Annotated in this window: 56 protein-coding genes (2 of these 56 cut by a window edge); 17 read left to right on the top strand and 39 right to left on the bottom strand. The window is 71.5% G+C overall.

Features of this window, described 5'->3' with window-relative positions:
* Window positions 1-278, bottom strand: partial view of a hypothetical protein gene (locus ACZ592_RS07715; protein ID WP_471580579.1) — the beginning only. The gene continues 493 nt to the left of window position 1, outside the view; 278 of the gene's 771 nt are visible here — the first part of the coding sequence; it begins with the start codon at window positions 276-278; its stop codon lies beyond the left edge, outside the window.
* A gap of 192 nt (window positions 279-470) precedes the next feature.
* Here ACZ592_RS07715 and ACZ592_RS07710 point away from each other — a divergent pair, with 192 nt between their 5' ends.
* From ACZ592_RS07710 to ACZ592_RS07700, 3 genes are read left to right on the top strand one after another with little or no spacing between them, the layout of a single operon-like run.
* Window positions 471-1748 (top strand): magnesium transporter MgtE N-terminal domain-containing protein, encoded by a 1278-nt coding sequence (locus ACZ592_RS07710; protein ID WP_471580578.1) that lies wholly within the window; start codon window positions 471-473, stop codon window positions 1746-1748.
* The gene (locus tag ACZ592_RS07705) at window positions 1738-2295 is read left to right on the top strand and encodes a DUF1003 domain-containing protein (RefSeq protein WP_471580577.1); all 558 of its coding nucleotides are present in this window, start codon (window positions 1738-1740) and stop codon (window positions 2293-2295) included. The genes ACZ592_RS07710 and ACZ592_RS07705 overlap by 11 nt, the downstream gene beginning before the upstream one ends.
* 44 nt (window positions 2296-2339) lie before the next feature.
* The gene (locus tag ACZ592_RS07700) at window positions 2340-3473 is read left to right on the top strand and encodes an Mrp/NBP35 family ATP-binding protein (protein WP_471580576.1); all 1134 of its coding nucleotides are present in this window, start codon (window positions 2340-2342) and stop codon (window positions 3471-3473) included.
* Window positions 3474-3555: 82 nt separating this feature from the next.
* On the opposite strand, the gene ACZ592_RS07695 is transcribed toward ACZ592_RS07700, so the two are convergent.
* From ACZ592_RS07695 to sigE, 5 genes are all read right to left on the bottom strand, one after another.
* Window positions 3556-4224 carry a hypothetical protein gene (locus ACZ592_RS07695; RefSeq protein ID WP_471580744.1) on the bottom strand — a complete coding sequence of 223 codons (669 nt, stop codon included), beginning with the start codon at window positions 4222-4224 and terminating at the stop codon, window positions 3556-3558.
* 121 nt (window positions 4225-4345) lie between these two features.
* A complete protein-coding gene (locus ACZ592_RS07690; RefSeq protein WP_471580575.1) occupies window positions 4346-4807 on the bottom strand; it encodes a sec-independent translocase in 462 nt (153 codons plus the stop codon).
* A gap of 150 nt (window positions 4808-4957) precedes the next feature.
* Window positions 4958-7027 carry a S1C family serine protease gene (locus ACZ592_RS07685; RefSeq protein WP_471580574.1) on the bottom strand — a complete coding sequence of 690 codons (2070 nt, stop codon included), beginning with the start codon at window positions 7025-7027 and terminating at the stop codon, window positions 4958-4960.
* Window positions 7028-7157: 130 nt separating this feature from the next.
* The gene (locus ACZ592_RS07680; protein ID WP_471580743.1) at window positions 7158-8075 is read right to left on the bottom strand and encodes a zf-HC2 domain-containing protein; all 918 of its coding nucleotides are present in this window, start codon (window positions 8073-8075) and stop codon (window positions 7158-7160) included.
* 89 nt (window positions 8076-8164) lie between these two features.
* A complete protein-coding gene (gene sigE / locus ACZ592_RS07675) occupies window positions 8165-8938 on the bottom strand; it encodes an RNA polymerase sigma factor SigE (protein ID WP_471580573.1) in 774 nt (257 codons plus the stop codon).
* Window positions 8939-9091: 153 nt separating this feature from the next.
* Here sigE and ACZ592_RS07670 point away from each other — a divergent pair, with 153 nt between their 5' ends.
* On the top strand, window positions 9092-9790 hold the full coding sequence (locus ACZ592_RS07670) for an O-methyltransferase (RefSeq protein WP_471580742.1): 699 nt from the start codon (window positions 9092-9094) through the stop codon (window positions 9788-9790).
* Window positions 9791-9964: 174 nt separating this feature from the next.
* Here ACZ592_RS07670 and ACZ592_RS07665 read toward each other — a convergent pair whose 3' ends face one another.
* Together ACZ592_RS07665 and ACZ592_RS07660 are read right to left on the bottom strand one after the other, a co-directional pair.
* Window positions 9965-10132: a DUF3117 domain-containing protein gene (locus tag ACZ592_RS07665; protein WP_003966491.1), complete on the bottom strand. Its 168-nt coding sequence runs from the start codon at window positions 10130-10132 to the stop codon at window positions 9965-9967.
* Complete coding sequence (locus ACZ592_RS07660) at window positions 10120-10401, bottom strand: hypothetical protein (RefSeq protein WP_471580572.1); 282 nt, start codon at window positions 10399-10401, stop codon at window positions 10120-10122. The genes ACZ592_RS07665 and ACZ592_RS07660 overlap by 13 nt, the downstream gene beginning before the upstream one ends.
* A gap of 39 nt (window positions 10402-10440) precedes the next feature.
* Between ACZ592_RS07660 and chcB the strand changes: the two genes are divergently transcribed.
* Complete coding sequence (gene chcB, locus ACZ592_RS07655; RefSeq protein WP_471580571.1) at window positions 10441-11241, top strand: 2-cyclohexenylcarbonyl CoA isomerase; 801 nt, start codon at window positions 10441-10443, stop codon at window positions 11239-11241.
* Window positions 11242-11304: 63 nt separating this feature from the next.
* On the opposite strand, the gene ACZ592_RS07650 is transcribed toward chcB, so the two are convergent.
* Both ACZ592_RS07650 and ACZ592_RS07645 read right to left on the bottom strand, forming a co-directional pair.
* Window positions 11305-11895 carry a DNA-3-methyladenine glycosylase I gene (locus ACZ592_RS07650; protein WP_471580570.1) on the bottom strand — a complete coding sequence of 197 codons (591 nt, stop codon included), beginning with the start codon at window positions 11893-11895 and terminating at the stop codon, window positions 11305-11307.
* Window positions 11892-12272 carry a DivIVA domain-containing protein gene (locus ACZ592_RS07645; RefSeq protein WP_471580569.1) on the bottom strand — a complete coding sequence of 127 codons (381 nt, stop codon included), beginning with the start codon at window positions 12270-12272 and terminating at the stop codon, window positions 11892-11894. Before ACZ592_RS07645 ends, ACZ592_RS07650 begins: the two co-directional genes overlap by 4 nt.
* A gap of 125 nt (window positions 12273-12397) precedes the next feature.
* On the opposite strand from ACZ592_RS07645, the gene folP reads away from it, so the two are divergent.
* On the top strand, window positions 12398-13258 hold the full coding sequence (gene folP / locus ACZ592_RS07640; protein ID WP_471580568.1) for a dihydropteroate synthase: 861 nt from the start codon (window positions 12398-12400) through the stop codon (window positions 13256-13258).
* Window positions 13259-13292: 34 nt separating this feature from the next.
* On the opposite strand, the gene ACZ592_RS07635 is transcribed toward folP, so the two are convergent.
* Together ACZ592_RS07635 and dapE are read right to left on the bottom strand one after the other, a co-directional pair.
* Entirely contained in the window at window positions 13293-14069 is a 777-nt protein-coding gene (locus ACZ592_RS07635; protein ID WP_471580567.1) for an LOG family protein, read from the bottom strand.
* Window positions 14070-14173: 104 nt separating this feature from the next.
* The gene (dapE, locus tag ACZ592_RS07630) at window positions 14174-15253 is read right to left on the bottom strand and encodes a succinyl-diaminopimelate desuccinylase (protein WP_471580566.1); all 1080 of its coding nucleotides are present in this window, start codon (window positions 15251-15253) and stop codon (window positions 14174-14176) included.
* A gap of 62 nt (window positions 15254-15315) precedes the next feature.
* Between dapE and ACZ592_RS07625 the strand changes: the two genes are divergently transcribed.
* The gene (locus tag ACZ592_RS07625; protein ID WP_471580565.1) at window positions 15316-16218 is read left to right on the top strand and encodes a heavy metal transporter; all 903 of its coding nucleotides are present in this window, start codon (window positions 15316-15318) and stop codon (window positions 16216-16218) included.
* A 325-nt stretch (window positions 16219-16543) separates the two neighbouring features.
* The gene (locus ACZ592_RS07620; protein WP_471580564.1) at window positions 16544-17014 is read left to right on the top strand and encodes an ATP-binding protein; all 471 of its coding nucleotides are present in this window, start codon (window positions 16544-16546) and stop codon (window positions 17012-17014) included.
* Window positions 17015-17080: 66 nt separating this feature from the next.
* Here the strand turns inward: ACZ592_RS07620 and ACZ592_RS07615 are convergent, their stop codons facing one another.
* Together ACZ592_RS07615 and fdxA are read right to left on the bottom strand one after the other, a co-directional pair.
* Window positions 17081-18175, bottom strand: coding sequence for a bifunctional succinyldiaminopimelate transaminase/glutamate-prephenate aminotransferase (locus tag ACZ592_RS07615; protein WP_471580563.1), 1095 nt, complete (start codon window positions 18173-18175; stop codon window positions 17081-17083).
* A 94-nt stretch (window positions 18176-18269) separates the two neighbouring features.
* Window positions 18270-18590 carry a ferredoxin gene (fdxA, locus tag ACZ592_RS07610; RefSeq protein ID WP_030573070.1) on the bottom strand — a complete coding sequence of 107 codons (321 nt, stop codon included), beginning with the start codon at window positions 18588-18590 and terminating at the stop codon, window positions 18270-18272.
* Window positions 18591-18733: 143 nt separating this feature from the next.
* Here fdxA and ACZ592_RS07605 point away from each other — a divergent pair, with 143 nt between their 5' ends.
* From ACZ592_RS07605 to ACZ592_RS07595, 3 genes are all read left to right on the top strand, one after another.
* The gene (locus ACZ592_RS07605) at window positions 18734-19735 is read left to right on the top strand and encodes a GNAT family N-acetyltransferase (protein WP_471580562.1); all 1002 of its coding nucleotides are present in this window, start codon (window positions 18734-18736) and stop codon (window positions 19733-19735) included.
* A gap of 130 nt (window positions 19736-19865) precedes the next feature.
* On the top strand, window positions 19866-20696 hold the full coding sequence (locus tag ACZ592_RS07600) for a transglutaminase family protein (RefSeq protein ID WP_471580561.1): 831 nt from the start codon (window positions 19866-19868) through the stop codon (window positions 20694-20696).
* Window positions 20697-20764: 68 nt separating this feature from the next.
* Window positions 20765-21619 (top strand): transglutaminase-like domain-containing protein, encoded by an 855-nt coding sequence (locus tag ACZ592_RS07595; RefSeq protein ID WP_471580560.1) that lies wholly within the window; start codon window positions 20765-20767, stop codon window positions 21617-21619.
* Window positions 21620-21639: 20 nt separating this feature from the next.
* Here ACZ592_RS07595 and ACZ592_RS07590 read toward each other — a convergent pair whose 3' ends face one another.
* The 8 genes from ACZ592_RS07590 to ACZ592_RS07555 form a co-directional block, all read right to left on the bottom strand.
* Window positions 21640-22281, bottom strand: a complete 642-nt coding sequence (locus ACZ592_RS07590) for a response regulator (RefSeq protein ID WP_471580559.1) — start codon at window positions 22279-22281, stop codon at window positions 21640-21642.
* Complete coding sequence (locus ACZ592_RS07585) at window positions 22274-23434, bottom strand: sensor histidine kinase (RefSeq protein WP_471580741.1); 1161 nt, start codon at window positions 23432-23434, stop codon at window positions 22274-22276. The genes ACZ592_RS07590 and ACZ592_RS07585 overlap by 8 nt, the downstream gene beginning before the upstream one ends.
* 62 nt (window positions 23435-23496) lie before the next feature.
* A complete protein-coding gene (locus tag ACZ592_RS07580; protein ID WP_471580558.1) occupies window positions 23497-24237 on the bottom strand; it encodes an ABC transporter permease in 741 nt (246 codons plus the stop codon).
* Window positions 24238-24251: 14 nt separating this feature from the next.
* The gene (locus ACZ592_RS07575; protein ID WP_471580740.1) at window positions 24252-25238 is read right to left on the bottom strand and encodes an ABC transporter ATP-binding protein; all 987 of its coding nucleotides are present in this window, start codon (window positions 25236-25238) and stop codon (window positions 24252-24254) included.
* 177 nt (window positions 25239-25415) lie between these two features.
* A complete protein-coding gene (locus tag ACZ592_RS07570; protein ID WP_471580557.1) occupies window positions 25416-27545 on the bottom strand; it encodes a hypothetical protein in 2130 nt (709 codons plus the stop codon).
* A gap of 164 nt (window positions 27546-27709) precedes the next feature.
* A complete protein-coding gene (locus tag ACZ592_RS07565) occupies window positions 27710-28078 on the bottom strand; it encodes a DUF6113 family protein (RefSeq protein ID WP_471580739.1) in 369 nt (122 codons plus the stop codon).
* A 116-nt stretch (window positions 28079-28194) separates the two neighbouring features.
* Window positions 28195-29118 carry an N-acetyl-1-D-myo-inositol-2-amino-2-deoxy-alpha-D-glucopyranoside deacetylase gene (mshB, locus tag ACZ592_RS07560; protein ID WP_471580556.1) on the bottom strand — a complete coding sequence of 308 codons (924 nt, stop codon included), beginning with the start codon at window positions 29116-29118 and terminating at the stop codon, window positions 28195-28197.
* A gap of 68 nt (window positions 29119-29186) precedes the next feature.
* Window positions 29187-29381, bottom strand: coding sequence for a hypothetical protein (locus ACZ592_RS07555; RefSeq protein ID WP_055569071.1), 195 nt, complete (start codon window positions 29379-29381; stop codon window positions 29187-29189).
* 147 nt (window positions 29382-29528) lie between these two features.
* On the opposite strand from ACZ592_RS07555, the gene ACZ592_RS07550 reads away from it, so the two are divergent.
* Window positions 29529-31742 (top strand): S9 family peptidase, encoded by a 2214-nt coding sequence (locus ACZ592_RS07550; RefSeq protein WP_471580555.1) that lies wholly within the window; start codon window positions 29529-29531, stop codon window positions 31740-31742.
* Between the two features lie 161 nt (window positions 31743-31903).
* Here the strand turns inward: ACZ592_RS07550 and ACZ592_RS07545 are convergent, their stop codons facing one another.
* From ACZ592_RS07545 to ACZ592_RS07525, 5 genes are all read right to left on the bottom strand, one after another.
* The gene (locus tag ACZ592_RS07545) at window positions 31904-32956 is read right to left on the bottom strand and encodes an ABC transporter ATP-binding protein (protein ID WP_471580738.1); all 1053 of its coding nucleotides are present in this window, start codon (window positions 32954-32956) and stop codon (window positions 31904-31906) included.
* Window positions 32957-33038: 82 nt separating this feature from the next.
* Window positions 33039-34085, bottom strand: a complete 1047-nt coding sequence (locus ACZ592_RS07540) for an ABC transporter ATP-binding protein (RefSeq protein WP_471580554.1) — start codon at window positions 34083-34085, stop codon at window positions 33039-33041.
* A 6-nt stretch (window positions 34086-34091) separates the two neighbouring features.
* Window positions 34092-35063: an ABC transporter permease gene (locus tag ACZ592_RS07535; protein WP_471580553.1), complete on the bottom strand. Its 972-nt coding sequence runs from the start codon at window positions 35061-35063 to the stop codon at window positions 34092-34094.
* Window positions 35056-35979, bottom strand: a complete 924-nt coding sequence (locus ACZ592_RS07530; RefSeq protein ID WP_471580552.1) for an ABC transporter permease — start codon at window positions 35977-35979, stop codon at window positions 35056-35058. The genes ACZ592_RS07535 and ACZ592_RS07530 overlap by 8 nt, the downstream gene beginning before the upstream one ends.
* Window positions 35980-36049: 70 nt before the next feature.
* On the bottom strand, window positions 36050-37684 hold the full coding sequence (locus ACZ592_RS07525) for a peptide ABC transporter substrate-binding protein (protein ID WP_471580551.1): 1635 nt from the start codon (window positions 37682-37684) through the stop codon (window positions 36050-36052).
* Between the two features lie 408 nt (window positions 37685-38092).
* Here ACZ592_RS07525 and ACZ592_RS07520 point away from each other — a divergent pair, with 408 nt between their 5' ends.
* From ACZ592_RS07520 to ACZ592_RS07500, 5 genes are all read left to right on the top strand, one after another.
* Complete coding sequence (locus tag ACZ592_RS07520; RefSeq protein ID WP_471580550.1) at window positions 38093-39118, top strand: ABC transporter permease; 1026 nt, start codon at window positions 38093-38095, stop codon at window positions 39116-39118.
* A gap of 83 nt (window positions 39119-39201) precedes the next feature.
* On the top strand, window positions 39202-40980 hold the full coding sequence (locus tag ACZ592_RS07515) for an ABC transporter substrate-binding protein (protein ID WP_471580549.1): 1779 nt from the start codon (window positions 39202-39204) through the stop codon (window positions 40978-40980).
* An 82-nt stretch (window positions 40981-41062) separates the two neighbouring features.
* On the top strand, window positions 41063-42043 hold the full coding sequence (locus ACZ592_RS07510) for an ABC transporter permease (RefSeq protein WP_471580548.1): 981 nt from the start codon (window positions 41063-41065) through the stop codon (window positions 42041-42043).
* Window positions 42044-42055: 12 nt separating this feature from the next.
* The gene (locus tag ACZ592_RS07505) at window positions 42056-43081 is read left to right on the top strand and encodes an ABC transporter ATP-binding protein (protein WP_471580547.1); all 1026 of its coding nucleotides are present in this window, start codon (window positions 42056-42058) and stop codon (window positions 43079-43081) included.
* Between the two features lie 26 nt (window positions 43082-43107).
* Complete coding sequence (locus ACZ592_RS07500) at window positions 43108-44148, top strand: ABC transporter ATP-binding protein (protein ID WP_471580546.1); 1041 nt, start codon at window positions 43108-43110, stop codon at window positions 44146-44148.
* 136 nt (window positions 44149-44284) lie between these two features.
* Here the strand turns inward: ACZ592_RS07500 and ACZ592_RS07495 are convergent, their stop codons facing one another.
* The 12 genes from ACZ592_RS07495 to ACZ592_RS07440 all read right to left on the bottom strand — a co-directional run.
* Window positions 44285-45508, bottom strand: coding sequence for an MFS transporter (locus ACZ592_RS07495; RefSeq protein ID WP_471580545.1), 1224 nt, complete (start codon window positions 45506-45508; stop codon window positions 44285-44287).
* On the bottom strand, window positions 45505-46740 hold the full coding sequence (locus tag ACZ592_RS07490; protein WP_471580544.1) for an ATP-grasp domain-containing protein: 1236 nt from the start codon (window positions 46738-46740) through the stop codon (window positions 45505-45507). Before ACZ592_RS07490 ends, ACZ592_RS07495 begins: the two co-directional genes overlap by 4 nt.
* Window positions 46741-46782: 42 nt before the next feature.
* Window positions 46783-47355, bottom strand: coding sequence for an NADPH-dependent FMN reductase (locus ACZ592_RS07485; RefSeq protein WP_471580543.1), 573 nt, complete (start codon window positions 47353-47355; stop codon window positions 46783-46785).
* A gap of 67 nt (window positions 47356-47422) precedes the next feature.
* A complete protein-coding gene (locus tag ACZ592_RS07480) occupies window positions 47423-47866 on the bottom strand; it encodes a PPOX class F420-dependent oxidoreductase (protein WP_471580542.1) in 444 nt (147 codons plus the stop codon).
* Window positions 47867-47921: 55 nt separating this feature from the next.
* Window positions 47922-48611 carry a methyltransferase gene (locus ACZ592_RS07475; protein ID WP_471580541.1) on the bottom strand — a complete coding sequence of 230 codons (690 nt, stop codon included), beginning with the start codon at window positions 48609-48611 and terminating at the stop codon, window positions 47922-47924.
* A 2-nt stretch (window positions 48612-48613) separates the two neighbouring features.
* On the bottom strand, window positions 48614-49393 hold the full coding sequence (locus tag ACZ592_RS07470; RefSeq protein ID WP_471580540.1) for a cyclase family protein: 780 nt from the start codon (window positions 49391-49393) through the stop codon (window positions 48614-48616).
* Window positions 49390-50334, bottom strand: coding sequence for a branched-chain-amino-acid transaminase (gene ilvE / locus ACZ592_RS07465; RefSeq protein ID WP_471580539.1), 945 nt, complete (start codon window positions 50332-50334; stop codon window positions 49390-49392). Before ilvE ends, ACZ592_RS07470 begins: the two co-directional genes overlap by 4 nt.
* On the bottom strand, window positions 50331-52001 hold the full coding sequence (locus ACZ592_RS07460) for an FAD-dependent monooxygenase (protein ID WP_471580538.1): 1671 nt from the start codon (window positions 51999-52001) through the stop codon (window positions 50331-50333). The genes ilvE and ACZ592_RS07460 overlap by 4 nt, the downstream gene beginning before the upstream one ends.
* Window positions 51998-53242 carry a tryptophan 2,3-dioxygenase gene (locus ACZ592_RS07455; RefSeq protein WP_471580537.1) on the bottom strand — a complete coding sequence of 415 codons (1245 nt, stop codon included), beginning with the start codon at window positions 53240-53242 and terminating at the stop codon, window positions 51998-52000. Before ACZ592_RS07455 ends, ACZ592_RS07460 begins: the two co-directional genes overlap by 4 nt.
* A gap of 41 nt (window positions 53243-53283) precedes the next feature.
* On the bottom strand, window positions 53284-54453 hold the full coding sequence (locus ACZ592_RS07450) for an aminotransferase class V-fold PLP-dependent enzyme (RefSeq protein ID WP_471580536.1): 1170 nt from the start codon (window positions 54451-54453) through the stop codon (window positions 53284-53286).
* The gene (locus tag ACZ592_RS07445) at window positions 54450-55169 is read right to left on the bottom strand and encodes a tryptophan 2,3-dioxygenase family protein (RefSeq protein WP_471580535.1); all 720 of its coding nucleotides are present in this window, start codon (window positions 55167-55169) and stop codon (window positions 54450-54452) included. Before ACZ592_RS07445 ends, ACZ592_RS07450 begins: the two co-directional genes overlap by 4 nt.
* Window positions 55166-55327, bottom strand: the 3' end of a protein-coding gene (locus ACZ592_RS07440; protein ID WP_471580534.1) for an ATP-grasp domain-containing protein. 1218 nt of this gene lie beyond the right edge of the window; the window shows 162 of its 1380 coding nt (coding positions 1219-1380); its start codon lies beyond the right edge, outside the window; it ends in the stop codon at window positions 55166-55168. Before ACZ592_RS07440 ends, ACZ592_RS07445 begins: the two co-directional genes overlap by 4 nt.

Genomic DNA, 55327 nt, shown 5'->3' with positions numbered 1-55327 from the left:
CCGGTGCCGCCCTCGCCCTTGAGGCGCATGTCGAGGGTGTACGTGTGGTTCTTGCTGACCACCGTGCCGGAGAGCCGGACGGCCGACGCCGTCTGGGCCGCCGCGCCCGCCTTGCCCTGGATCTTCGACGCGGAGAGCTTCCCGACGCCGTTCGTGCCCGCGTCGGGATCATCCGCGCTGCAGGCGGTCAGTGTCGTGGCCGCCGCGACCAGGCCCGCGCACGTCGCGCTCACGATCGCGGCCCTGCGGGCACGGCTGGCCGGGGGATGTGCGGTCACAGGTGGCGCTGCCTCTCGTGCGGACGACCTCTACGGCTTCGGCAGTACGGCAGCGTACCTGTGCCGGGCGACCCGGACGGCCCCCGTCCGTCCGGACCCTCCGCCGGGGCGCATCCGACCGGGACGGGCTAGCCTGAAGCCCGTATTGACGGATCAAACGGCATGAACCCCGGGCCGGAAGGGAGCGCACGCATGGCGGCAGGCGCCCCCAGGGTCTTCGTGTCCCACCTCTCCGGTACCGCCGTCTTCGATCCGAACGGCGACCAGGTGGGCCGGGTGCGCGACCTGGTGGCCATGCTCAGGGTCGGCAAGCGGCCGCCCCGGCTGCTCGGTCTCGTCGTCGAGCTCTCCACCCGGCGGCGCATCTTCCTGCCCATGACCCGCGTCACAGGCATCGAGTCGGGCCAGGTCATCACGACCGGCGTGCTGAACGTGCGGCGCTTCGAGCAGCGGCCCACCGAGCGGCTCGTCCTCGGCGAGATGCTCGACCGGCGGGTGCGGCTCGTCGATTCGGACGAGGAGGTCACCGTCCTCGACGTGTCCGTCCAGCAGCTCCCGGCCCGCCGTGACTGGGAGATCGACCGGGTCTTCGTACGCAAGGGGAAGGGCGGGACGTTCCGGCGCAAGGGCGAGACCCTCACCGTCGACTGGTCCGCCGTCGACGGCTTCTCCCTGGAGGAGCACGGGCAGGGCGCCGAGAACCTCCTCGCCACCTTCGAACAGCTGCGCCCCGCCGACCTCGCCAACGTCCTGCACCACCTCTCCCCCAAACGGCGGGCCGAGGTGGCCGCGGCCCTCGACGACGACCGGCTCGCCGACGTCCTGGAGGAGCTCCCCGAGGACGACCAGATCGAGATCCTCGGCAAGCTCGCCGAGGAGCGCGCGGCCGACGTCCTGGAGGCCATGGACCCCGACGACGCCGCCGACCTCCTGGCCGAGCTGCCCGAGGAGGACAAGGAGCGGCTGCTCACCCTGATGCAGCCGGACGACGCGGCCGACGTGCGGCGCCTGATGGCGTACGAGGAGCGCACGGCCGGCGGCATGATGACGACCGAGCCGATCGTGCTGCGGCCCGACGCGACGGTCGCGGACGCCCTGGCCCGGGTGCGCCAGCAGGACCTCTCCCCCGCGCTCGCCGCCCAGGTGTACGTGTGCCGGCCGCCGGACGAGACGCCGACGGGCAAGTACCTGGGCACCGTGCACTTCCAGCGCCTGCTGCGCGACCCGCCCTACACGCTGGTCGGGTCGATCCTCGACGACGACCTGCAGCCGCTCGCGCCGGACGCCGGGCTGTTCGCCGTCGCCGGGTTCTTCGCGACGTACGACATGGTGGCGGCGCCCGTCGTGGACGAGGGCGGCTCACTGCTGGGGGCCGTGACCGTCGACGACGTGCTCGACCACATGCTGCCCGGCGACTGGCGCGAGACGGAGTTCCACTTGGAGGAGGAAGGTGTGGTCCATGGCGGCTGACCGTGAGCGCGAGAACCGCACCGAGGCGCGGACCTCTCGATTCCGGCTCGACCAGCCGAGGACGCCGCGCCCCCGGCTCCTGCCCGAGTACGACCCGGAGGCCTTCGGCCGGCTCTCGGAGCGCATCGCGCGGTTCCTGGGCACCGGCAGGTTCATCGTCTGGATGACGGTGTTCATCATCCTGTGGGTGGTGTGGAACATCGCCGCCCCCGAGCACCTGCACTTCGACCAGTACCCGTTCATCTTCCTGACGTTGATGCTGTCGCTGCAGGCGTCGTACGCGGCCCCGCTCATCCTCCTCGCGCAGAACCGCCAGGACGACCGCGACCGCGTCAATCTGGAACAGGACCGCAAGCAGAACGAGCGGTCCATCGCGGACACCGAGTACCTCACCCGCGAGATCGCCTCCCTGCGCATGGGCCTGGGCGAGGTGGCCACCCGCGACTGGATCCGCTCCGAGCTCCAGGACCTGGTCAAGGAGTTGGAGGAGCAGCGCGCGGTATTCCCGCAGGAGGGCCGCCGCGGGAGTGATGTAGGCGACCGCTGACATACCTTTCCGGGGCGGGGTTACCGCGCCGTACTATCGGTTGTATGGCTACGGAAGACGCGGTGCGTGAAGCACTGGCGACGGTGAACGACCCCGAGATCCATCGACCCATCACCGAACTGGGGATGGTCAAATCGGTAGACATCTCCCCTGATGGGGTGGTAGCGGTCACCGTGTACCTCACGGTCTCCGGATGCCCGATGCGCGAGACCATCACGAAGAACGTGACCGACGCGGTCGCCGCCGTCGAGGGCGTCACGCGCGTGGACGTCACCCTCGACGTGATGAGCGACGAACAGCGCAAGGAACTGGCGAACGCCCTGCGCGGCGGCACCGCCGAGCGTGAGGTCCCCTTCGCCAAGCCCGGCTCGCTGACCCGGGTCTACGCGGTCGCCTCCGGCAAGGGCGGCGTCGGCAAGTCCTCGGTGACGGTGAACCTCGCGGCCGCGATGGCCGCGGACGGCCTGAAGGTCGGCGTCGTGGACGCGGACATCTACGGCCACTCCGTGCCCCGGATGCTGGGCGCCGACGGCCGGCCCACCCAGGTCGAGGACATGATCATGCCGCCGTCGGCGAACGGCGTGAAGGTCATCTCGATCGGCATGTTCACCCCGGGCAACGCGCCGGTCGTGTGGCGCGGCCCGATGCTGCACCGCGCGCTGCAGCAGTTCCTCGCGGACGTCTTCTGGGGCGACCTGGACGTGCTGCTCCTGGACCTGCCGCCGGGCACCGGCGACATCGCGATCTCCGTGGCGCAGCTCGTGCCGAACGCCGAGATCCTGGTCGTCACCACCCCGCAGCAGGCGGCCGCCGAAGTCGCCGAGCGCGCGGGTTCCATCGCCGTGCAGACCCACCAGAAGATCGTCGGCGTCGTCGAGAACATGGCGGGCCTGCCCTGCCCGCACTGCGACGAGATGGTCGACGTGTTCGGCACGGGCGGCGGCCAGCGGGTCGCCGAGGGCCTCACGAAGACGACGGGCGCCCAGGTCCCGGTCCTCGGCTCCATCCCCATCGACGTCCGCCTGCGCGAAGGCGGCGACGAGGGCAAGCCGGTCGTCCTCACCGACCCGGACTCCCCCGCGGGCTCGGCGCTGCGCGCGATCGCGGGCAAGCTGGGCGGCCGCCAGCGCGGCCTGTCGGGCATGACGCTCGGGCTCACGCCCCGCAACAAGTTCTGACGCGCCTACGGGGAAGGGGGCGCCGTCGGTGACGGCGCCCCCTTCTTCGTATCCGTACATCCGTGCCCGCAGGCAGAGGTTGTCAGGCGTATGCCCCGACGTCCTTGACAACCGAGAAGCCCAGGCCGTACGCGCTCATGCCGCGTCCGTACGCGCCCAGGTGCACGCCCTCCTTGGTGGAGCCCGCGAGGACCCAGCCGTACTCGGACTCGCGGTAGTGGAAGGGCGTCGGCACGCCGTCCACCGGCAGCGACAGGGAGGACCAGTCGGAGCCCTCCAGGTCGTCGGCGAGGACCCAGGCGGTCTCCGTCTGCTGGTCCAGCCAGTCGTCGCGCAGGGTGTGGTCCATCTGGATCGGCCAGGTGAACGACAGCAGCCCCACTCCGGCGAGCCAGGCGGCCGAGGAGACCGAGGTGGCCTCCAGGACGCCCGTGCCGTCCGCGCTGCGCCGGACGGGGTTGGCCGCGACGGTCACCACGACCGCGAAGCGCTCCTTGTCACTGTTGCCGAGGGTGCCCTCGGCGCGGACCGACGGCTCCTCGCCGTGTCCGATCGAACCGTGCTCCACGGCACCGTCCGCCGTCGCGCCGACCTGCATCAGCCAGCGCGGCCCCGTGAAGGCCTCGTCGAGGCCGTACCAGGGGAAGGGCGCCAGCAGGTAGCCGTCGACCGTGCGCCGGGCGGAGGACACCTCTTGTGCGGTGCCGTCCGCGGTCGGCGCCTGCGCGCCTACCCGACTTGTCGTCTCCATGTACCCGGCCGCCTCCTCGATCTCGTCGGTCCGGCGCGGCCCGCCCCCCTCGGGCGTCCTCACGTCCGGACAACAAGGCAGGATAGCCACACCGATTGGCGGCGGCGGTTCAGGCGATGCCTCAGGTGGCGTCCGCGTCGAACGGCGGACGGTCCTCCGCGTCGAGCTTCGTGGGCTCCGCGGGCTTCTTCCGCATGTCGACGCGGGCCCCGCCGGACGGGGCCGCGGCGGCCTCGGAACCGGCCTCCGAAGAGTCGCTCTCGCGGCCGTGCACGGCGTCCGCGACCTCGTTCATCTCCTTCTTGAGGTCGAAGCCGTTGCGGATTTCCTTGAGGCCGAGCTCGTCGTTGTCGAGGTGCTTGCGGATGAACTTCTTGGGGTTCAGGTCGTCGAACTCGAAGTCCTTGAACTCCGGCCCCAGCTCTTCCCTTATGTCCGCCTTCGCGCTGTCCGAGAACTCGCGGATCTTGCGGATCGTGCGGGAGATGTCCTGAATGACCTTCGGCAGCTTGTCCGGTCCGAAAATGAGCACGGCGAGGACGACCAGCGCCACTATCTCGAGTGCGCCAATGTCATTGAACACCTTGAGCTCCTTGCGATGTCCTCAGTCCGCGGCAGGTCGTCGGCAACAGGTCGTCGTCCGAGGTCTGGACCGTGACCACGGTACCCGGCGCCCATGGCCGTCCGGTAGCCGCTGCACGACAACCCGGAGCAGACGTGGCCAGTCCTTTACTCAGCTCCCGCCGGCCGAGCCGAGCACCAGCGTCACCTCGCGGTCCTTCCCGGCCCGCTCGACCGTCAGCCGCAGGCGGTCCTCGGGGCGGTGCGCGCGCACCTTGACGATGAGTTCGTCGCTGGAGTGCACGGCACGGCCGTCGACCTCGGTGATGACGTCGCCCGGCTCAAGGCCCGCCTTGTCGCCCGGACCGTTCTCGTTGACCGCCGCACCGCCGTTGCTGCTCTTGTCCGCGATGCGGGCGCCGTCGCCGTTGAAATCGGTGTCGAGGGTGACGCCGATCACGGGATGGGTGGCCTTGCCGTGGTTGATGAGCTCCTCGGCGACACGCTTGCCCTGGTTGACGGGGATGGCGAAACCGAGGCCGATGGATCCCGCCTGGCCGCCGCTCTGGTCCGCGCCGTCGTCCGCGGAACGTATGGCGCTGTTGATGCCGATCACGCGCGCCCGGGAGTCGACGAGGGGCCCGCCGGAGTTGCCGGGGTTGATCGGCGCGTCGGTCTGCAGGGCGTCCACGTACGAGATGTCGCTGCCGTCGCCCTTCTCGCCCCCCGCGGTGATGGGCCGCTCCTTGGCGCTGATGATCCCGGAGGTCACGGTGTTCTCCAGGTCGAAGGGCGCGCCGATGGCGACGACGGGGTCGCCGACCTGGACGTTCTCGGAGTTGCCGAGGGTCAGGGGCTTCAGGCCGCGGACGCCGGACACCTTGACGACCGCGAGGTCGTACCCGGAGTCGCGGCCGACGACCTCGGCCTTGGCGCTCTCGCCGCCGCTGAAGGTCACCGACACCTCGCCGCCGGTGCCCGCGGGCTCGACGACGTGGTTGTTGGTGAGGATGTGCCCCTTGCCGTCCAGTACGAAGCCGGTGCCGGTGCCCTGGGCGGAGTCACCGCTGACGTGCAGCGTCACGACGCCGGGCAGGGCGGCGGAGGCGATGCCCGCGACGCTGCCCTCGGGCCGGTTCCTGGACTCGGTGCCGGGCTGCCGCAGCTCGATGTCCCCCGTGCCGTTGCGCTCCAGGTACGCGCCGGTCGCGCCGCCGACGAGCCCCGACACGAGAGCGATGAGCGCCACCCCGACGAAGAGCGCCCTGCGCCCACGCTTTTGCCGCTTCTCCTCGCTCTCCGGAGGCACCGAGCCGGTCTGCTGAAGGGGCGCGTTCCAGGGGTCGTAGGGCTGCCGTGGCGGCGCCTGGCCCGCCGGCCCCGCCTGCGGTGGCTGAGCCATGACGTGCGGCGGCTGCGGCTGCGGGTGGGGGGTGCTGTCGTACGGGGGCGGGGCGGGAGTGCCTTGCGGCGGCGTACCGCCCTGCGGGGCGGTCGGGAACGGGGTGCCGTGCCCGGAGGTGCCGTGCGGCGGCGCACCGCCGTGCAGGGGCGCGGGGCCCGGGGTGCCGTGGGCCGGCGTACCGCTGTGCGGAGGTGTGGGGAGCGTGGTGCCGTGGGCGGGGGTCGCCGCGGGGTGCTGCACCGGGGGCGCGGGTGCCCAGGGGCCGGGCTCGCCGTAGGGCGGGGTGCTGTACGGGTCGGGGTCGTGCAGGGGGCGGGGGCGGTCGGCGGGCGCGGCCCCCGGCGCGCCCGTCACGGTCCCCCGGTCCGGCGACGCTTGGGCCGGGACGGATGCACTCCCCCCGCCTGCCGAGGCTCCGCGCGGAGGGCTGTCGGCCGGTATGGGGGTGCTGGGCACGGAGTCACCGGGCACAGAGTCGTGGGGCACAGGAGCGGCGGGCACCGCACCGTAGGGAGCCGGGGCGGCCGGAGCCGGACCCTGCGCGCCCGGAGCCGCTGCCGAGTCACCGGGCACAGAGTCGTGGGGCGCCGCGGCACCCGGCGCCGAGCCCTGCGCGTCCGGAGCCACTCCGTACGGAGCCTGCGCCTCGGGCGCGGAGTCACGCTGTACCGGCGCCCCGGACTCCGCTTCCGCGGGTTCCGCGGGACGGGCCTGCGTGGGCGACCGCTCCGTGGACGGGGTGGCCGTCGTGGACTCGTCCACGACACCCGGCGCACCCGATCCTTCCGGCCGAGGTCGGCTCCACCAGTTCGCCTTCGTGGGCTTCCCCTCGTCCATGTTCTCCCCACAACTGGCCCGCGGCGGACGCCGTTTGCATGCTCTACCCCGTACACGCCGAATCCTCGGCGGGTACGGCCCACCGAGGATTCAACCAGGTTCCCGCGCGAAAGCGCAGGGCAGCGTCGCGTCAGCGAACCTGCGACGTGCCCTTCAACGGCCCCGTCGCCGACGGCGCGGCCGTGGCGCGCAACGGCTGCGTCTCCCTCGGCACCACCGCGTCCGCGGCGTGCGGCAGCCCGGTGCCGGGCGCCTCGGCGGCGCGATAGGTCGGCTCAGCCGGACGTATCAGCGGGGAGATCACCGCGGCGCCCGCCAGCATCGGCGCCGCCAGCTCGTCCACCGAGTCGCGGGAGCGCAGCGGCTGGGCGGGAGCCCCGGGCAGCAGCGGTCCTGTGACCTCGGTCGGCGCGACCGGTGCCGACAGGGCGCCGGGCCGCTGGCCCTGCGCGGAGAGCGGATTGCCGCCGCCGCGACGGCGCACGGAGTCCGGGGTCGCGGCGGTGCCCGATCCCTGGGTGCGCTGCGGGGTCACGTTGCTGTTGGTGCCGGAGCCGCCCGCGCGGGTGTCGCCCGTGTCGCCGGGGACACCCACCGTGACGCCGCCGAGCGCGATGGCGGCCATCGACACCGCGCCGGCCGCGGCGAACGCGAAGCGGCGCCCGCGCCAGAGCGAGCGGTCGCTCTCGTGCCGGGTGACGTCGTGGATGCGGAAGCCCCGCTGCTCGCTGGGGAGTACCGCGGCGTGCGCGCCCGCGGGGGCGTACTCGACGAAGGGCTCAGTGCTCGCGCCGAAGAGGCCCGTGCCGGGCAGTCCCGCGGAGTCGGTGGCCCCGGTGGCGAACCCCTCGGGACCGCCCGGTCCTCCCGACGGCCCTGAACCGCCTCCCGGAAGACCTTGGAGACGGGCGAGGAAACTCTCGGAGGGCGGCGGCGGGGCCGCCTGCGCGAAGACGTTCTTCAGGCGACGCTGGGCGTCGGCCTCGGTCTTGCACATCGGACAGGTCGCCAGATGTGCGAGGACGCGCTCGCGCGCGTCATGGCCCAACTCGCCGTCCACAAGGGCGGCGAGCCGGTCCCCCAGATGCTGCTCGGCCTCGGCTAGTTGCCGTTCGGCAGGATTCGACCGTGATCCACTCACGCGGTCGCGCCCCCTCCTCCCAGCGCCACGGCTCCGGTGACCGCGAGCGAACGGCGCTCGGCGCGGGCTTCGGGAGACCGGTGCTGGAGGGCCTTGCGCAGCTGCGAGCGGCCCCGGTGGATACGGCTGCGGACCGTACCCAGCTTGACGCCGAGCGTCGCGGCGATCTCCTCGTACGAGAGGCCCTCGATGTCGCAGAGGACCACGGCGGCACGGAACTCGGGCGCGAGGGTGTCCAGCGCCTGCTGGACGTCCGCGTCGAAGTGCGTGTCGTTGAACACCTGCTGCGGCGACGGCTCGCGGCTCGGCAGCCGCTCCGCGGCGTCGTCCCCGAGCGCGTCGAAGCGGATGCGCTGCTTGCGGCGCACCATGTCCAGGAAGAGGTTCGTGGTGATGCGGTGCAGCCAGCCCTCGAACGTGCCGGGGGTGTAGGTCGAGAGGGACCGGAAGACACGGACGAAGACCTCTTGCGTGAGGTCCTCGGCGTCGTGCTGGTTGCCGGTCAGGCGGTACGCCAGGCGGTACACGCGGCCGCTGTGCGTGCTGACGATCTCCTCCCAGGTGGGCGGAGTCCACGCCTGCGATTCCGCGTCAGCGGCAAAGGTCGCGGTCTGAGCGGAGTCGTTGGCGCGGATGCGGTCAGCGGTGTCGGTCACGGATTTCGGCTCACCCGCCAATCCGAGAAAACGCCGGAGCGCTCCTCCCCGATCCGCGGACGTAGCCGCACCTCCCCTGTCGGCTCTGGTGGTGTCCAGTGGAGCCCCTACCATAACCACCTCGCCCGTTAGCTCCGGATAAGCGTTTTTACGTGAATTTGGTACGGGCTTCTCTGCAGGTGTCCTGCTGCGTCGAGCCGCCCGCTTCCAGTCTTGATCCATCCGTTACCCCCACTGCGTTCCCACCCCCTATAAACGCGCGGCCTCATCTGCGGGTTCCCGCCCCCAACGGATACAGTCACGGCCAGGCAACCATGGGGACAGGAGAGGGCCATTACCGGCAACCGGCAGACGGGCTGGGCGTTCGCCGACGCCTTTGTCGCCGAGGACGAGGCGTTGCGCTGGGCCCGGGACCGGGCCCGGGAGGCAGGTCTGCCCTCGGTGTCGCCCGGCACCGGCGCCGCGCTGCGGATGCTCGCCGCCACGGCTGACGCGAAAGCGGTGGCCGAAATCGGCACGGGGACCGGGGTGTCGGGGATCCATCTCCTGCACGGCATGCGGCCGGACGGCGTCCTGACCACCGTCGATCCCGAGCCGGACCGCCAGCAGTTCGCCCGGCAGGCCTTCCGCGCGGCCGGCTTCGCGGGCAACCGCGCGCGGTTCATCCCGGGCCGCGCCCTGGATGTCCTGCCGCGTCTCGCCGACGGCGGCTACGACCTCGTCTTCTGCGACGGCGACCGTCTCGAGTCCCTGGAATATCTCGCTGAATCGTTGCGCCTGCTGCGGCCCGGCGGGCTCGTCTGCTTCGAGGGCGTCCTCGCCGACGGCAGGACCGTGGACTCGGGGCCGCAGCCGGTCGAGGTGCTGCACCTGCGGGAGCTGCTGCGCGCGGTGCGCGAGAGTCCGGACCTGGTGCCCTCGCTCCTCCCGGTGGGCGACGGGCTCCTCTGCGCCGTCAAGCGCTAGCCGTCCGCTCCCCGGGCGTCGGGCCCCGTGTCCCGCAGCACCTCTTCAGTGTCCTCAGCGCCCTCAGCGCCTCTCAAAGGCAATGTGGGCCGCGCCCCGACCCGGAAGACACCACTGCCCCGGCATCTTTGTACGATGCCGGGGCAGTGGAAAAGTATGGAGCGCGCTTCCGCGTCAGCCGACGACCTTCTTCAGGGCGTCGCCGAGCGCGTCGGCCTCGTCCGGAGTCAGTTCGACGACAAGTCGTCCGCCGCCTTCGAGCGGAACGCGCATGACGATGCCCCGCCCCTCCTTGGTCACCTCGAGCGGGCCGTCGCCCGTTCGCGGCTTCATGGCCGCCATGCTCGTTCCCCTTCCTGAAACCAGCTCATCGCAGCCGACAACCCAGGTGTCACCGGCATCGAACACATTGCTTCCAGGCCATTATCCCGCATGGCAGGACCCGATGACCAACATCGGTCGGCATCGCTTGCGCAACGCGCGGCCGCAAAACCACTCAATTCGGCGATGTGACTGCGATACTTCGCCGCCCCATACGCCTCACGGCCCCGGATTTCTTTGACGCAGGTCACATATCCGGGCTCATGCCGGACCTCGATGATCTCCGTCATGCTGAGTCCCTACGTACTGGACCAGCGGAGGGGGCCACCATGGCCGACAGTGTGCTCTACGAGGTGAGCGACGGACTCGCGACGATCACGATCAACCGTCCCGAGGCGATGAACGCCATGAACACCGAGGCGAAGGTCGCGCTGCGGGAGGCCGTGCGGGCGGCTTCCGCGGACGACGCGGTGCGCGCGGTGCTGCTCACCGCGTCCGGCCGCGCCTTCTGCGTGGGCCAGGACCTCAAGGAGCACATCGGCTCCCTGACCGCCGACCGCGAGGCCGGCACCGGGCAGACCATGAGCACCGTCAAGGAGCACTACAACCCCATCGTGCGGGCGCTGACGGGCATGCGGAAGCCGGTCGTGGCGGGCGTCAACGGCGTGGCGGCGGGGGCGGGCCTCGGCTTCGCGCTCGCGGCCGACTACCGCGTGGTCGCGGACACCGCGAAGTTCAACACGTCCTTCGCCGGGGTCGCGCTGACCGCCGACTCGGGCGTCTCCTGGACGCTGCCGCGGGTCATAGGCCCGGGCCGCGCCGCCGACCTGCTGCTCTTCCCTCGCAACATCAGCGCGCAGGAGGCGTACGACCTGGGCATCGCCAACCGGATCGTGCCCGCGGCCGACCTCGCCGCCGAGGCCGCACAGGTGGCCCGCGCCCTCGCCGACGGGCCCACCCTCGCCTACGCGGCACTCAAGGAGTCCCTCGCCTACGCGGCGAGCCACTCCCTGGACGAGGCGCTGGACAAGGAGGACGAACTGCAGGCGAAGGCGGGGGCGTCAGAGGACCACGCGATCGCCGTGCAGGCCTTCATCGCCAAGGAGAAGCCGAAGTACCTGGGGCGCTGACCCGCCTGCCCGGTACGCGGTCGCCGGGCAGGGCGGTACGCGGTCGCCGGAGGCCGTCGCGCGTCACGACGCCCCGCGGGCCACGCAGTCCGCGAGGTGGTCGTCGACGAGGCCGCAGGCCTGCATCAGGGCGGACGCCGTGGTGGGGCCGACGAAGCGGATGCCGCGCTTCTTGAGGGCCTTGGACAGGGCCGTGGACTCGTCGGTGATCGCGGGCACGTCGGCGAGCGTCCTCGGCGCCGCGCGGGTCACGGGGTCCGGCGCGAAGGACCAGATCAGGGAGTCCAGTTCGCCCTCGGGCCAGTCGGCGAGCACGCGCGCGTTGGCGAGGGTCGCGTCGACCTTGGCGCGGTTGCGGATGATCCCGGGGTCGGCGAGCAGCCGCTCGCGGTCCTCGTCGGTGAACTCGGCGACCGCGGAGATCTTGAAGTCGGCGAAGGCGGCACGGAACCCCTCGCGGCGGCGCAGGATCGTGATCCAGGACAGGCCGGACTGGAAGGCCTCCAGGCACAGACGCTCGTACAGCGCGTCGTCGCCGTGGACCGGGCGGCCCCACTCGTCGTCGTGGTAGGCCACGTAGTCCTCGGTGGACAGGCCCCAGGGGCAGCGCAGCCCGCCGTCCGGTCCCGGTACCGCGCCGCTCTCGGTGCTCACTGGTCGTCGCCCTTCTTGTCCTCGGCCGTGCGTGGTTCGTACCCCTCGAAGAGGGCGGGGCCCGCGACGGCGGTGGCCTGCGCGCCGGCCAGGGCCGCCTCCAGCTCGGCGATGCGGGCGTCCCGCTCGGCGAGCTCGGCGCCGAGGCGGCCGAGCACGTCGTCCACCTCGCCCATGTGGTAGCCGCGCAGCGTCATCGGGAAGCGGACCGCGTCGACGTCGGCGCGGCGCAGCGGCCGGTCCGGGGGCAGCGGGTCGGTGAGCCGCTCGGGCTCGACGTCGGGCAGGGCACCGCTCTCGCCGCCGCCGACGACGGCGAGGGTCACCGCGCCGACCACCACGAGGAGGGCGACGACCAGGAACAAGAACAAGACCATCTCTTCAGGCCCTCACGCTCGACTGCCCGTGCTCAAACTGTCAGGGTCCGATCGTGCCATGCGGCTCTGACAGTTAAGGTCACAGGCGGCCGGACGGCGACAACGACCCAGGAGGACCACAGGGGATGCTCAGGCTTGGCAGGCGCGAGTTCGACGCGCACGAGCCGGTGATCATGGCGATCGTCAACCGGACCCCGGACTCCTTCTACGACCAGGGCGCCACGTTCCGCGACGAGCCCGCGCTCGCGCGCGTGGAGCAGGCCGTGGCCGAGGGCGCGGCCGTCATCGACATCGGCGGGGTCAAGGCGGGCCCGGGCGAGGAGGTGACCGCCGAGGAGGAGGCGCGCCGCACGGTCGGCTTCGTCGCCGAGGTGCGCAGGCGCTTCCCCGACGTGGTGATCAGCGTCGACACCTGGCGGCACGACGTCGGCGAGGCGGTCTGCGAGGCCGGCGCCGACGTGCTCAACGACGCCTGGGGCGGTGTGGACCCGAAGCTCGCGGAGGTCGCCGCGCGGTACAAGGTGGGCCTGGTCTGCACGCACGCGGGCGGCGCCGAGCCCCGTACCCGGCCGCACCGCGTCACGTACGAGGACGTGATGGCCGACATCCTGCGCGTGACGGTCGGCCTGGCCGAGCGGGCGGTGGGACTCGGCGTCCCGCGCGAGTCGGTGATGATCGACCCGGGGCACGACTTCGGGAAGAACACCCGGCACAGTCTGGAGGCCACCCGCAGGCTCGGCGAGATGGTGGACACGGGCTGGTCGGTCCTGGTCTCCCTGTCCAACAAGGACTTCGTGGGCGAGACCCTCGACAAGCCGGTCAAGGAGCGCGTCCTCGGCACGCTCGCCACCACGGCGGTGTCGGCGTGGCTGGGCGCGCAGGTGTACCGCGTGCACGAGGTCGCGGAGACCAGGCAGGTCCTGGACATGGTGGCGACGATCGCGGGGCACCGGCCCCCGGCGGTCGCCCGCCGGGGACTGGCCTGAGCGGGCCGCACGGTCGGCCTGCCGCGCCGGGCTGCTACTTGCCGACTTCCTTCGTCACCAGGGTGATGGCCTCCTCCACGTCGTCCGTGACGTAGAAGAGGAGCAGGTCGGCCTCGGAGGCCTTGCCCTGGGCGATGACCGTGTTCTTCAGCCAGTCGACCAGGCCGCCCCAGTACTGCGACCCGAAGAGGACGATCGGGAAGCGCGTGACCTTGCGGGTCTGGACGAGCGTGAGCGCCTCGAAGAGCTCGTCGAGGGTGCCGAGGCCGCCGGGCAGGACCACGAAGCCCTGCGCGTACTTCACGAACATCGTCTTGCGGACGAAGAAGTAGCGGAAGTTCACGCCGATGTCGACGTAGGGGTTGAGGCCCTGCTCGAACGGCAGCTCGATGCCGAGGCCGACCGAGGTGCCCTTCGCCTCGACGGCACCCTGGTTGGCGGCCTGCATCGCGCCGGGTCCGCCGCCCGTGATCACGGCGAAGCCGGCCTCCACGAGCGCCTTGCCGATCTCGACGCCCGCCAGGTACTCCGGCGAGCCCTCGCCGGTGCGGGCCGAGCCGAAGACGCTGATCGCGGGCGGGAGTTCGGCCAGGGTGCCGAAGCCCTCGATGAACTCGGACTGGATGCGCAGGACTCTCCAGGGGTCCGTGTGCACCCACTCGGAAGGCCCGTCGGAGTCGAGGAGACGCTGATCGGTGGTTCCGGGCTGCACCTTGTCCCGCCGGCGCAGCACCGGGCCGAGCCGCTGCTCCTCGGGACGCTTCCTGGCAGCGCGGTCATCACCGTCGGTGCTGTGGTCGGGGTGGCTCATCGTCTGCTCCCTCCATGCGTACGTGGCTCACAGCGTAGGTCTACGCGGGTTACCGGCGAGGGACGTCGGGATGTCCGGCGCCGGGAGCCTCCTCCACGCGCGTCCTACGACGTCAGCCAGGCGCGCAGCTTCTCCTCGGCCACGGGGATCAGCGACGCCTTCACCCGCTCGTCGATCTTGTGGGCGAGCAGCGGGTCGCCCGGGCTGTAGTTGACCGCGGGCACGCCGAGCGCGTTGAAGCGGGAGACGTCCGTCCAGCCGAACTTGGGGCGCGCCTCGCCGCCGACGGCCGCCATGAACGCGGCGGCGGCCGGGTGCGTGAGGCCGGGGCGGGCCGCTCCCGTGTGATCGTCGACGATGAACTCGTCGACTCCGCAGTCCGCGAAGTAGTCGCGCACGAAGGCGAGGGCCTCCTCCTCGGTGCGGTCCGGGGCGTAGCGGAAGTTGACGGTGACGGTGCACGCGTCGGGGATGACGTTGGTGGCGACGCCGCCCTCGATGCGGACGGCGTTGAGGCCCTCGTGGAACTCCAGGCCCTCCACGACGGGCTTGCGGGGCTCGTACGCGGCGAGCCTCCGCAGGATCGGGGTGGCCGCGTGGATGGCGTTGGAGCCCATCCACGCGCGCGCGGAGTGCGCCCGCACGCCCTTGGTCCGCAGGAGCACCCGCAGGGTGCCCTGGCAGCCGCCCTCGACCTGGCCGTCGGTCGGTTCGAGGAGGACGGCGAAGTCGCCCGCGAGCCAGTCGGGGTGGGCCTCGGCGACGTGCCCGAGGCCGTTGAGGTGGGCGGCCACCTCCTCGTTGTCGTAGAAGACGAACGTGAGGTCGCGGTTGGGCTCGGGCACCGTCTGCGCGATGCGCAGCTGGACGGCGACGCCCGACTTCATGTCACAGGTGCCGCAGCCCCACAGGACACCGTCCTCGTCGAGCCGGGAGGGCACGTTGTCCGCGATCGGCACCGTGTCGATGTGCCCCGCGAGGATGACCCGCTCCGCGCGGCCGAGGTTCGTGCGGGCCACCACGTTGTTGCCGTGCCGGTCGACCGTGAGGTGCGGCAGGCCGCGCAGGGCCGTCTCGATGGCGTCGGCGAGCGCCTTCTCCTCGCCGCTCGGGGACGGGAAATCGACCAGCCGCGCGGTCAGCTCCGCGGCGTCGAGCGTGAGGTCAAGCGGTGTCTGAGGCATACGGACGACCCTAACGTCAGCGGCCGCACGGCCCGGTCGGCGGACTCCAGTACCTTGGACGCGTGCCAGAGCCCCCCACCCTCCCGCGGCGCGGCCGTCTCCTCCGTCTCGGGGCGGCGGCCGCGGTGCTGCTCGCGGTCGCGGGCTACGTGGCCGTGCAGTTCGTCTACGGGGGCAAGCCCGAGCCGCGGTGCACGGTCGTGTCGGGGAAGGCCGACGGCGCCTCGTACACCTTCACGGCCGAACAGGCGGCGAACGCCGCGACGGTCGCCGCCGCGGGCACCGCGCGGGGCATGCCGGAGCGCGCGGTGACCATCGCCCTGGCGACCGCGCTGCAGGAGTCCGGGCTGCGCAACATCACGCACGGCGACCGGGATTCGCTCGGCCTCTTCCAGCAGCGCCCCTCGCAGGGCTGGGGCGACGAGCGGCAGATCATGGACCCGGCGTACTCGGCGGCCCGCTTCTACGAACACCTGGCCGAGGTCCCGGGCTACTCGCGGCTGCCCCTGACCGTCGCCGCGCAGCGCGTGCAGCGCAGCGGTTATCCGCAGGCCTACGCCAAGCACGAGCCGGACGCCGTGCTGCTGGCCGCCGCACTCACCGGCCGCGCGCCCGCCACCTTCAGCTGTGAGGGCCGCCCCGGCACGGATCCCGGCGGCCCCGCGCGGGTGCGGGCCGCCCTCGCCCGGGACTTCGGCCGCGACCTGCGCCCCGAGGCCGCCCGGGGGCACACGGTGACGGTCCGCGTGCCCGCCCCGCTCGCCGACGAACGGCTGCCGCAGCGCGGCTGGGAGCTGGCGCACTGGGCCGTGGCGCACTCCTCCGCGCTGCACATCGAGCGGGTGTCCTACGGCGGCCGGGAGTGGCGCGCCGAACGTTCGGGTACGTGGCGCAAGGTGCCCTCGCACGGGGCCGCGGGTCCTGGCGGGACCGCGGACCGGGTCCGAATTGTCGCTGGGCAGTAGTACGGCGCGTCACCCGTCCGTGCTACGCCGGGCGCGGCGGCGCGGCACACCGTCCGGCTTTCCCGCGCCGCCGCCCCGAAATCCTCAAATCCCTTGAGAACAAAGGGGATTAAGGATTCAGCAGCGAATCGACGGGCGAGCCGTTTGCCCGTTTTTATCCGCAGCTGATAATGCGACGCATTGCCAACTCTTTACGTTGGCTCACCGCAACCTTCGCGGGCTTCGAGCGGTAGTCACTGCGTCCGATCACCGGAAGCCGTCCGGTGCGGAGCCGGAGCGGATCCGGCCGGACACCCCAACGTTCTTCCCCGTCTGAAGGAGCATCATGTCCCTCCCCCTGACCCGCCGGATCGCCCGTGCCGCGCTGCTCAGCGCAGCGGGTGCAGCTTCCGTGGTCGGTGCGGCCGGCTCCGCGAGCGCCGCTGACCTGCCGGCCGCCCCCGACCTGGGCGGCGTCAGCGCCCTGGACGGCGCGGGCCTCGGCAACACCGTCGACGACGCGGCTCAGAACGTCACCAACCTCGCAGGCAACACCGGCAGCAAGGCCGTGAAGAAGGCCGTCCCGACCGCGGGCAAGGCCGTCGGCCGCGCCGGCAAGACCGCCACCCCCGCCGCGCAGCGCGCCGCCGGTGACGTCGCGGGCAGCGCGGGCCAGGTGCTCGGCGAGACCGCGAGCTCGGCCACCGAGAAGGGCCTGCCCACCGACGCGGTGGGCGACGGCCTGCCCACCGACGCGCTGACCAAGGGCGGCCTGCCCACCGACCAGCTGTCGGGCACGGGCCTGCCGCTCGGCTGAGCAACCCCGTACGCACCACGAAGGGCCCGGAGCCGCTGGCTCCGGGCCCTTCGTGGTGCGCGTGCCTCAGGCCAGCCGCTCGACCGCCGCCGCGACGCGCTCGTCCGTCGCGGTCAGCGCCACGCGTACGAAGTTCTCGCCCGCCGGGCCGTAGAAGTCGCCGGGTGCCACCAGGATGCCGAGGTCCGCGAGGTGGCCGACGGTGCCCCAGCAGGACTCGTCGCGGGTCGCCCACAGGTACAGGCTCGCCTCGCTGTGCTCGATCCGGAAGCCGTGCTTCACCAGGGCGTCGCGCAGGGCGGCGCGCCGGGCCAGGTACCGCTCACGCTGCTCGGCCACGTGCTGGTCGTCGCCGAGCGCCGCCACGACGGCCGCCTGGGTGGGCGCGGAGGTCATCATGCCGCCGTGCTTGCGGATCTGCAGCAGGTCGCCGAGGACGGCCGCGTCACCGGCGAGGAACGCCGCGCGGTAGCCCGCCAGGTTGGACCGCTTGGAGAGCGAGTGGACGGCGACGATCCCCTCGTACGAGCCGCCGCACACGTCCGGGTGCAGCACGGAGACCGGCTCGGCCTCCCAGCCGAGCTCCAGGTAGCACTCGTCGCTGACCAGGAGCACGCCGTGCTCGCGCGCCCAGGCGACGGTGCGGGTGAGCTCCTCGCGGGTGAGGACCCGGCCGGTCGGGTTCGAGGGCGAGTTGAGCCAGAGGAGCTTGAGACCGGTGGGGTCGAGGTCCGTGGGCTCGTCGTAGGCGACGTACTCGGCGCGGGCCAGGCGTGCGCCCACCTCGTACGTCGGGTAGGCCAGGCGCGGGTAGGCGACCACGTCGCCCGGGCCGAGGCCCAGCTGCGTCGGGAGCCAGGCCACCAGCTCCTTGGAGCCGACGATCGGCAGGACGTTGCGGTGCGCGATGTCCCGGGCGCCCAGGCGCCGTTCGCACCAGCCGGTGATCGCGTCGCGCAGCTCGGGCGTGCCCCACACCGTCGGATAGCCCGGCGAGTCCGCGGCGCCGGTCAGGGCTTTCTGGATCAGCTCGGGCACCGGGTCCACGGGGGTGCCCACCGACAGGTCGACGATGCCGCCGGGGTGGGCGGCCGCCGTGGCCTTGTACGGCTCGAGCTTGTCCCAGGGAAAGGTGGGAAGCCGGTCGGAGACTGCGGACACGTGTTGACTCCCGTGCTGGTGCTGGTCGTGACAAATGCCGCGGTCCCGTGCGGCAGGAACGCCGTACGGGACCGGGGCAACGCTCGGGCTGCCGCTACTGGTTCTGCGGCGGCAGGGCGGCGATGAAGGCGTGGTCACGCTCGATCAGACCGAGCTTGCTCGCGCCACCGGGCGAACCGAGCTCGTCGAAGAACTCGACGTTCGCCTTGTAGTAGTCCTTCCACTCCTCAGGAGTGTCGTCCTCGTAGAAGATCGCCTCGACCGGGCAGACCGGTTCGCAGGCTCCACAGTCGACGCATTCGTCCGGGTGGATGTACAAGGACCGGGAGCCCTCGTAAATGCAGTCGACCGGGCACTCCTCGATGCACGCCTTGTCCTTGACGTCGACACAAGGCTGCGCGATGACGTAGGTCACGCTGTCGTTCCTCCTCGATACGGGCGTTGGCGGGCCGTCTTCAGGCTCCGCTCGCCTGGCGCGCGGGAGCGCGGCGTCGTCGATGCCCGCCCCTAGTATCTCCGTTCCTGGGCATGATCCGAACAGGAGGGGCTGGCAGAGCTGTGGAATTCACCTCGGGCGGACGACTTGAGGTCCGTATCACCCCTTCTGACGTGGGCAAACGAGTCTCGGTCCGCCGCTTGAGCGAGGCTGTGGCGCCCGTGGAGAAGTTCACCGACACGGTGGGTGTTCTCACATCGTGGAACGACGGTGTGGTGCTCATCACACGACGTGACGGCGAGAGCGTCCGGATTCCGGAGCGGACCCTGGTCGCGGGGAAGGTCGTGCCGGCCGCACCGGCCCGCAGGCGGGGCCCCGCCGCCTCCTACCAGGAGCTGGCCAGGGTCTCCGCGCGGGCCTGGCGGCCGGTGGAGAGCGAACGGCTCGGCGAGTGGGAGTTGCGGGCGGCCGGCGGGTTTACCCGGCGGGCCAACTCCGTGCTGCCGCTGGGCGACCCGGGGCGCCCCCTCGACGAGGCGCTTTCGTCCGTGCGCGCCTGGTACGACGCCCGCGGGCTGCCCCCGTACGTCCAGACCGCGACCGGCGCCGCGGGCACCCAGGAACTGCTCTGCGCCGAGCTCGAGGAGCGCGGCTGGGAGCGCGAGGTGAGCGCGGAGATCCACGTGGGCGCGCTGGCGCCGGTCGGGGACCTGGACGCGGACGTGGCGCGCGTGGAGCTGTCCCGGTCCTTCGACGCGTCATGGCTGCGGCGCTACGCCCGGTTCGGAATTCCCGGACCGCATGTGCTCGAGGTGCTGGCGAGCGGGCCCTCGGTATGGTTCGCTTCCGTGCCCGGGAGCGGTGCCGCCCCGGCCGCGATCGGGCGGTGCGTGGTGGACGGGCGCTGGGCGGGATTCATGGCGGTCGAGGTGGATCCGGAGTACCGGCGCCAGGGGCTCGCCACCGCGGTGATGACCGCGCTGTCCCGGCAGGCCCTGTCCGAGGGCGCCTCGGCGGCCTGGCTGCAGGTCGAGGACGACAACGACGGCGCGCGGGCGCTGTACGGCGGGATGGGTTTCGCCGCGCACCACGCCTACCACCACTACCGGTACGGCCCTGCCTGAACGGGAGCGGCAGGGCCCCCGGCGAGCACGGCGGCGCGGCGGCGCGGCAGTACGGCGGAGAACGGCACGGCACGGCAGAGCAGAGCACGGCACGGAGACAGCGCCCGGCGAGGGCAGACACGAGGCACGTATGCACGCGGAGTCCGGCGAATGGCGACGGCGGTTCGCCGAAGAGGCACGGTCGGAGCAGCCCGCTCTCGCGCCGCTGTGCCTGCTGATCGGCACCGAGGCGGACCCCGCCCTGGACGAGGCGGGGCTGGACGCCGCCGAGATCGAACTCGACCGGCTCGCGGGGCTGCTGCCCTTCCGTCCCGGCGGGCCGCGCGCGTGGGCCTCCGCGCTGGCCGAACTCCTCGGTGAACAGTGCGGGTTCGAGGGGCAGCCGGGCGACTACCAGCGTCTGGACTCATCCCTCCTGCACCAGGTCCTGCGCCGCCGCAGGGGCCTGCCCATCCTGCTCTCCGTCGTCTGGATGGAGGTGGCACGACGGGCGGGAGCGCCCGTCTACGGCGTCGCCCTGCCCGGCCACTTCGTCGTCGGCTTCGGCCCCCGCGACGACCAGGTCCTCGCCGACCCCTTCGACGGCGGACGGCTGCTCACCGGGTCCGACGCGGAGCTCCTGGTCGCCGGGACGGCGGGCACGGGCATACCACCGTCGATGCTGACCCCCGCCGACCCGCTGAACATAGTGCAGCGCATTCTCAACAACATCCGCGCCTGGGCCGCCGCCCGGCCAGAACGCTCCGAAGTAGCTCTGTGGGCCCTGGAGTTGTCGCTCCTGCTGCCCGCGCATCCGGCCCGACTGCGGTACGAGCGGGCCCAACTCCTCGTCCAGCGCGGGGACTTTCTGGGCGGCGCGGCGGAACTCGACGCGTACGCCGATGTGGTGACGACGGTGGAGCCGACCACGGCGGACCGGGTGCGCCAGCAGGCACGGGCCGCGCGCGCGATGCTGAACTGACCCCGCCCCGTCGGCACGGACCCGGACGAAGGGACGTATCGATCGGCGCGAGGGGGCACCACGGACGTATGCACCCCCCTCCCCCCGGAACCACGAAGTGGCGACGGCTGTTCGCGGCCGAGGCGGACTCCGCGCGGCCCGACCTGGCGCTGCTGTGCCTGCTGATCGGCACCGAGGCGGACCCCGCCCTGGACGAGGCGGGCCTGGACGCCGCCCGGCGCCTGCTGGACCGGCTCGCGGAACGGGCCGCGGCCGGCCACCGGTCCCGCCGGACGCGAGGACCGCACGCCTGGGCCACCGCGCTGACCGAACTCCTCGGTGGACACTGTGAGTTCAAGGGCAGGCCGGGCGACTACCAGCGCCTGGACTCATCCCTCCTGCACCAGGTCCTGCGCCGCCGCAGGGGCCTGCCCATCCTGCTCTCCGTCGTCTGGATGGAAGTGGCACGACGGGCGGGAGCGCCCGTCTACGGCGTCGCCCTGCCCGGCCACTTCGTCGTCGGCTTCGGCCCCCGCGACGACCAGGTCCTCGCCGACCCCTTCACCGGCGGACGGCTGCTCACCCGCACGGACGTGGAACTCCTCGTCACCGCGGCCACCGGGGCCCCGCCCGTCCCGTCGATGCTGAGCCCCGCGGGACCGCTGGACATCGTGGGACGCGTCCTGAACAACATCCGCGCCTGGGCCGCACCCCGCCCCGAGCGCGCCGACGTCTCCCTCTGGGCGCTCGACCTCTCCCTGCTCCTGCCCTCACCGCCTGCCCGGCTTCGCTACGAGCGAGCCCAACTCCTCGTACAGAAGGGGGAGTTCCTGACGGGCGCACGGGAGCTGGACAGCTACGCCGAAGGGGTCGCCGCCCTGGACCCCACGACGGCCGACCGGGTACGGCGGCAGGCGCTGGGGGCGCGGGCGATGCTGAACTGACGCGCGGGCGCGTCGGCGCCTCAGAGCCAGCCCTTGTCCCTGGCCGCCCTGACGGCCTCGGCGCGGTTGCGCACGGCGAGCTTCTGGATCGCCGTGGAGAGGTAGTTGCGGACCGTGCCCTGGGAGAGGTGCAGGACCGTGGCGAGCTCGGCGTTGGTGGCGCCGTCGGCCGCCGCGCGCAGCACCTCTCGCTCGCGGTCCGTCAGCGGGTTGGCGCCGCCCGCGAGGGCCGCGGCGGCCAGCGTGGGGTCGATGACCCGCTGCCCCGCGAGCACCTTGCGCACCGCCTCCGCGAGCTGGGCGGCGGGCGCGTCCTTGACCAGGAACGCGTCGGCGCCGGCCTCCATGGCACTGCGCAGATAGCCGGGGCGGCCGAAGGTGGTGAGCACGACCAGCTTCAACGCCGGGAACTCCGCGTGCACTTCGGCAGCCGCCTCGATGCCCGTCATGCCGGGCATCTCGATGTCGAGCAGCGCCACGTCGACGTCGTGCCCGCGCACGGCCGCCAGCACCTCGTCACCGCGCGCCACCTGGGCGACGACCTCGATGTCCGGTTCGAGACCGAGCAGCGCGGCGAGGGCCTCCCGGACCATGGACTGGTCCTCGGCGAGGAGGACGCGGATGGTGCCGTCTGTGCCGTTCCCGCTGTTCACGCTAGCCATGGGGGGATCCTACGGCCGCGCCGGCGAGCGGCACGCGGACGACCAGACGGAAGCCGCCACGAGCCCCCGGACCGGTCTCCAGGACGCCGTCGACAGCCTCCACGCGTTCGGCGAGGCCGGTGAGGCCGTTGCCCGCCGCGGTGCCCGCGGGACCCGATCCGTCGTCCTCCACGCAGAGCTCGACGAGCGGCCCCGCGAGGGTCTGCCGTGCGGTGAACGTCACCGTGCAGCGTCGGGCGCCGCTGTGCCGTACGACGTTGGTCACGGCCTCCCGCAGCGCCCACGCCAGCGCCGCCTCGCCCTCCTCGCCCGGGAGTTCGGCGGGTGCTTCGAGCGGCAGCCCGGCGTCGACGCCCGCGGCCGTCAGTGCGGTGCGCGCCCCCGCGAGTTCGCCCGCGAGGGTGCGCCGCCGGTAGCCGGAGACCGCCTCGCGGACGTCCACCAGGGCCTGGCGGCTGACCTGTTCGATGTCGGCGACCTGCTGGGCGGCCTTGTCGGGGTGGTCGGGGAGCATCCGCCCGGCGAGCTCGCTCTTCAGCGTGATCAGGGAGAGCGAGTGGCCGAGCAGGTCGTGCAGGTCCCTGGCGAGTCGCAGCCGCTCCTCGTTGGCGGCCAGTTGGGCGACGGTGGCGCGGGCCTGGCGCAGCTGGATCGTCGTACGGATCAACTGCCGTACGCCGGACATCGCGAAGCCCACCAGGAGCGTGATCACCCCGAGGTTGGTGATCAGGTCACCGAGGCCGTCGTCGCGCAGGCCGACCACGATCATCAGCAGGGTGACCCCGGGGATGACCCAGAGTGCGTACCGCATCGGCAGGACGGCACCGGCGGAGACCGACACGTACACGAAGAGCCCGAGCCAGGGGTCGCCGAGGCTGAAGGCGAGGAGCACGGCGAGGGCCAGCAGGAGGCCGAAGGACGCGATGACGGCGCGCCATCGGAGGATCTTGGTGGTGTAGCGGAAGACGAGGGTCAGGTAGCAGCCCACGAAGACGGCGAGGCCGAGCGAGCCGAGCGCCGTGGCGAGGGCCGTGTGCCGGCCCTCGGTCAGGTCCTCGATCGGGGCGCTCAGGAAGATCAGCCAGACCCCGATCCAGCCCGCCTTCGCCAGGAACTGGCGGCGGCCCTGGGGCGGGCGCCCGAACGTCTGCACGGGATGGAGCCCGTTGTCCTCGGCGCCGTCGTGGTCCCTGGTGCCCTTGGCGTCTGTCGCGCTCACGACTTCAGTGTGTCCTTCCGGTACAGCCATGCCGCGCCGCCCGCGAAGAGGAGGAAGTAGGCGACCAGGAGCGTGATGTCCTTCGCGTGCGGTGCTTCGCCCAGTTCGATGGCCTGCCCGAGGGCAGCGTACGCGTGCGTGGGCAGCCAGGACGCGGTCTCCCGCAGCCAGTGCGGGAACGTCGTCACCGGCATCCACAGGCCGCCGAGGATGGAGAGCCCGAAGTAGATGATCATCGTGATCGGGCGCACCGCGTCGCCGGACGCGAGATAGCCGATGGCGACGCCCAGGGCGGCGAAGCAGAGGCTGCCCGCCCAGATCGCGCCGGTCAGCGCCAGCCACTGCCAGGCCTCGAAGCGGATGCCCTTGAAGACGCCCGCGACCGCGAACACCACGACGATGGACGGCAGGCTCACCACGGCCGCGCTCGCCGTCTTGGCGAGGACGTAGCCGCGTCCGGGCAGCGAGGTCAGGCGCAGTTGGCGCACCCAGCCGCTCTCGCGCTCCTTGGCGATGCGCTCGCTGTTGCCCATGAGGACGGCGGTCAGGGCGCCGAAGGACGCCATCGAGACCATCATGAACGCGGGGACGGAAAGGCCCGTGCCGGGGATCTTGTCGGCACCGTCCTGGCTGCCCGCGATGATCACGAAGAGCACCGAGGGGTAGATGACGGAGAAGAAGAGGAACTTGCGGTTGCGCAGGGCGCGGGTGATCTCGAGCTTGATGAGGCTGTTCATGCCGTTCACGCCTTTCATGCGGTCCTGGCCTCTTCGGCCTCGGTGATCGCCACGAACGCCTGCTCCAGGCCGAGCCCGGCGACTTCGAGGTTGCGGGGGTAGAGGCCGAGCCCGTACAGGGCGTGCACGGTGGCGTCGGCGTCCGTGGACTGGAGGCGGACCGTGTGGCCCGAGACGTCCAGCGTGGTGAGGAAGGGCAGCGCGCGCAGCCGTCCGACGAGCGCCGGGTCGATGCCGCCGTCGGCGCCGCCCGCGGCGACCCTTTCGGCGTCGCCTTCCGCGTACAGGTCGAAGGCGACCTTGCGGGCGCCCGCCTTCGCCTTGATCTCGGCCGCGGTGCCGTCGGCGAGGAGGCGGCCCCGGTGCAGGACCAGGACGCGGTCGGCGATCGCGTCGGCCTCCTCCAGGTAGTGCGTGGCGAAGAGGACCGCGCGGCCCTGCTCCGCCTGCTCGCGCATGGTGGCCCAGAACGCCTGGCGGGCGGTGACGTCCATGCCGGTGGTCGGCTCGTCGAGGACGATGAGGTCGTTGGCGCCTGCCGTGGCGAGCGCGAAGCGCACCCGCTGCTCCTGGCCGCCGGAGAGCTTGTCGACCTTGCGGTCGGCGATCTGGGCGACGCCCGCCCGGGCGAGCACGTCGTGCACGGGGTGCGGCCTCGGGTGCAGGTCGCAGGCGAGCCGCACGAGCTCGCGCACGGTGACCTCGCCCATCAGGCCGCCGCTCTGCAGCATGGCGCCGACCCGGCCCGCGGTGATCGCCTCGCGCGGCTGGGCCCCGAAGACGCGCACCGTGCCGCTGTCCGGCCGCCGCAGGCCGAGGAGCAGGTCCAGGGTGGATGACTTGCCCGCGCCGTTGGGGCCAAGGAGGGCCACCGTCTCGCCGGGGCGCAGGTCGAGGGTCAGGGCGTCGACGGCGCGTACGTCGCCGTAGCTCTTGGTCACCCGCTCGAAGCTCACCGCACTGGCGGCAGGCGGTGCTGTGGTCGTCTTCATGCCGTACATCGTCACAAAAGCGCAGGTGGCAGCGGCAGTGTCGGATGTGGTGACTCCCGCATGACAGATGTCATGCCGAAGGCCGGCAGGATCACCTGCCGGCCTTCGGGAACGCAGGAGAACCTACGGACCTGCGGACTCGCGGACCTACGGGCTACGGGCCTACGGACCGCGCGGGTACGGGCCTCAGCTCGCGTTCGTCTCGATGACGCCGACGCGCTCCGCGGGCGTCTTGCCGAGCAGCGCCTTGCCCATCGCCTGGGCCACGTCGGTCGCCTGGACCGGCGTCTTGGAGCCGTTGCCGCGCTGGATCAGCACGCCGTCGAAGACGTTGCCGTACAGCTTCTTGAGCTCCGTGAGGTTGTAGTGCACCTGGAGGGTGCCGTCCTTGAGCGCCTTCGTCTGAAGGATCTTGGGCAGCGACTTCGCCGGGCCGAAGGGGATCGACTGGGCGCCCGCCTTGATCGTGACGTTCGCGGACATGGCCGGCTTGGCGAACCGGGTCATGAACTTGTCGACCTCGGCCTTGGCGATCTGCGGCTTGCGCGTGGTGACCGGCACCTGGACCGTGCCCGCGCTGCCCGTCTGCACCTGCTTCTTGTACGCCTCGGCGACGGACGTGGTCGACGCCTCGGGGTCGATGCCCTTGCCGACCTTGCCGTAGACGGGGACGGCCTTGCCGGGCACGAACTCGACCGTGCCCTCCTTGGCCGTGCCCGAGCCGCCCGCGGCGCGCTCCAGGGCGGCCGCCAGCTTCTCCTCGTCGACCGGCATGACGGGCTCCACGACGCGCTGGTTGCCGAAGAGCGAACCGACCACCGAGACGGGGTTGTAGTCGCTGCCCGCGGCCGCGCGGACGGTGGCCTGGCTGTCCAGGGTCAGGCCCGCCTGGTCCGGCTTGAGCGTGACCGGCTCGCCGTCCACCGACAGCTTCAGGTTCTTGGTGACGCGCGCGCCGAGGGCGTCGTCCAGCTTCTGGACGGCCTCGTCGCGGGTGCCGCCGCCGATGTCGACGCCGAGCACGGTGGTGCCCTTGGGGACGTCCGCGTGGTTCATCAACAGGCCCGCGCCGTACGCCCCGCAGCCCACGACGACCACGGCGACCGCGAGGAGGACCAGCTTGTTGCGGCCCTTCTTCTTCTTGGGCGCGGGGGCGGCGGGGGGCACGTCCGAGCGCACCGGCTCGGGCAGCTTCGGCGGGGTGTGCGGCACCGGGCCATCAGCCTGCGGCCCGGGCGGGAACGGGGAGTTGTCCTGCGCCGAAGGCACCACGGGGATGCCGCTGGTGAGGGTCTCGCCGGAGACGTGGGAACCGGGCGCGGGGGCGCCGGGGACCTGTCCCGCCGGGGGCCGGGGGCCGCCGCCGGGCGGCGCGAGGGGCCCGGACTTCTGGGGCGTGAGGATCGCGGTGTCGTCGCTCATCACACCGGAACGGGGCGGGCGCGTGCCGGAGTTGGCGGGGGCACCCGGGGCACTCGGGCCGCCGGGGGCACCCGGGACGCCAGGAGCGCCGGGTACGCCCGCGCCGCCCGGAGCCGCGGGCGGCGCCAGCGGGCTGTCGCCGGTGACCGGACCGCCGGTCGGGCCCGTGGGGGTCCGGGAATCCCCGGAGCCGCCCGTGCCCGCGGAGAAGTACGGCAGGTCGCCGCGCTGCGCGTCGCCGCCCTGCGGAGCGCCCGCGCCGAGGGGGCCCGCCGCCACGGCGCCCGACACGTCGAAGGAACCCGTACCGGAACCGTTCGGCCCCGAGCCGCCCGGACCGCCCCGGCCGGCCGGACCGGCCGGTCCGCCCGCTCCGTCCGTCCCGGACGCGCCCGCCCCGGCGCCGCCCTCACCACGGGAGGGCTTGCGCGGCGCGAACCAGTCGCTGGTCTTCTCCTCGGCCGCGGGAGCACCCGAGGGGCCGTCACCGGGGGCGCCGGGACCGGCGGAAGCGGAACCGGGTCCTGCCGGCGCGCCCGTGCCCGTCACGCGGCTCGTCTCGCCCGCTCCGGGAGCGGGCGGCTCGGCACTGTCGCGGCGGCCCGCGCCGTCGAGCGGCGAGGAGTCCCCGCGCGGGCCGTCGTCACCGACGGGCGTGCGCATGACGACCGGCGGGATGGGCCGCGAACCGGGGATGTTGATCCGGATGCGCGTGGTCAGCGTGGTCTGGGTCTCGGGCTCGTCCGGCCGCTCGTCGGCGGCCTGCCGCCGCGCTCCGTCCGCGCCGTCGTCGGCGCCCTGGGCCGGGGAGCCGTACGGCGGCGTCCCCGAGGGGTATGCGGCTCCACCGCGCCCCTGGGGCCCGGAGGACGAACTGTCAGTTTCACGACTCAAGGCAGGTTCTCCTGGTTGACTCCGCCGCCCGTCTCGACCTCGTCCGGGGTCCCCCCGGCCGGAGGTTGGGGAGGCTCGGCGGCCGCACCACCATACTGGCCGCCGTCGGCACTCATCCTGTGACCGGCGTCAAACCCGTGCGGGACACGGGCCGAAGTGGTACGTCACTTGCCAAGTCGGGCGGCGGGAGCGCCCGGTTGCGGTCCCTGTCCGAGGGTGGCGCACATCACAGCCACGGCCATTCCGCCGAGGAGGAAGCCGTACGAGCCGAGACCCGCGCCGAAGAGGAAGTCCCCCTCGGGTCTGGTGGCGGTGAGCAGCATGACCGCGACCAGCCAGCCCGCGGCGGGCGCGACGGCCCCCGCCCGGGTGCCGCTCGCGCGCGAGCCGCCGTAGAAGAGCCCGGCGGCGCCGACGAGTCCGAGCAGCAACCCGGCGGGGAAGAAGCCGCCTTGGACGAGCGCTCCGGCGACGCCGACGACGGCGCCGAGCACGAAGAGCCCGGCGTAGGCGGCAAGTCGCCCCGCCCGCAGGGGCTGCGCGAGGAAGCTGCCCGCCGGGGCGGCGCTCGCACCGGTCCCCGGCGTGGCGGTGGCCGGGGTCTTGGGGCCGCCGGAGCCGCCCCCGGACGACGCACGGGATCGCGTACTCACAGTGCGGTCACCTCAGCCACATCCGTCACCCTTTCGAGTCCCGCGAAGAGATCTGTCTCACGGGAGTCTCCCTCCGCCGACGCTTCTCCCCGCACCAGCTCGTAGTACTCCACGTCGAAAATGGGCTGTGCGAGCAGGTTGGAGAGGACGAAGAGCGGCCCGCTCACGGTGACCTGGGTGGCGTGCGCGCCCATGGCCGCCGCCTTGGCCCCCTTGAACGCGCTGCCGTCGATCTCGGTCGTGACCCGGTCGTCGTCCGTGACGCCCGGCACGTCCGCGACGACGGCCGCCGCGGCGAACGGGGAGTGCCCGAGCGCCCCCGCCAGCCACCGGAAGCGCTCCTCGACCACGGAGCGCGGGGCGCGGTTCCAGTAGATCTTGTCGATGGTGTGGGGGTCGCCGAGGTCGGCGCGGAAGGCCGGCTCGGACGCGAGCTCGGCGGCGCGCATGGCGACGCGGTGCGCCTGGATGTGGTCGGGGTGGCCGTAGCCGCCCTCGGGGTCGTAGGTCACGAGGACCTGCGGGCGCACCTCACGGATCACCTCGACGAGGTACGCGGCCGCCTCGTCCAGGTCGGCCGACCAGAACGCGCCGGGGCGGTGGTTCTGCTCGGTGCCCATCATCCCGGAGTCGCGGTAGCGCCCGGCGCCGCCGAGGAAGCGGTGGTCGGCGACCCCCAGCTCCTTCATGGCGGCGGCGAGCTCCCCGATGCGCTGGGCGCCCAGGGAGTCCTCGCGGTCGGCGGCGAGGTGGGCGAGCTCGGGCGGGATGACCTCGCCCTCCTCGCCCAGCGTGCAGGTGACCAACGTGACCCGGGCGCCCTCGGCCGCGTACTTGGCCATGGTCGCGCCGTTGTTGATCGACTCGTCGTCGGGGTGCGCGTGCACGAGCAGCAGGCGCCGGGCGGGCAGTTCCGTCATGGCACCACCCTACGAGCACGGCGGGTCCCGCCAGGAACACGGAACACGCCGGGCGCCTCGCGGCCGGGTCAGAACTTGATGTCGCCGATCATCCCCGCGACGTTCGTCGTCAACTCGTTGATGGTCGGCGCGACGGACGAGCTCGCGAGGTAGAAGCCGAGCAGCGTGCACACGACCGCGTGCCCCGCTTTCAGCCCTGACTTCTTGACCAACAGGAAGACGATGATCGCCAGCAGCACCACCGCCGAAATCGAGAGTGCCACGGCGGTCACCTCCAAGTCGTTGCCGTAACCCAGTGCGGACGCCAGCAGGTTCATACCCACCAAGCGCTACGGATCATAACTATCCGTGTGGACGCATGAGTCGGAGCACAGCAGCACAGGGGGGCGCATGCCGCCTAGGCTCGGGGGATGACCACCGAGAACCCCGGAAATCCCAGGCCCGACGAGAGTCCGGCGCAGCGGCTCTCCTTCCCTCGTCAGCACGCCCGCACCCAGCGTTTCACCCTCGGGGCGCCGCGCGCGTTCACGGTGGCGCCGGACGGGGAGCGCGTCGCGTTCCTCCGCTCGTCCTCGAGCACCGATCGAGCGGGCGCGCTCTGGGTCCTGGACGTGTCGGACGGCGGCACCGAGCGTGTGGCGGCCGATCCGGGCGTGCTTCTGGGGGGCGCGTCCGAGCGTTTGTCCGCCGAGGAGCGTGCGCGGCGCGAGCGCAGCCGGGAGGGCGGCGCGGGCATCGTGGGCTACGCGACGGACGCGGCGGTCGAACTGGCGGCGTTCGCGCTGTCGGGCCGCCTCTTCACGACGGAGCTGCGCACGGGCGCGTCGCGCGAACTGCCCGCGCCGGGACCGGTGATCGACCCGCGCCCCTCGCCGGACGGCCGGCACATCGCGTACGTCGCCCGGGGCGCGCTGCGCGTGACGGGGGCCGACGGCGAGGACGACCGGGCGCTCGCGGAGCCGGAGCAGGGCCGGGAGACGGGTCAGGAGGCGGGCAGGGAGGCAGGTCGGGAGGCGACCGTCACCTACGGCCTGGCGGAATTCATCGCGGCCGAGGAGATGGCCCGTTCACGGGGCTTCTGGTGGTCTCCCGAGTCGGACCGGCTGCTCGTGGCCCGGGTGGACGACGCCCCGGTGCGGCGGTGGTGGATCGCGGACCCCGCGCACCCCGACCGCGCGCCCCGGCAGGTCGCGTACCCGGCGGCGGGCACGCCCAACGCGGACGTGCGCCTCTTCGTGCTCGGCCTGGACGGGTCGCGCACCGAGGTGGTCTGGGACCGCGTGCGGTTCCCCTACCTCGCGCGGGTGCACTGGTCGTCCGACGGCGCGCCGCTGCTGCTCGTGCAGTCCCGCGACCAGAACGGCCAGCTGTACCTCGCGGTGGACCCGGACGACGGATCCACCCGGATGGTGCACGCGGAGGAGGATCCGGACTGGCTCGAACTGTTCCCCGGTGTCCCGTGCTGGTCGCCGAGCGGCAAGATGGTGCGGATCGTGGACGAGGCCGGGGCGCGCGTCCTGGCCTGGGGCGAACGGCCCTTGACCGGGCCGCAGTTGCATGTGCGCGCGGTCCTGGACGTCACCGAGGAAGATGTCCTGATCTCGGCGTCGGCGGGCCGGGCCGCGGCCGCCCCGGAGACCGGCGAGATCCATGTGTACCGCGTCAACGAACTGGGCGTGGAGCGCGTCTCGCAGGAGCCGGGAGTGCACTCGGCGGTCCGCGCGGGCGGCCTCACCGTCCTGGTGTCGGCCACCCTGGACCGTCCCGGTGCTTCGGTGCGGGTGCTGCGCGGGGGCAAGCAGGTGGCGACCGTCGCCTCACACGCCCGGCGCCCGGGGCTCACTCCGCGCGTGACGCTGACCGAAGGGGGCACGCGGAAGATTCCGTGCGCCGTCCTGCTCCCCACGGATTACAAGGAGACGGATGGGCCCCTTCCGGTGCTCCTCGATCCGTACGGCGGTCCGCACGGCCAGCGCGTCCAGCGTGCGCACAACATCTTCCTGACCTCGCAGTGGTTCGCGGACCAGGGTTTCGCGGTGCTCGTCGCGGACGGCCGCGGCACCCCCGGCCACTCCCCCGGCTGGGAGAAGTCGGTCAAGAACGACCTCACCCTGACGCTGGAGGACCAGGTCGACGCGCTGCACGCGCTCGCCGACCGCTTCCCCTTCGACCTGGACCGGGTGGCGATCCGCGGCTGGTCCTTCGGCGGCTACCTGGCCGGCATGGCCGCGCTGCGCCGCCCCGACGTGTTCCACGCGGCGGTGGTCGGCGCGCCGGTGACGGACCTGCGGCTCTACGACACCCACTACCAGGAGCGGTACCTGGGCGACCCGGACAAGGCCGCGGAGACGTACCGGCACAACTCCCTGATCTGGGACGACGGCATCGTGGATGCGGCCGGACCGCACCGCCCGATGCTGATCGTGCACGGCCTGGCCGACGACAACGTGGTGGTGGCGCACTCGCTGCGGCTGTCCTCCGCGCTGCTCTCCGCGGGCCGCCCGCACGAGGTCCTGCCGCTCTCCGGCGTCACGCACATGACCCCGCAGGAGCAGGTCGCGGAGAACCTCCTGCTGCTGCAGGTGGACTTCCTGAAGCGGTCGCTGGGCCTGCCCCGCCCGTAGCACCGGGCCCGCGGGACCCGTGGACGCGGCGACCGGCCGGGGTGACATGGCGTAACCCCGGCCGGTCCACGGCACCCGCACGGCCGTACGTCGTACAGCGTGCCGCGCGCGCGTATCGGGACCGCGACGGCGCCATTACCCGCGCGTTAAGCCGCCGGGGCCTACGGCACGACCTGCTTCTCCTCGGCGAAGTGGCAGGCCGAGTCGTGCGCGGCGGGGCTGTCCTCGTGCCGGAACTCGGCCGGTACGGCGAGCGCGGGGACCTCCAGCGCGCACCGCTCCTGGGCCTTCCAGCAGCGGGTGCGGAAGCGGCAGCCCGAGGGCGGGTTGGCGGGCGAGGGCACGTCCCCGGAGAGGATGATCCGCTCCCGGTGCTCGCGCGCCTCGGGGTCGGGGACGGGCACGGCGGAGAGCAGTGCCTGGGTGTAGGGGTGCGTCGGGTGTTCGTAGATCTGTTCGTCGGAGCCGATCTCGACGATCCGCCCGAGGTACATCACGCCGACCCGGTCGGAGATGTGCCGCACGATCGACAGGTCGTGCGCGATGAAGACGTAGCTGAGGTCGAACTCGTTCTGCAGCTTCTCCAGGAGGTTGATGACCTGGGCCTGGACGGAGACGTCGAGCGCGGAGACCGGTTCGTCCGCCACGATGATCTCGGGGCGCAGGGCGAGGCCGCGCGCGATGCCGATGCGCTGGCGCTGGCCGCCCGAGAACTGGTGCGGGTAGCGGTTGATGTACTCCGGGTTCAGGCCCACCACGTCCAGGAGTTCCTGGACCTTCTGGCGGCGCGAGCCCTTGGGAGCCACCTCGGGGTGGATCTCGTACGGCTCCCCGATGATGTCCCCGACGGTCATCCGGGGGTTCAGGGACGTGTAGGGGTCCTGGAACACCATCTGGATGTTGCGGCGCACCGCCTTCAGGGCGCGGCCGGAGAGCCGGGTGATGTCCTCGCCCTTGTAGCGGATCTCGCCGGCGGTCGGCCGCTCCAGGTTGACCAGCATCTTGGCGACCGTGGACTTGCCGCAGCCGGACTCCCCCACGATGCCGAGCGTCTCGCCCTGCGCCAGCGCGAAGTCGACGCCGTCCACCGCCTTGACCGCGCCGACCTGCTTGCGGATGACGATGCCCTGGGTGAGCGGGTAGTGCTTGACCAGACCGCGGACCTCGAGGATCGGCTCGCGCCCGGACTCCGAGCCGTGCGCGGCGAAGTCCATCTCGCCCCGCGCCTTGTCCATCAGCTGGCGCGCGGTGGCGCCCTCCTCCTCGAGGTGCCTCTTGCTGACGTGCGCGCCGCCCTCACCGGGTCGCATCGATCGTCTCCTTCCAGAAGTGGCAGGCACTCCTGCGGTCGGCGGTCAGTCCCTCGTACGTCACCCGCGCGAGCGGCGGCTCGTCGGTGCGGCAGATGTCCTGGGCCATGGGGCAGCGGGGGTTGAAGGCGCAGCCGGGCGGGATGTTCATGAGGTTCGGCGGCAGGCCCTTGATCGCGTAGAGGTCCTGGCCCTTCTGGTCCAGGCGCGGGATCGACTCGAGGAGGCCGCGGGTGTACGGGTGCGCGGGTGCCCGGTAGATCTCGTGGACGGGGGCGCGCTCGACGATGCGGCCCGCGTACATGACGGCGATGGTGTCGGCGACGTCCGCGACGACGCCGAGGTCGTGCGTGATGAGGATCAGGCCCATGTTCATCTCGCGCTGGAGCTCCGCGAGCAGGTCCATGACCTGGGCCTGGACCGTCACGTCGAGGGCGGTGGTCGGCTCGTCCGCGATGATCAGCGAGGGTTCGAGCGCCATCGCCATGGCGATCATGATGCGCTGGCGCATGCCGCCGCTGAACTGGTGCGGGTACTGCCCGACGCGTTCCTTGGCGGCCGGGATGCGCACCCGGTCCATCAGCTCGACGGCCTTGGCCTTCGCGTCCTTCCTCGACATCCCCTTGTGCACGACGTACATCTCGCCGAGCTGTTCGCCGACGCTGAGCACCGGGTTCAGGGAGGACAGCGCGTCCTGGAAGATCATCGCCATGTCCGCGCCGCGGATCTTGCGCCGCTCCTCCTCCTTGACCTTGAGGAGGTCCTGGCCGCGGAAGAGGATCTCGCCCGAGGTGATCCTGCCGGGCGGCATGTCGAGGATGCCCATGACGGCCTGGGCGGTCACGGACTTGCCGGACCCCGACTCGCCGAGGACGGCCAGGGTCTCGCCCGCGTCGACGCTGTAGTCGACGCCGTTGACGGCCTTGGCGACCCCGTCCCGGGTCCGGAACTCCACGTGCAGGTCGCGCACTTCGAGCAGCTTGGACGTGTGCGGCGCACCGGCCGCGGACGCCTCGGATGCCACGGTTGCCATGGGCGCCTACCTCAGCTTCGGGTCGAGGGCGTCGCGCACCGCGTCGCCGAGCATGATGAACGCGAGCACCGTGATCGCCAGCGCGCCGGCCGGCCAGAGCAGCATGTGCGGGGCGTTGCGGATGTACTGGGAGGCGGCCGAGATGTCGATGCCCCAGCTGACGGTCGGCGGCTTCAGGCCGACGCCGAGGTAGGAGAGCGTGGCCTCCAGGGCGATGTACGTGCCGAGCGCGATGGTCGCCACGACGATCACCGGGGCGACGGCGTTGGGGGTGATGTGGCGCAGCAGCATCCGTGAGTTGGAGGCGCCGAGGGCCCGAGCCGCCTGGACGTAGTCGTTCTGTTTGGCGGTGATGACGGAGCCGCGCGCGATGCGGGAGATCTGCGGCCAGCCGAGCAGCACCATGAAGCCGACCACCGGCCAGACCGTGGAGCTGGTGACCACCGAAAGGAGCACCAGACCGCCGAGGACGACGGGGATGGCGAAGAAGATGTCGGTGATGCGGGAGAGGATCGCGTCCCACGCCCCGCCGAAGAACCCGGCGAGCCCGCCGAGCACGCTGCCGATGAGCGCGACGCCGAGGGTGGCGCAGACGCCGACGGTGACCGAGACCCGGGTGCCGTACACGACGCGGGTGTAGACGTCGCAGCCCTGCTCGTTGAAGCCGAAGGGGTGGCCGGGCGCCGAACCCTTCTGGGCGTTGGCGAGGTCGCAGTCCAGCGGGTTGCCGGAGGCGATGAGCGAGGGCCAGACGGAGATGACGACGAGGAAGAGGATGATCAGGCCCGACACGATGAAGATCGGGTTGCGTCGCAGGTCGCGCCAGGCGTCGGACCACAGGCTGCGCGCCGGGGCCGTGGGGCCGCCGCCGTCGGGCCCGCCGGGGGCCAGGGACGTCGCCTCGCTCGTGGCCAGGTCCATCGCGCCGCCCGCGCCGGTCGCGGCGATGGCGCCCTGCGGCTCCTTGGGTTCAGGCATAGCGGATCCTCGGGTCGAGTACGGCGTACAGGAGGTCGACGATCAGGTTGGCCACCAGGAAGACCAGCACGAGGACGGTCACGAAGCCGACGACGGTCTGGGTGCTCTGGCGGAGGATCCCCTGGTAGAGCTGGAAGCCGACGCCGTGGATGTTGAAGATCCGCTCGGTGACGATCGCACCGCCCATCAGCGCGCCCACATCGGTGCCGATGAAGGTGACCACGGGGATCAGTGAGTTGCGCAGCAGATGCCGGGTGATGACGCGGCGCCGGGGCAGGCCCTTGGCGACGGCGGTGCGGACGTAGTCGGCGCGCCGGTTCTCCGCGATGGAGGTGCGGGTCAGGCGGGTCACGTACGCGAGGGAGACCGAGGCGAGCACGAGCCCCGGGATCAGCAGTTCGTTGAACGGCGCCTCGCTCGACACGGAGGGTTTGATGACCCCCCACTGGACGCCGAGCAGCAGCTGCAGCACGAGGCCGGTGACGAAGGTGGGGATGGAGATCACGACGAGCGTGAGCAGCAGCACCACGGTGTCGACGGGGCGCCCGCGCCGCAGGCCCGTCAGGACGCCCAGCGAGATGCCGATGACGATCTCGAAGACGATGGCGACGAGGGTCAGGCGGATGGTGACGGGGAAGGCGGCCGACATCAGCTCGGTGACCTTCTGGCCGTTGAAGGCGGTGCCGAAGTCGCCGGTGAAGACGTTGCCCATGTACGTCAGGTATTGCTGCCACACCGGCTTGTCGAGGCCGAACTCCTTCTTCAGCTGCATGGCCGTGGCGGGGTCGCACTTGCGGTCGCCGCAGAGGCCCGCGACGGGGTCGCCCATCACGTTCACCATCAGGAAGATCAGCAGGGTGGCGCCGAAGAAGACCGGGATCATCTGCAGCAGACGCCGGATCACATAACGTCCCATGGGGGGCTCCGGAAATCGGGGGAGCGGCCGCCGGTGCCCTCACGGGGGTCCGGCGACCGCTCCCGGCGTCTCAGTTGACCTTGATCTCGTTGTAGACCGGCACGCTGAACTGGTTCAGCGAGACGTCGGAGACCTTGTCCGAGTAGCCGGCGCTGCCGTTCTGGTACCAGAGCGGGATGGCGGGCATGTCCTTGGCGAGGATCTTCTCGGCGTCCTGGAACTTGGTGATCGCCTTGGTGGTGTCCGTCTCCGCGTTGGCCTCGTTGACGAGCTTGTCGAACTCCTTGTCGGTGTACTTGCCGTCGTTGGACGGGGCGTCCGTGAAGTAGACCGGCTCCAGGAAGTTCTGGATCAGCGGGTAGTCCATCTGCCAGCCCGCGCGCCAGGCGCCGTCCAGCTCCTGCTTGGAGGCCTTGCTGCGGAAGTCCGCGAAGGTGCCGACGGGGCTCGCGACACAGGCCTTGTCGTTGCCGAGGGCCTTGTTGATGGAGTTGCAGACGGCGTCCACCCACTCCTTGTGGGAGCCGGTGTCCGCGTTGTACGTGACCTTCAGGGTGCCGCCGGGGATGCCGCCGCCGTCCTTGACCAGCTGCTTGGCCTTCGCGGCGTCGTACGTGCAGGCGTCGCCGCACAGCCCCTTCTTGAAGCCGCCCTTGTCGCCGAGGACCGGCGAGGTCCAGTCGGACGCGGGCGTCCTGGTCTTCTGGAAGATGGTGTCGGTGATCTGCTCGCGGTTGATCGCCATGGACAGGCCCTGGCGGACCTTCTCCAGGCCCGGCTTGTTCCACTTGCTGTCGTAGAAGGGGAAGGCCAGGGTCTGGATGATGCCGGCGGGGGTGTTGATGTAGCGGTCGCCGAGGTCGCTCTTGGCGTTCTTGAGCTGCGAGGCCGGGACGTCGTCGACGAGGTCGAGGTTGCCCGCCATCAGGTCGGTGTAGGCCGTGTTGTTGTCGGTGTAGACCTTCATGTCCACACCGCCGTTGGCGGCCTTGTCGTCACCGGGGTAGGCGTCCCACTTGCGCAGGGACATCTTCGAGCCCTTGGTGTACGAGTCCACGGTGTACGGACCGTTGCCGACGGGCTTGGAGAGCCACTTCTGGTGGTCGTCGTGGAACGCCTTGGGCAGCGGCGCGAAGGCCGGGTAGCCGAGGGTGTCGGGCCAGGTGGAGAACTTCTGGCTGAGCTTGACGGTGAAGGTCCTGTCGTCGACGACCTTCAGCCCGGAGAGGGTCTGGGCGCTCGGGTCGCCCTTCTCCGGGTGGACCTTGTCGTACCCCTCGATGTAGCCGAAGAAGTAGGCGTTCTTCTGGTTGTTCTTGAGGTTCGCGCCGTAGTTCCAGGCGTCCACGAAGGACTTGGCGGTGATCTTCTCGCCGTTGCTGAACTTCCAGTTGTCCTTGATCTTGACCGTGAAGTTCTGCGCGTCGTCGCTGTCGATCGACTCGGCGATCATGTCCTTGGCCTCGCCGGTCTTCGGGTCGTACCGCTTCAGACCCCGGAAGACCATGTCGAGGATCTTGCCGCCCTGGACCTCGTTGGTGTTCGCCGGTTCGAGCGGGTTCTGGGGGTCGCCCCAGGAGGAGCTCACGATGCCGGAGCCGTCGCCACCACCGCCGCCGCTCCCCCCGCCGCCGCCACAGGCCGTCGCCGCGAGGGCGACCGTCACCGCGCATGCGGCCCACTTGGCGTGCGTGGCTCCACGCATGGAGTCCTCCTGTCCTGGTGCTTTCCGTCGCTGATCCGGCCACCCGCGAGGGGTGAAGTGAGTCACTTACCGCCAAATATCGCCTCAAGAGGTATGAAGCGCACATTTACCCCACCCGTATGAGTCCGAGCCCATCCGGATGTACGCATTCCGAGACATCCACGCCCGCATATCGGACTCATTGCCCGGCTCGCCCGAGATCGCCCGATCTTGTCCATCACGCATGATTACGCCAAGGCAATGTCATGACCATGATTTGGCAAAGACATGATCAAGGATCTCAAGACAGCCTCAAAGCGCATGACGATTCATTGACCGCGTGGGAAACGCCTTGCGAAAGTCACGCCTAGCCCGTAGGTGCTGGTTGTCCTGCGGATTCCGTGATGACCCCTCCGGGCCTGGAGCGCCATGACCTCGCCAACTCCCGCCGCTGCCGCCACGCTTGAAGTGACGGACAAAACAGACGGCACGCCTTCTTCGCCCAAGGACCAGGGCGGCAAGGGCCGTTCGCCGGGGCGGCTTGCCTGGATCCGGTTCAAGCGGGACAAGACGGGCGTGATCTCCGGCTGCATCGTCGTCCTCTTCTTCGTCGTCGCGCTGTGCGCACCGCTCATCGCGCAGCTGTACGGCAAGGACCCGTACACGACGTACGGGCAGGAGGATTCGAGCCTGCTCAACGAGTTCGGCTACCCGGTAAAGCCCAACGGCGGCATGGACGGCGAATACTGGTTCGGTGTCGAACCGAGCCTGGGACGCGACGTCTTCACCTTCCTGATCTACGGCATGCGCAACTCGCTGCTGATCGCGGCGGCGACGACGCTCCTGGTCACGTTCTTCGGCATCGTCATCGGCATCACGGCCGGCTACATCGGCGGCAAGACGGACTACTTCATCGGGCGGGTCATCGACATCCTGCTCGCGTTCCCCTCGACGCTCTTCTTCATCGCGTTCTGGCCGGTCATGCTCTCGATCCTGGTCGCCCCCGACGAGAACACACCGATCTGGCTCATCGTCGTCAGCCTCATCACGGTGATGACGGCCTTCGGCTGGGCATCCATCGCCCGCCTGCTGCGCGGTGAGGTACTGGCCCTGCGTGAACGCGAGTTCGTCGAGGCCGCCAAGGTCACCGGCGCCTCTCCCGCCCGGATCATCTTCAAGGAACTGCTCCCGAACCTGTGGACGCCGATCCTCATCCAGTCGACCCTCGCGCTCCCCGCGTTCGTCACCGCCGAGGCCGGTCTCGCCTTCCTCGGCGTCGGTCTCTCCGACCCCACGCCGGACTGGGGCGTGATGATCCAGCGCGGTTCGGAGATCTACCAGGAAGACATCACCTTCATGCTCTTCCCCGGCCTCTCCATGGTGATCTTCGTCGTCGCCTTCAACCTTCTCGGCGACTCCGTGCGCGACGCGCTGGACCCCAAGACCAAGCGCTGACACTTCCCCTTCATTCCGGCACGGGCGACGGGGCCCACCGCCGGATCCATCCGCTGTCTCCAACGAACCCAGGGCAGGAAGCCATGTCCCTCTCTCGCAGAAACTTCATCGTCGCCACGTCTGTCGCGGCCGGCGGCTCCATGGTCCTGTCCGCGTGCAGCAGCGGCGGGGGAGGCGGCGAGGGCAAGGGCCCCGCCGGCGCCAAGGACTACACCAACGCCTCCGTCACGGTCGGCACCGCCGAGGACTCCCAGGGTCCGGCCGCCGAGGTCAAGGGCGCCCGCAAGGGCGGCACGATCTACGGCGTCTCCCCCGACGACCTCTCGCACCTCGACCCGCAGCGCATCTACTACGCGCTGAACTCCACCGGCGCCATGCTCTACGCGCGCTGCCTCACCGGCTACCAGACCGCCGAGAACGGCACCCAGAAGCTCGTCGGCGACCTCGCCACGGACACCGGCACGATGTCGGACGGCGGCAAGACCTGGACCTTCACGCTGAAGGACGGTCTGAAGTGGGAGGACGGCAGTGAGCTGACCGTCGAGGACGTGCGCCACGGCTTCGAGCGCTCCTGGGCCAAGTTCATCACCGAGGGCGCCACGTACGCGCAGATCGCACTGACCGGCAAGGACGACTGGCGCAAGGAGTACGAGGGCCCGTACGGCGGCAAGCACCTCGACGCCATCAAGACCGACAAGGCCAAGAAGACCATCACGTTCCACCTGGCCCAGCCCCGCTCCGACTTCAACTTCACGCTGGCGATGCACTCCTACGCGGCCACCCCGGTGAAGATGGACACCAAGGAGAAGTACGACAAGAAGCCGGTCTCCTGCGGCCCGTACCGGCTCAAGAACCGTTCGATCGACAAGTCGATGACCTGGGTGCGCAACAAGCACTGGGACGCGAAGACCGACTCGATCCGCAACGCCTACCCCGACACCCACGAGTTCGAGTTCGGCACCGAGGGCCTGGACCTCGCGGACCGCCTCATCGCGGACCAGGGCAAGGACCAGTACACGATCACCATCTACAACAACGTGCCCGCCGAGCGCATGCAGAAGGTGCTCACCGACCCGGACCTGAAGAAGCGCAGCTTCAACGGCCTGCTCACCGGCATCTACTACTACGCCATCAACTGCAAGCGCATCACGGATCTCGACGTGCGCAAGGCGCTCAACCACGCCTGGCCGCTGGAGCAGATCCGCAAGATCTACGGCGGTCAGAACTCCGGCGACTACGCGACCACGCTCCTCAGCCCCGACATCCAGGGCCGCGAGAAGTACGACCTCTTCGGCAAGCTGAAGAAGCCCCAGGGCGACCCCGAGGCCTCGAAGAAGCTGCTCAAGAAGGCCGGCAAGCTCGGCATGAAGATCGTCTACGCCTTCCCGAAGAGCCCGACCTACGACAAGACCAAGGTCGTCATCGAGGCCGCGCTGAAGAAGGCGGGCTTCGACCCGGTCATCAAGGCCATCGACTCCACCACGTACTACGACCAGGCCCAGCAGGTCGACAACAACTTCGACGTGATGTGGTTCGGCTGGTCCCCGGACTGGCCGACCGGCTACACGCTGCTCCAGCCGCTCTTCGACGGCACCACCGTCGGCAACGGCTCGAACAACGTCTCGCAGCTGAACGTCGACTGGGTCACCGCGGCCATCAAGAAGAACGTGAAGCTCGCCGACCCCAAGGCGGCCAACAAGGCCTGGGCGGAGCTGGACCGGCAGATCATGGAGAAGGAGGCGCCGATCATCCCCGAGATGTACCAGCGCCGCTTCTACCTGCACGGCTCCAAGGTCGGCGGCGCGCAGTTCGACCCGCAGTTCTCCGCGACCCTGATCACCAAGGTGTACGCCAAGGCCTGACGCCCGGCCTCAGTGGCGGGGCGGCCGCACCCGGTCGTCCCGCCTCCGCTCCCCCGTCGGCATCCGTCAGGAAACTTCCGCCATGTTCCGCTTCCTCATCCGTCGTATCTTCGGCGGCGCGGTGATTCTGCTGATCATCAGCGCCATCGTCTTCGTTCTCTTCTACGCCGCCCCGCGTGACCCCGCACGTCTCGCCTGCGGCAAGGTCTGCACGCCCGAGACCCTGGAACTGGTGCGGAACAACCTGGGGATCTCCGACCCTCTCCCGGTGCAGTACTGGCACTGGTTCGAAGGACTCTTCGTGGGACGCGACTACGCGACCTACGGAAACTGCCCGGCGCCCTGCCTCGGTTTCTCCTTCCGCAACAGCGAGCCGGTGCTCGGCACCATCCTGGACCGCTTCCCGACCACCGTGTCGCTCTCGCTGGGCAGCGCGGCCGTCTTCGTCGTCTTCGGCGTCGGCACAGGAATGCTCGCCGCGGTCAAGCAGGGCAAGGCGCTCGACAAGATCGCGTCGTCCGCCTCACTGATCGGCTCCTCGCTGCAGATCTACATCGTCGGCGTGTTCGCCATCTACCTCTTCACCGACCAGCTCGGCTGGCTGGAACGCCCGTCGTACACACCGTTCACGGACGATCCCGGGGCCTGGTTCGCCGGCCTGCTGCTGCCGTGGATCGTGCTGTCGGTCATCTTCACCGCGAACTACACCCGTATGACGCGCTCCCAGCTGGTCGAGACGCTCAGCGAGGACTACGTCCGCACCGCCAAGGCCAAGGGGCTCTCGGCCCGCACGGTCTTCTTCCGCTTCGCCTGGCGCGGCGCCATGGGCCCGATCGTGACGATCTTCGGCCTCGACCTCGGCGTGCTCTTCGGCGGCGCGATCATCACCGAGAAGACGTTCAACCTGCACGGCATCGGCGAGCTCTCGGTCAAGGCGGTGAGCACCAGCGACCTGCCCATGCTCCTCGGTGTGGTCCTGGTGGCCGCCGCGGCGATCATCCTCTTCAACATCATCGTCGACGCGGTGTACGCCCTCATCGACCCGCGCGTGCGCCTCGCCTAGGAGCCGGACCCCATGAGTACCCCCTTCCTCTCCGTACGCGACCTGCGCGTCCACTTCTCCACCGAGGACGGCATGGTCAAGGCCGTGGACGGCCTCGACTTCGAGCTGGAGAAGGGCCAGACCCTCGGCATCGTGGGCGAGTCCGGATCCGGCAAGTCGGTCACGAACCTCGCCATCCTCGGTCTGCACCACAAGGACAGCACCGCCATCGACGGCGAGATCCTGCTCGACGGGCAGGAGCTCCTCACCGCCACCGAGCGGGAGCTGGAGCGGCTGCGCGGCAACAAGATGGCGATGATCTTCCAGGACGCCCTCGCCTCCCTGTCGCCGTACCACACCATCGGCCGGCAGATCGGCGAGACGTTCCGCAAGCACACCGGCGCCTCCAAGAAGGAGGCCCGTGACCGGTCGATCGAGATGCTGACGAAGGTCGGCATCCCCCAGCCCGACCTGCGGGTGGACGACTATCCGCACCAGTTCTCCGGCGGTATGCGCCAGCGCGCCATGATCGCGATGTCGCTGGTCTGCAACCCGTCGCTGCTGATCGCGGACGAGCCGACCACGGCGCTCGACGTGACGGTCCAGGCCCAGATCATGGACCTCCTCAAGGACCTCCAGCAGGAGTTCGGCACGGCGATCATCTTCATCACGCACGACCTGGGCGTGATCGCCGACATCGCCGACGACGTCCTGGTGATGTACGGCGGACGGTGTGTGGAGCGGGGCACCAAGAAGGAGGTGCTGCGCGCGCCGCAGCACCCCTACACCTGGGGCCTGCTGGGCTCGATGCCCTCGCTGGAGGGGCCGGTGGACGTGCCGCTCTCGCCCATTCCGGGCACGCCTCCCAGCCTGTTGAACCCGCCCTCCGGGTGCCGCTTCCACCCTCGGTGCGCGTTCACCGAGCAGGTCGGGGGCGGGCGCTGCTCGGGCGAGCAGCCGCCCCTCGAACTGACCGGCGGCCGGGGCGCGGCCTGCCACCTCACGGCCGAGCAGCGCACGGAGTTCTTCGCGGACTTCGCGGGCACGCGCACCGACTGACGTACAAGAGACGGGACTTCACGACGATGAGCAGCACCACTCCCACTCCTCTCCTGGATGTCAGCGGGCTGACCAAACACTTCCCGGTCATGGGCGGGTTCCCGTTCAAGCGGAAGGTCGGCGCGGTGCAGGCCGTGGACGGCCTGGACTTCACGGTCGCCGAGGGCGAGAGTCTGGGCCTGGTCGGCGAGTCCGGCTGCGGCAAGTCGACGACGGGGCGCCTGGTCACCCGGCTCCTGGAGCCGACGGGCGGGCAGATCTCCTACCGCGGCCAGGACATCACGCACGCCTCGCGCAAGCAGCTGGCGCCGGTCCGCTCCGAGATCCAGATGATCTTCCAGGACCCGTACGCGTCGCTGAATCCGCGCCAGACGGTCGGAAAGATCATCGCTGGCCCGATGGAGGTCAACGACATCAACCCGGCGGGCGGGCGGGAAGCGCGCGTGCGCGAGCTCCTGGAGACGGTGGGCCTCAACCCCGAGCACTTCAACCGCTTCCCGCACGAGTTCTCCGGCGGTCAGCGCCAGCGCATCGGGGTGGCCCGCGCGCTGGCCCTCGAACCCAAGCTGATCGTGGCGGACGAGCCGGTCTCCGCGCTGGACGTCTCGATCCAGGCGCAGGTGGTGAACCTGCTCCAGAAGCTCCAGAAGGACCTGGGCATCGCGTTCCTCTTCATCGCCCACGACCTGGCCGTCGTACGCCACTTCTCGCAGCGGGTCGCGGTGATGTACCTGGGCAGGATCGTGGAGATCGCCGATCGCGAGAGCCTGTACGGGAACCCGCGCCACCCCTACACCAGGGCGCTCCTCTCGGCGGTCCCCGAGGCCACCGCGGACGACGTGCCACGCCGCGAGCGCATCCTGCTGACGGGCGACGTGCCGTCCCCCGTCAACCCGCCCTCCGGCTGCCGCTTCCGCACCCGCTGCTGGAAGGCGACGGACAAGTGCGCCACGGACACGCCTCCGCTGGTCCAGATCGACGGCAACCGCGAAGGCCACCTGACGGCCTGCCACTACCCGGAGGACGCGGCGGCACTGGCAGTCCCCTCGGCGCGCACGTCGCTCTGAGCGCACCTTCGACGGCCTCCCCGACCAGGCCCCGGCCACCCCTCCGTGCCGGGGCCTGACGCCCGGAACCGGTCCGCCCTCCCCCTTGACCCGAGCGGGGCGCGGCCGGTTCCGGTGCGTAGGGGCGGGGGTTCCGTCAGGCCGGTACGGCCACCGCCCGTCTGCGGGCCAGCAGCCCCACGGCGACCGTGATGAACGTGCAGCACAGGGCGAGCCCGAACCAGACGGCCGACGCGCTGCCGGTGACGGCCAGCGCCACTCCGATCGAGGGGCCCGCGAAGTTGCCGACGCCCATCATCGAGTTGGCCAGCGCATTGGCCCGGGTCAGCTCCCGGTCGGGGACCAGGGAGATCAGCCAGGGGTGGAACGAGCAGGAGTAGGCGCACTCGCCGAGCGCGAAGAGGATGGCGTAGAGCAGCAGTCCCGTCAGACGGAATCCGTAGGGCAGGAAGGCCAGCACGCCCGCCGCCGCGTAGCCGGCCGTCCACAGGACGACGGCGATCCGCAGTCCGTCGATCTCCGGGCGCCCCTCCAGGAGTCGGGTCACCCAGCGCTGGGTGGAGACGATCACCACCACGTTGACGGAGAGCAGGATGGAGACCACGAACAGGCCCATGTCCATCAGGCGCTCGGAGACCAGCGGCGCGGTGGCCTCGAACTGGCTGAACCCGAAGAGGAACACGGCGAGCTGGATGGCCGCGGCCGGCATCGCCAGCTTCACCAGACCGGCCATGGGCAGCAGCGGCCCGTCCTCGCCGGCCTCCTTGTCCTTCTCCTCGTCGGCGGCCCTGGCGTGCCGCCCGGCGACCAGCATGGCGAGGGTGAGCGGCAGGATGCCCACCGCGTTGGCGACGAAGAAGTACGGGATGACGCCGCGCGGCAGGACCAGCGTCAGCGCGCCCGCGACCAGCGATCCCGCGGCCAGGGTGGCGTTGAGGACCGCGTAGCGGCGGGCGAAGACCTTGCGGCGCTCGTCGGCGGTCACCAGGGCGTTGACCAGCGGCACGATCGCCGCGAGGAAACCGCCCTGGCCGGTGCCGATGGCCACGCCCGCGAGCAGCGCGAGCGCGTGCGAGCCGACGAACGGCATGGTCATGTAGCCGCAGAACCACAGCACGGTGCCGAGCACCCCGAGCGTGACCCGGGGCAGCTTCAGGACACCGCCGGTGAGCAGCAGCGCGACGACGAGGTTGGCGACGCCGGCCGCCCCGTAGAAGAGGGCGACACCGCCGGTGCCGACGCCCGGCTCGTCGGCCAGGTAGATCGCGGTGTACGGGAAGACGAGGCCCAGGCAGAACGAGGACAGGCCGTGGGTGACGATCAGCCGGTCGACGGGGCGGAACCGGCTGAGCCCGCTCATCGGCCGGGCTCCCCTGCCGAGGGGACGACCTCACTGGTGACCTCGGCGAGCGCCCGCTCCAGGATCCGCGCGCAGCCCGCCTCGTCGTCGGCCCGCACGATGAGCACGGCGAGCCGGGGTATCGCCTGGCGCGGCGGGAGCAGCAGGGTGTCGCCCGGGGCGACGAGCGTGGCGGCATGCACCACGCCGGGCAGTTCGGCGGCCCGGCCGACGGAGACGGCCGCGACCCGCCCGTCGTGCGGCGGGTACACGAACCGCACCTCGGTGGTCTGCGAGCGGGTCGGCGTGAGGTCGGGGCGCTCGCGCCGGGCGACGGCGGCGGCGGCCCGCACCAGGTCGACGCCGGTGGCGAGCTGTCCCGCGTACGGGATGAGGTCGCCGCCGAGCCGCCCGTTGAGCTCGACCAGGCGAGGGCCTGAGCGGGTGAGGCGGACCTCGGCGTGGGTGACGCCGGCCTCCACGCCGAGGGTCACGTGGGCGGCGGTGACCAGTTCGCGGACCTCATCGGCCCACGGCTCGCTGCCGTCCCAGCCCTTGACGAGGTGGCCGGTCTCCTCGAAGTGCGGGGCGTAGCCGAGGCGTTTGGCGGCCACCTGGACGCAGGTCACCTCGCCGTCCAGGACGGCGCTGTCGACGCTGATCTCCGGCCCGTCGAGGAACTCCTCGACGAGGATGCCGTGCCCGGTCGGCAGGGTGGAGTAGCCGGCGCCGCCCGCCAGGTCGTAGGCGGCGGCGACCGCGCCGGCGCCCTCGACCCGTACGACGCCGACGCTCCCGGCGAGCGCGCGGGGCTTGACGACGACGGGGAAGCCGATGCGTTCGGCGATCTCCTGGGCCTCGGCAGCCGTGTGGGCCAGGCCGTGGCGGACGGCGGGCAGGCCCGTCTCCGCCAGGAGGCGCCGGGTGAGGTGCTTGTCCCTGCAGTGCCGGGCGGAGCGGGCGCTCATGTGGTGCAGGCCGAGCGCCTCGGCCGCCTCGGCGGTGGCCTCCAGGACCGTCTCGTCCCAGGTGAGCACCGCCGAGTCGACGAGGGCCAGTTCCTTGAGGGCGCCCGCGACGGCGGCCGGATCGGCCAGGTCGGCGGTCCGCCAGTCCTGGAGGTAGTCCTGCTGCCAGGTGGGCTCCGCCGGGAGCAGGGCCGAGAGGCGGTACCGCTCCGCCAGCGTCCGGAAGGCGTAGTCGCGGTAGGGCTGTCCACCACTTCCGACCAGGATGATGTGGTCTTGCTGCACGGCGTTCGCCTCCAGGTTGCGGGCGTTGTGAGGTCGGTCGGGTCAGGCGGAGGGCTCGCGCAGCGGGCGCAGCGCGTCGGCGAACCGGGCGATCTCGTCCAGCATCCCGCCGGCCGCCTCGGCCATCGGCTCGGTGCCCTGGAAGGTGCCGTCGTCGGCGATGTGGGTGCCGACGAAGTGGATCGCCACGGACTCGGTGACGGGCACCATCTTCAGCGTGGTGACGACCTGCTTGGTCATCTGCGCGGCCCGCAGGCCCGCGGAGGTGTTGCCGTAGCTGACGATGCCGACCGGCTTGTACTGCCACTCGAAGTAGAGGTAGTCGAGGGCGTTCTTGAGGGCCGCGTTGATGCCGTAGTTGTACTCGGGGGCGACGAAGACGAAGGCGTCCGCGGCGTCGACGGAGGCGCTCCAGTCCTTGGTGTGCTGCTGGGTGTAGGTGCGCTCCGACGGGTGGTGCGGCTCGTCGAGCAGCGGCAGGCCGACCTCGGCGAGGTCGACGACGTGGACGTCGAAGCCGCCGTGCTTCTCCGCGATCCTGGTGAACCAGTCGGCGACGGCGGGGCCGGTGCGGCCGGGGCGGGTGGAGGCGATGACGACGTGCAGGCGGGGCATGGCGGGCTCCTCGGTCAGGGGGGGGCGGGCGGGGCGGTGGGCGCCCCGCCGCGTGCGGGCGTACGGGTCAGGCGCCGGGCACCCAGCCGTAGCTGTGGTCGATGCTGAAGCGGACCACCAGGCGCCGGTCGTCGACCATGGCCGCGCGGTACTCGTCCCAGTCGGGGTGCTCGCCCTGGACGGCGCGGAAGACGTCGATGAGCTCCTCGACCGCCTCGTCGTCGGGGGCGGCGGCCACCGCGGAGAGGGTGGCGGTGCCCTCGTACACCGCGTAGGCGCCGCCCTGGGGGGTGGTGACGTGGAGGCTGACGCGCGGGTCGCGGCGCAGGTTGCGGACCTTGGCGCGGTCGTCGGTGGTGGAGAAGCGGATGACGCCCGTCGCGGGGTCGTAGGTGAAGTCGACGTTGGACAGCTGGGGGCGGCCGTCCTTCTTCAGCGTGACCACCACGCCGCGGCTGTGGTCGTCCAGGAGCGAGAGGGTGCGGCTGCGGGCGTCGTCGTTGTGAGGCACGTGCGGTCCTTCGGTCGGTACGTGGTGGTGACTGACTCGTCGATTGTGGGGGGCGTCACGCCCGGGTGAGCTCCCACATCTGAAACTCGATCACCACGGTGTCCAGATCCCGCCCTTGACTGCGGATCAGGTCGAGTCGCTGTCCCGACTCGGCGGCGAGGCGCTGCAGGAGCTCCACGTTGCCGATGCTGCTGAAGCCGAGCAGCACCCGGCCGCCGGGAGTGAGCCGGTCCGGCGCCTCGCGCAGAAAGCGTCGGTGGGCGTCGTACCCCGGGTCGAAGAACGCGTGGTGCAGGTCGGTCTCGTTGACGAAACCGGCGGGCGGCTCGGCGAAGTTCGAGTTCCAGTAGATCAAGTCGAAGCGCTCGTCGGGGCCGAGCGCCGAGAACAGGTCACTGTGCAGCACCCGGACCCGGTCCTCGACGCCGTGCCGCACCACGTTGCGGCGGGTGTTCTCCACCGCGGCCTCGCTGAGGTCCAGGGCGGTGACCGACGCGCAGCCCTCCTGGGCCGCGACCACGGCGGTGACGCCGGTGCCCGAGCCGATCTCCAGGAAGGAGCCCTTGTCGGGGAAGGGCAGCCAGCTGGTGAACAGGCCCGTCACCGGGGTGTACGTGGGGCTGAACACGCCGTCGAGTAGGTCCCATTGGCGGTCGAGCAGGGTGAACTCCGCGGGGCGCGCGGTGTCCTCGGTGTGCCGGTGCAGCAGATCGCTGCCGCGCTCGAAGCCGATCTCGTCGACCATCGTCAGGCTCCTTCGGAGGTGTGCTCGATGAGGGCGAGGACCCGGCTGGGACTGCCGGAACCGCCGACGATGGGCAGCGGCCCGGCGATGAGCACCGCGCCGGTGGGCGGCAGCAGCGCCAGGTTCCGCAGCTGCGTCAGGCCGTACTTGCCCGCGCCGTGGAAGTACCAGTGGCAGGGGAACGCCTGGTCGGGGAAGTCGCCCGCGAGCCCGGCGTCGGTGCCCACCGTCTCCACGCCGATGCCGGCCAGCGGAGTCTCCTCGGCGAGCCAGCGGGCGCACTCCGGTGCGACGCCCGGTGTGTGCCGGCCGTTGTGGAAGGCGGCGGGGTCGCCCTGCCGCTCGGCCCAGCCGGTGCGGTAGAGCAGCCAGCCGTCCTCGGGCAGGGCACCGTGCCGCTCCTGCCACGCCTCCACGTGCTCCCGGCGCATCAGGAAGTCGGGGTCGTCGGCGGCCTCTCGCGTGAGGTCGATGACGGCGGCGGGCCCCACCAGGCGCTCGGCGGGCACCTGGGAGACGTCGTGCCCGTCCTTGCCGGAGAGCCAGTGCACAGGGGCGTCGAAGTGGGTGCCGGTGTGCTCGGAGAGCCGGATGTTGTTCCAGTAGACGGTCGGTCCCGCCGCGTCGTAGTGGCTGATCACCTCGCGGCCGAAGGCCCACGGCTGGCCCCGCTCGGGCGGCAGGTCGATGATCGGGGTGTCCTCGCTGAGCGGCGAGGTCAGGTCGACGACCCGGACGCCGCCCGACCGTACCGCCGCCACCAGATCCGTCAGCACGCTCATGCCGCACCGCCTGTCCTCGCCGGGACCGGGATGCACCACTCGGGGTGCTTGCCGAGCCCGCGGACCGCGTCGTCGTAGTGGCCCTGCAGGAGCCGGGTCAGCGGCCCCGGGGTGCCGTCCCCGACCTCCAGACGGTCGACGCTGGTGACCGGCAGCAGCTCGGACATGGTGCCGCAGAGGAAGATCTCGTCGGCCACGTAGAGCTCGGTGCGGTCGACCTCGCGGTGCGTCATCCGCAGGCCGAGGTGCTCGTCGGCGAGGCGGGCCACCGTGTCGACGGTGATGCCCTCCAGGACGCCGCTGGTGCCGGGCGGGGTGATCAGCTCGCCGTCGCGGACGATCACCACGCAGGATCCGGGCGCCTCGGCGACCGTGCCGCGCTGGTTGAGCAGCAGCGTCGTGTCGTAGCCGTTGCGCAGCGCCTCGTGCTGGGCGAGGCGGCTGTTGTGGTAGTTCGCGCCGGTCTTGATGCGCGGCGGCATCGTGTCGTCGCTGATGCGGCGCCAGGAGGAGACCGCGGCGGCCACCCCGCTGCTGTGGGCGGCGGAGCGCGGGACCGCGGTGGAGGTGATGTGGACGCCGGTCTCGGCGGTCCGTGCCATCGGGTCGAAGGTCGACCCGAGGCCGAAGTAGGCGACCACGCAGACGTGGGCGTCGGCGTCGAAGTCGTTGGCGAGGACGAGGTCCATGCAGGCGCGGGTCAGGTCCGCGTCGGAGTACTCGATCTCCATGTGCAGGCTCTTCATCGAGCGGCGCAGCCGGTCCAGGTGGTCCTGGACCCGGAAGACCTGGCGCGCGCCGTCCGGGTCACGGTAGACGCGCAGCCCCTCGAAGACGTTGGCTCCCCAGAACGCCCCCTGGCTGCGGGCGTGCAGGACGCACTGGTCCCAGGGCACCACACTGCCGTTGAGCCATGCGAAGGGGGGCGGTTGCGCGGTCATGCCTGGGTTCCTTTCAGCAGCGGAGCGGCGGCGATGCCGTCGTCCTCGGTACGGGCGCCCGCGGCGGCCGGGCCTGCCGCGGGGGCTCCCGCGGCGGTGGCGAGCGCGGCGGCGAAGGCGCCGCCGCGGGTGGAGCGGGCGGCGAGGTGGCCGTCGGGCCGGACCAGCCACCACACGGGGGTGCCGTCGAAGTACCCCTCGGGCAGGCCGTCGGGCCCGGTGTGCACGGCCCGCACGTCGTCGGGCAGCGCGTCGGCGGCGGCGCCGGCCGGCAGCACGGCCACGAGGTCGGCGTCGACGGCCCACGGACGGGAGCGCGTCTCGGCGGCGAGCCGGGCGGCGCTCTCCGCGTCGGACGCGACGATCAGCCCGGTGAAGGTGTGCCCGAACAGGCGGCGCAGCCGGTCGGGGGCGCCGTCGCCGGTCAGGGCCGCGTCCGGGGCGAAGTGCCCGAGCAGCGGGTGTCCGGACGCCCCGGGGATGAGGGGCGAGTCGCGGTAGACGTACGGCTCGGCCATGCGGCCGCTGTTGACCCGCCGCTCGGCCGAGGGCAGGACCTTCGACAGGCGCAGCAGGGCGGCGCGGGCCCAGCGGCGCAGGGGGTGCGGGGGCACCATGAAGCGGATGGTGGCCTCGGTGACCCGCAGGTTCTCGCGGGCCGCGGCGTAGCGCTCCGTGTGGTAGCTCTCCAGCAGCTCCTCGCCGCCGAGGCCCCGCTCGATCTGGGCGAGCTTCCAGGCGAGGTTGTCGGCGTCCTGGATGCCGCTGTTCATGCCGCGCGAGCCGTAGGGCGGCAGGGCGTGCGCCGCGTCGCCCGCGAACAGCACCCGGCCGACCCGCAGCCGGGCGACGACCCGTTGGTGGAAGCGGTAGGTGCTGACCCAGTCGATCTCGTAGGGGATGTCGCCGATGACGGCACGCACCCGCGCGTCGAACCGGCCGTCGGCGCGCTCGGCTTCGATGTCCGCGTCCGGCGGCAGCTGCCAGTCGATGCGCCAGATGTCGTGCGGCTGCGGGTGCATCACCAGCTGGCGGCCGGGGTTGAACGACGGGTTGTAGTGGAAGTGCCGCTCCTTGGCGAGCGGCAGCTTCGCCTTGATGTCGGTGATGAGGAACCGGTCCTTGTGGGTGTAGCCGGTCCACTCCACGCCGAGGAGTTCGCGCAGGGTGCTGCGCACGCCGTCGCAGGCCACCAAGTGGCGTACGCGCAGGACCTGTTCGGTGTCGCCGGTCTTCGCGGTGAGGGTGACTCCCTCGCCGTCCTGGGCGACGTCCTCGACCTGGTGGTCCCAGCGCAGGTCGATGAGGGGTTCGGCCTCGGCGCGCTCGGCGAGGACCTGCTCGATGTAGAACTGCGAGACGTTGACGAACGGGCCGTAGCCGAGCGGCTTGGGGTGGGTGACCTCGCGGATCTGCTCGTCGGCGACGTAGGTGCGGGCGGTCCGCCAGGTCACGCCCTCGGCGTCGACCGGGTCGGCGCAGCCCGCCTTGTCGAGGATCTCCAGGACGTCACCCTGGATGAGGCAGGCCTTGGAACCCTGCTTGACCAGGGAGGGTTTGGCGTCCAGCACGACGCTGGCCACGCCGAGCCCGGCGAGCCGCAGGGCGGCCACCAGGCCGACCGGTCCCGCGCCGACTATCCCCACAGGTGCGACCACTGCTGTCATCGTGCCCTCACGGTCTGATCGCCCACGGGGGCGACATGGCGGAATACGGGTATGTCGCGCACCGCCGCGAGGTACGGGGTGCCCTCGGTGTAGCCGGTGCCGGTGGCTTCGCCGAGCATGCGTACAGCGAGCCGGTAGTGCGTGCCGCGCCAGCGGTGCAGGGCCTGGGCGAAGCCGGTCATGGCCGTCTGGACGGCCTCGGTGTCGCCCGGTGAGAGGTCGCCGGAGTCGCAGGCCTCGCGGTAGGCGTCGTCCAGGTTCGGATGGCCGTCGGCGAGCCGGGCGTGGATGTCCGGCACGGAGTGGAAGGCGGGCGACTCGGCCCGCTCCGTGTCGGGGGTGCGGCAGAGCGCCTCGACGAGTTTGTAGCCGCGGGACTGGATGGCGCTGGCGCCCTCGGTGAACTCGCGGAAGGTGCGGAACGAGCCGATCTGCATGGTGGCGAGCATGGAGAAGAGCGGCGCGGACTCCCGCAGCGCCTCCTCGGCGCCGCCGATGAAGTGCACGGCCTCGTCGGCCCGCCGCCCGCCCAGCGCCTCGATGGCGGCGCGCAGGTGCATGGCGAGCAGGACGAACGTCGTCTCGAAGGTCTGGAGCACGCGCAGGAACATGTACTCGTCGTGGGAGACGTACACGGGCAGCAGGCTGAGGTCGATGGCGCGCCGCTCGGCGAGCGACATGTCGGAGCGCACCACGCGCCGGACCTGCCGGGCCCGGTCGACGTGACCGGTGGCGGTGACGCCCTGGTCGAGCGCCATCCGGCCGAGGGCCGGCAGGACCGCCCGCAGCGCGTGCTTGCACCGCTTGAGGACGAGGTCCTCACCGGGCCGCAGTTCCGGCAGCCGTACGCTCACACCGTCCAGCGCGGCCAGCTCGAAGTCGATGGCGTCGGCGACGAGTTGCACGATGAGCCGGTCGCACCGGGAGCGGGCGAAGGGCGCGGTGGCCACCGGGTCGTCCGCGTTCGGCAGTTCGAGCACCGGCAGGGCCAGGTAGGTCGGGTAGTCGTAGCGGCCGTCGGGCTTGTCCAGCGCGGTGTCGAGGAACGTCGCGAGGGCGCGCACTTCGGGCCACGGACCGCGCATGGTCGGCAGCGTGTCGCGTACCCGCGTGAGCTCTTGGAGGAGTTCGGCGGGGACGAAGTGCTTGCCGACGCGCTGGTACTCGCGCACGACGGCGTCGTAGGGGAAACTCCCGGGATCCGGTTCGCGGGCCCAGGAGGCCAGTTCGGCTGTGAACATGATTCCTGCCACTCGTTGTGGGAGCGTGCTCGGCGGTGGTGCTAACGGGACCTGTGCTCACTCAGCGCCTCGCACAGCGAGGCGATGTCGTCGGCGTTGTTGTAGTAGTGGAAGGCGGCGCGCACGACGTCGCCGCGGGCACTGACCGCGACCCCCCTGCGCCCCAACTCCTCCGCGAGACGGGCGGGTTGCGCGTCGAGGATGCCGATGTGGGCACCGCGCCGGTCGGCGGGCACCTCGCGGACGCGCTCGCCCTGGGCGCGCAGCGCCTCGGCGGCGGCCGCGGTGAGGGCCTGGACGTGTGCGCGGACCTCGGCGGGGTCGGTCCTGGCGAGCAGGCCGAGTCCGGCGTCGGCGGCGTAGCAGGCGGGCACCGGCGGGGTGCCGGTCTCGTAGCGGCGCGCCGTGTCGGGGAAGTCGAGGGTGCGGGGGTCGAACGCGAACGGGTCGCGCCGGCCGAACCAGCCGGTCAGCGTGGGCGGCAGGGCCCCCCGCGAGGCACCACGCGCGTAGAGGAAGGCGAGCCCCGGCAGGCCCAGCAAGTACTTCGACGTGCCGGCCACCAGGTAGTCGCAGCCGAGCCGGTCGACGTCGACGGGTTCGACACCGGCCGACTGGTAGGCGTCGACGAAGAGTTCGGCGCCGTGCGCGTGGGCGATGTCGGCGATGTCGGCGACCGGCATCCGCAGCGCGTCCTGGTAGCCCGTCATGGGGACCGACACCAGCCGGGTGGTCCCGTCGACGGCGTCCGTGTACGCGTCGGCGTCCTCGGCGAAGACGACCTCGGCGCCACGGGGCCGCTGCGCGAGCCAGACGTGGGCCAGCGAGGGGAACTCCAGCGGCGTGGTGACCAGGCGGGGCCGCGCGGCCCAGTCGGCGGTGGACGCGACCTGGTAGGCGCCGATCGACGCGTTCGGGACGACGGCGATCTGCTCGGGCTCGGCGCCCACCAGGGCGGCGAACCGCTCCCTGGCCCGCGCCGTGCGCTCCTCGAAGAGGTGCCAGGGCGCGCCGTGGGCGGTCATCGCCTCCAGCATCTCCGCCAGCGACTCGTCCATCGCGGTGGAGCGGGGGGCGAGACCGCAGCCGGCGAGGTGGGTGAGGCGTCCGAGCACCGGGAAGGCGGCGCGGAACTCCTCGGGGCGCAGCGTCGGCGACGCCTGAGGCGGTGCTTGGCGCGGTACCTGCCGCGGTGCGGCGGGGGCGCTCACAGCTCCTCCCGTATCGGCTGGTCGCCCATCGGTCCGGTCGCGGTGAGTTCGGTGCGCAGGTGCCACAGCTCGGGGAAGAGCTTGTGCGAGATCAGTTTGGCGAGCACGTCGACCGGGGTGCCCTGGGTGCCCACGGACTGGTGCCCGATGATGCGGGTGATGACCTTGAAGTGCTGGACGCGCCAGAGGGAGATCCGGTCGTCCCACTCGATCATCGCCTCGGCCAGCCGGTACTCGGGCGTGTCCTCGCCCGTGCGGTAGACCTCGACGAGGTCGATGCCCCGGTCGGCGACGAGCTTGTCGAAGGCGGCGCCGACCGTCCGGCTGTGGCTGCGGACCGCGCGCCAGCCCGGCGAGTCGGCTCCGGAGCCGTGGCCGAGGATGGTGCGGATGGTCTGGAAGTCCCACGGGGAGAGCTGGCGCATCATCTCCAGCTGCTGCGTGACGAGTTGGCCGCCCAGCGCGGCGCGACCCATCAGCCGGGTGGCGGTCTCCAGTTCGCCGGCCTCGATGTGCCGGGTCGCCTCGGCCACCTCGGCGCAGGCCAGTTTGAGCCAGAGCTCGGTGGACTGGTGGACGATCTGGAAGAGCATCTCGTCGCGGTGGACCCACTCCTCCGGGCGGCGCTGGAGGGAGAGCAGGGCGTCGGTGCGCATGTAGCGCGTGTAGTCGTTCTCGCCCTCGCCGTCGAGGATCTGTTCGGAGTAGTCCTTCATCCGGTCACTTCCACGGGTGCGGGGTGCGCGGCGTGTACCGGTTCGCGGTCGCCGGGCACAGGGCTCTGTCGGGCGGTGCGCAGGACGGGTTCGGCGCTGACCCGGAAGCGGGTCGCCGTGTGGGTCAGCGCCTCCGTCACCTCGGTGCTGGTACGGCC

It is taken from the genome of Streptomyces sp. NPDC040622, from assembly GCF_055593965.1.
Note: the sequence above shows the minus strand (reverse complement) of the source record. Positions and strands in the feature narration are given on the sequence as shown.

Bases quoted from the DNA above. Each gene is read 5' to 3' on its own strand.
- ACZ592_RS07710 (WP_471580578.1), top strand. From the start codon at position 471: ATGGCGGCAGGCGCCCCCAGGGTCTTCGTGTCCCACCTCTCCGGTACC.
- ACZ592_RS07470 (WP_471580540.1), bottom strand. From the start codon at position 49,393: ATGAGCGTGCTGACGGATCTGGTGGCGGCGGTACGGTCGGGCGGCGTC.
- ACZ592_RS07520 (WP_471580550.1), top strand. From the start codon at position 38,093: ATGACCTCGCCAACTCCCGCCGCTGCCGCCACGCTTGAAGTGACGGAC.
- dapE (WP_471580566.1), bottom strand. From the start codon at position 15,253: ATGCCTCAGACACCGCTTGACCTCACGCTCGACGCCGCGGAGCTGACC.
- chcB (WP_471580571.1), top strand. From the start codon at position 10,441: ATGGCCGACAGTGTGCTCTACGAGGTGAGCGACGGACTCGCGACGATC.
- ACZ592_RS07705 (WP_471580577.1), top strand. From the start codon at position 1,738: ATGGCGGCTGACCGTGAGCGCGAGAACCGCACCGAGGCGCGGACCTCT.
- ACZ592_RS07590 (WP_471580559.1), bottom strand. From the start codon at position 22,281: ATGGCTAGCGTGAACAGCGGGAACGGCACAGACGGCACCATCCGCGTC.
- ACZ592_RS07685 (WP_471580574.1), bottom strand. From the start codon at position 7,027: ATGGACGAGGGGAAGCCCACGAAGGCGAACTGGTGGAGCCGACCTCGG.
- folP (WP_471580568.1), top strand. From the start codon at position 12,398: ATGCTCAGGCTTGGCAGGCGCGAGTTCGACGCGCACGAGCCGGTGATC.
- ACZ592_RS07550 (WP_471580555.1), top strand. From the start codon at position 29,529: ATGACCACCGAGAACCCCGGAAATCCCAGGCCCGACGAGAGTCCGGCG.
- ACZ592_RS07445 (WP_471580535.1), bottom strand. From the start codon at position 55,169: ATGAAGGACTACTCCGAACAGATCCTCGACGGCGAGGGCGAGAACGAC.
- ACZ592_RS07700 (WP_471580576.1), top strand. From the start codon at position 2,340: ATGGCTACGGAAGACGCGGTGCGTGAAGCACTGGCGACGGTGAACGAC.
- ACZ592_RS07500 (WP_471580546.1), top strand. From the start codon at position 43,108: ATGAGCAGCACCACTCCCACTCCTCTCCTGGATGTCAGCGGGCTGACC.
- ACZ592_RS07510 (WP_471580548.1), top strand. From the start codon at position 41,063: ATGTTCCGCTTCCTCATCCGTCGTATCTTCGGCGGCGCGGTGATTCTG.
- ACZ592_RS07460 (WP_471580538.1), bottom strand. From the start codon at position 52,001: ATGACAGCAGTGGTCGCACCTGTGGGGATAGTCGGCGCGGGACCGGTC.
- ACZ592_RS07660 (WP_471580572.1), bottom strand. From the start codon at position 10,401: ATGACGGAGATCATCGAGGTCCGGCATGAGCCCGGATATGTGACCTGC.
- ACZ592_RS07635 (WP_471580567.1), bottom strand. From the start codon at position 14,069: ATGAGCCACCCCGACCACAGCACCGACGGTGATGACCGCGCTGCCAGG.
- ACZ592_RS07620 (WP_471580564.1), top strand. From the start codon at position 16,544: ATGTCCCTCCCCCTGACCCGCCGGATCGCCCGTGCCGCGCTGCTCAGC.
- ilvE (WP_471580539.1), bottom strand. From the start codon at position 50,334: ATGACCGCGCAACCGCCCCCCTTCGCATGGCTCAACGGCAGTGTGGTG.
- ACZ592_RS07645 (WP_471580569.1), bottom strand. From the start codon at position 12,272: ATGGTCTTGTTCTTGTTCCTGGTCGTCGCCCTCCTCGTGGTGGTCGGC.
- ACZ592_RS07475 (WP_471580541.1), bottom strand. From the start codon at position 48,611: ATGGTCGACGAGATCGGCTTCGAGCGCGGCAGCGATCTGCTGCACCGG.
- mshB (WP_471580556.1), bottom strand. From the start codon at position 29,118: ATGACGGAACTGCCCGCCCGGCGCCTGCTGCTCGTGCACGCGCACCCC.
- ACZ592_RS07665 (WP_003966491.1), bottom strand. From the start codon at position 10,132: ATGGCGGCCATGAAGCCGCGAACGGGCGACGGCCCGCTCGAGGTGACC.
- ACZ592_RS07505 (WP_471580547.1), top strand. From the start codon at position 42,056: ATGAGTACCCCCTTCCTCTCCGTACGCGACCTGCGCGTCCACTTCTCC.
- ACZ592_RS07515 (WP_471580549.1), top strand. From the start codon at position 39,202: ATGTCCCTCTCTCGCAGAAACTTCATCGTCGCCACGTCTGTCGCGGCC.
- ACZ592_RS07575 (WP_471580740.1), bottom strand. From the start codon at position 25,238: ATGTACGGCATGAAGACGACCACAGCACCGCCTGCCGCCAGTGCGGTG.
- ACZ592_RS07600 (WP_471580561.1), top strand. From the start codon at position 19,866: ATGCACGCGGAGTCCGGCGAATGGCGACGGCGGTTCGCCGAAGAGGCA.
- ACZ592_RS07495 (WP_471580545.1), bottom strand. From the start codon at position 45,508: ATGAGCGGGCTCAGCCGGTTCCGCCCCGTCGACCGGCTGATCGTCACC.
- ACZ592_RS07595 (WP_471580560.1), top strand. From the start codon at position 20,765: ATGCACCCCCCTCCCCCCGGAACCACGAAGTGGCGACGGCTGTTCGCG.
- ACZ592_RS07540 (WP_471580554.1), bottom strand. From the start codon at position 34,085: ATGGCAACCGTGGCATCCGAGGCGTCCGCGGCCGGTGCGCCGCACACG.
- ACZ592_RS07545 (WP_471580738.1), bottom strand. From the start codon at position 32,956: ATGGACTTCGCCGCGCACGGCTCGGAGTCCGGGCGCGAGCCGATCCTC.
- ACZ592_RS07695 (WP_471580744.1), bottom strand. From the start codon at position 4,224: ATGGAGACGACAAGTCGGGTAGGCGCGCAGGCGCCGACCGCGGACGGC.
- ACZ592_RS07485 (WP_471580543.1), bottom strand. From the start codon at position 47,355: ATGCCCCGCCTGCACGTCGTCATCGCCTCCACCCGCCCCGGCCGCACC.
- ACZ592_RS07535 (WP_471580553.1), bottom strand. From the start codon at position 35,063: ATGCCTGAACCCAAGGAGCCGCAGGGCGCCATCGCCGCGACCGGCGCG.
- ACZ592_RS07525 (WP_471580551.1), bottom strand. From the start codon at position 37,684: ATGCGTGGAGCCACGCACGCCAAGTGGGCCGCATGCGCGGTGACGGTC.
- sigE (WP_471580573.1), bottom strand. From the start codon at position 8,938: ATGGTAGGGGCTCCACTGGACACCACCAGAGCCGACAGGGGAGGTGCG.
- ACZ592_RS07530 (WP_471580552.1), bottom strand. From the start codon at position 35,979: ATGGGACGTTATGTGATCCGGCGTCTGCTGCAGATGATCCCGGTCTTC.
- ACZ592_RS07580 (WP_471580558.1), bottom strand. From the start codon at position 24,237: ATGAACAGCCTCATCAAGCTCGAGATCACCCGCGCCCTGCGCAACCGC.
- ACZ592_RS07455 (WP_471580537.1), bottom strand. From the start codon at position 53,242: ATGTTCACAGCCGAACTGGCCTCCTGGGCCCGCGAACCGGATCCCGGG.